Origin of the sequence: Pseudomonas sp. MAG733B (assembly GCF_036884845.1) — a bacterium.
Lineage (GTDB): Bacteria > Pseudomonadota > Gammaproteobacteria > Pseudomonadales > Pseudomonadaceae > Aquipseudomonas.
Genome location: NZ_CP145732.1, coordinates 748,354 through 805,209 on the forward strand (window position 1 = coordinate 748,354; position 56,856 = coordinate 805,209).

The window sequence follows — 56,856 nt, forward strand, 5'->3', positions numbered from 1 at the left end:
ATGCACCAGAGTTGCCTTGACTGTTCAAGAATCGCCAACAATCGAGAGCCCGCCGTGGATCAAGTCAAAGCGATGAAAGTGTTCGTGCGGATCTACGAACGCTCCAGTTTTACCCTGGCGGCGGAAGACCTGAACCTGCCGCGGGCCACGCTGACACACACGCTCAATCAGTTCGAAGCCTGGCTCGGCACCCGCCTGCTGGAACGCAGCACGCGCAGAGTGCGGCCTACACTGGATGGCGAAGCGTATTACCAGCGTTGCGTGCAATTGCTGGCAGAACTGGAAGAAGCCGAACTGGCGTTTCGCAGCGTGGCGCCGAAGGGCCGCTTGCGGGTGGACTTGCACGGCACCCTGGCCCGGCACTTCGTGATCCCGGCCCTGCCGCAATTCATGGCTCGCTACCCGGACATCGAACTGTCCATCAGCGAGGCCGATCGCCAAGTCGACCTCATCACCGAAGGCATCGATTGCGTACTGCGCGCTGGCACCTTGAGCGACTCCACACTGATCGGCAAACGTCTGGCCAACCTGCGCCAGATCACCTGCGCCAGCCCCGCTTATCTGCGTAAATACGGCCAGCCGCAAAACCTCGAAGATCTGAAAAACCATCGCGCCGTGAATTACGTCTCACGCACCACCGCCAAGTTGTTCCCGTTCGAATTCATGGTGAATGGCGAACTCAAGGAAGTGGCAATCGATGGCGCCGTTTCAGTGTTCGGCGCAGAAATCTACGCGGCCTCAGCGATCGCCGGCCTCGGCCTGATCCAGTGCCCGCAATACCGCATGGAAACGCAAATCGCCCAGGGACTGATCAAGGAAATCCTCGCCAAAACCCCTCCGCCACCGATGCCGGTTTCAGTGCTGTACCCGCACAACCGACACATGTCGCCACGGGTTCGGGTGTTTGTGGATTGGTTGGGGGAAGTGTTTGCGGGGGCAATTTGAGTGAGATTTTGATCATCTCAGAATGTGTATGGGTGGGGGGGCGCGCGGGATTTCCATATTAGAGTGCTGGATATTCAGCCATTCGAAGGAAGGTCAAATACATGAAATTCCCGGTTGTTCTGCACAAGGATGCCGACTCGGACTACGGAGTGATCGTCCCGGATGTGCCGGGTTGCTTCTCTGCCGGTGGCACCGTGGCGCAGGCACTCGAAAGCGTGAAGGAGGCATTGTCCCTGCATTACGAAGGTCTGGTTGCCGATGGTGAGCCGTTGCCTCAGGTGCGTGAGATCGACGCTCACTTCGATAACCCAGAATACGCAGGCGGCGTGTGGGCGGTGGTGGAGTTTGATATCACGCCTTACTTCGGCAAGTCGGTGCGATTCAATGCCACGCTGCCAGAGCAATTGCTTGAGCGTATCGACCAGACCGTCAGGCGCGACCAACGCTACAGTTCGCGCTCCGGTTTTCTGGCAGCGGCAGCACTGCGCGAACTGTCGGCATAAGGTTAGAAGAAAGAAATATGAAACGTTTCAGCAATTAGTCGAATCCGGGGTTTCCTGGTTTTTGTCTGCGCGTATGCTGGGCGACTGGCGAAGCAGTCGAGACCAGATTCAAGACCGACAAGAGAGGATTCGATGACTTACACCGCTGCCGAAAACCGCTATGACTCCATCCCTTACCGCCGCGTGGGTCGCAGCGGTCTGGTGCTGCCGGCGCTATCTTTGGGCCTGTGGCACAACTTCGGCGACAGCACGCCGATTGACACCCAGCGGGCGCTGTTGCGTACAGCGTTCGACCTAGGCATCAACCATTTCGACCTGGCCAACAACTACGGCCCGCCGTATGGCAGCGCCGAGATCAATTTCGGTCGATTGCTGCGTGAAGACTTCAAGCAGTACCGCGACGAGCTGATCATCTCCAGCAAGGCTGGTTGGGACATGTGGCCTGGTCCTTACGGCCAGGGCGGTGGTTCGCGCAAGTACGTGCTGGCCAGCCTCGATCAGAGCCTGCAACGCCTGGGCGTGGACTACGTGGACATCTTCTACTCCCACCGCTTCGACCCGGACACGCCGCTGGAAGAAACCGCCAGCGCACTGGCTACCGCCGTGCAGCAGGGCAAGGCGTTGTACATCGGCATCTCGTCTTACTCCGGGGTGAAAACCCGCGAAATCGCCGCGCTGCTGAAAGAGTGGAAAGTGCCGTTGTTGATTCACCAACCGGCATACAACCTGCTCAATCGCTGGGTGGAGAAAGACCTGCTGGATACCACTGACGAACTCGGCACGGGCGTGATTGCCTTCACACCGCTGGCTCAAGGTTTGCTGACCGACAAATACCTCAACGGCGTGCCGGCGGATGCGCGGGTCAATCGTCCGGGCGGTGGTTCGTTGCAGGCGTCGCATTTGTCCGAGGCCAACATCGCTCATGTGCGTGCGCTCAACGAGATTGCCAAGCGTCGCGGTCAAAGCCTGGCGCAACTGGCGTTGGCCTGGACCCTGCGTGACCCGCGGGTGACCTCGGCGCTGATCGGTGCGAGCCGGCCGGAGCAGATCATCGAGAACGTCGGGGCGTTGAAGAATCTGAGCTTCAGTGCGGAAGAACTGGCGGAGATCGACCGGTTTGCCCAAGAGGGCGGGATCAATCTTTGGGAGAAGCCTTCGACGGCGGAGTAAGAGTTTGGCGCTGGATTACTCGGCGTCTGTTACATGGCCATCGCTAGCAGGCTAGCTCCCACATTGGAATGCATTCCAATGTGGGAGCTAGCCTGCTAGCGATGGGGCCAGAATTGGCTACAAGAAATCAGCGTTAAAACGGCACATCCCCCAACACCGTCGCCCGCTGCATCACTCGCCGCGCGGGGCGGTAATCATCCACCGCGTAGTGCTGGGTCACGCGATTGTCCCAGAATGCGATGTCGTCTTTCTGCCAGCGCCAGCGAATGGTGAATTCCGGCCGTGTGGCGTGGGCGAACAGGAACTTCAGAATCGCCTCGCTTTCGGTTTCCGACAGTTCGTTGATCTTCGAGGTGAAACCTTCGTTGACGAACAACGAGCGGCGTCCGCTCACCGGATGGGTGCGGATTACCGGGTGCGACAGCGGTGGATTCTTGCGCCGCGCCTCTTCCCATTGGGCCAGCGCTTCAGGCGTGTTGCCGTAGCGCTCCAGCGGAAACGAACGGGTGAAATCGTGTGTGGCGGTCAGCCCTTCGAGCAAGGTTTTCATCGACGCCGATAGCGCCTCATACGCCGCGATGCCGCTGGCCCACAGCGTATCGCCACCAAACTCCGGCAACAGTTTGGCGCTGAGCACCGCGCCCATGGCCGGGGTCGGCAGGAAGGTCACATCGGTGTGCCAGATCGCGTTGTCGCGCACGTCGGTGACGGCGGTGTCGAGGATCAGCACTTCCGGTTGCTCCGGCACATTCGGGTAGATCGGGTGAATGTGCAGGTCGCCAAAATTCGCGGCGAATCTTGCCTGTTGCTGCGGCGTGATCGGCTGGTCGCGGAAGAACAGCACTTGATGCTTGAGCAGCGCTTGTTCGATGGCGTCGCGTTGTTCCAGGTTCAGCGGCTGGCTGATGTCGACGCCGGTGATCTGTGCGCCGAGGGCGTAGCTGAGGGGGACGATGGTCAGGTGGCTCATGGTGGTTCTCTTCAATCCGGGGCACCGAAATGTCGGCGTAGTCAGTGCGATCAAAACGTTCTAGTGAGCCTGGCCGTGCCACGGCACCAGTTTGCGCTGCAATTTGCGCAGGCCCATTTCCATGGCGAAGGCGATCAGCGCGATCACCAGAATCCCCAGCACCACCACATCAGTGACCAGGAACTGCGCGGCCGACTGCACCATGAAGCCCAGGCCGCTGGTGGCGGCGATCAGTTCGGCGGCAACCAGCGTCGACCAACCGACGCCCAAACCAATGCGCACGCCAGTCAAGATATCCGGCAATGCACTCGGCAGAATCACATGGCGAATCAACTGCGCCCGCGTCGCACCCAACGATTGCGCAGCGCGCAATTTGGCCGGGTCAACCGTGCGCACGCCGGTGGCGGTGGCGATGGCAATCGGGGCGAAAATTGCCAGGTAGATCAGCAGCACTTTCGACAACTCGCCGATGCCGCACCAGATCACGATCAGCGGCAGATAAGCCAGCGGCGGAATCGGACGATAGAACTCAATCAGCGGATCAAGAATGCCGCGAGCGATGCGGTTGTGGCCGATGGCGATGCCGACGGGAACGGCGGTCAGTACCGCGAAGCCGAGGCCAAGACCGATGCGGCTGAGGCTCGCGCCCAAGTGCTGCCATAGGGTTGAATCCATGTAGCCGCTGGTCGCCAGCAACCAGCCTTTTTGCAGCACGGCCGATGGCGGTGGCAGGAACAACGGTTCGATCAAACCGGTCGCTGTCACGGCCCACCAGATGACAACCAGCGCGACCAGGGTCAGCAGGCTGATCCAGCGCGTGCTCAAACTGCGACGGGCTGCGATGGCTGGGGTGTTTGTCTTCACCGCCGCAGCGGGAATTTCGTAGCTGCTCATGCGTGCTCCTGGCGCTGGACGGCGCTGCGTTGGGAGAACACTTTGGCGAGTACGTGTTCGCGGGTTTCGATGAAGCGCGGATCGGACTTGATCGAGCGTGCCGACTCACCGGCGGCGTAACGCTGGCCGAAATCCAGACTGAGGCGTTCGACGATTTGCCCGGGATTGGGTGCCAGCAGAATCAGGTCGGTGGCGAGGAATACAGCTTCTTCGATGTCATGGGTAATCAGGAACACCGGTTTCGCGGTGCGCCGCCAGACTTGCAGCAGCAGCTCCTGCATCTGTTCGCGGGTAAAGGCGTCGAGGGCGCCGAAGGGCTCATCCATGAGCAATACGCGAGGATCGGCGGCGAGGGCGCGGGCCAGGCCGACGCGCTGTTTCTGGCCACCGGAGAGTTGCCAGATCCGGCGATTTTCAAAGCCGGAAAGGTCGACCAGTGCGAGCATTTCCCGGGCGCGGATTTCACGTTTTTCCCTGGCAATGCCGGCCAGTTCCAGACCGAAACCGACGTTGGCCAGCACGTCTTGCCAAGGCAGCAAGGCATCGTCCTGAAACACCACGCCACGTTCGGCGCTCGGGCCTTTGACCGGCACGCCGTCGAGGGTGATGCGCCCGGCGCTGGGTTCGACGAAACCGGCAATCAGGTTCAACAGCGATGTCTTGCCACTGCCGGACGGGCCGAGGGCGACCAGCAATTGCTGGGGCCCCAGGCTCAGGGAAATATCCACCAGCACCGGTTCCGGGCTGCCAGGGTACTGTGCGCTGATGCGCTCCAGCTGTAGCAAAGCCATCGCGTTGACTCCCGATCAGTTGGTGATGAACTTGGCGCTGACGTACGGCGCGTAATCCGGCAGTACGGCTTCGACCTTGCCTTGTTCCTTGAGGAACGCGGCGGTGTCGGTGATGGCCTTGGTGGTCGGCGCGCCGAGGGTGACGACTTGATCAGCCGCCAGCGGGTAGACGTTGCCTTGCAGCAGCAGCGGAATGTCACTGGCCTTGGCGCCGGAGAGCTTCACCAGTTTGTCGACGTTGCTTTGGTTGGCGAGCCAGGCTTCTGGATCTTTGCGGTAATCGGCGTAGGCATCCAGAGTCACTTTGGCGAACGCGGTGACGATTTCCGGGTGCTTCTCGGCGAAGTCCTTGCGCACGATCCAGGCATCGAAGGTCGGTGCGCCGAACTTGGCCAGCTCGCCAGAAGTGATCAGCACTTTGCCGTTTTCCTTGGCGACGCCAAGCGCCGGGTCCCATACGTAAGTGGCGTCGATGTCACCGCGTTTCCACGCAGCGATGATTGCCGGTGGGGCGAGGTTGAGCACGGTGACTTTCGACGGATCGATGTTCCAGTGCTTCAGCGCGGCCAGCAGGCTGTAATGGCCGGTGGAAACGAATGGCACGGCGATTTTCTTGCCGATCAGGTCTTGCGGGGTCTTGATCCCGGAACCATCGCGGGCGACCAAGGCTTCAGCGGCGCCGATCTGGGTGGCGATGAGGAAGGTTTCCACCGGCACTTTGCGGGTAATGGCAGCAGTCAGGGGGCTGGAACCGAGGTAGCCGATCTGCACGTCGCCGGAAGCGATGGCGGCGATGATGTCGGCACCATTATCGAATTTGCGCCAGCTGATGTCGGCCTTGGTGGCTTTTTCGTAAGCGCCGTCGGCCTGGGCGACTTTCGCCGGGTCCACGGTGGTCTGGTAAGCGACAGTGACGTCAGCCGCCTGGGCAAACATACTCGCCGCAGCCAAAGAAGCGGCAGCCAGCAGGCGAAGAGGGAAAGTCAGTTTCATCGGGTAGCTCCTTGTCAGGCGACCGAGAGTCGGCGTGAAAGGAGACTAAATGATCTAAGAATTCGAAAATAAATAACTTTTTCGAATGAGCTTATGAGCGGAAAATTCTAAGAGCGACCGCTTCGCGGTCAATCGCTAGCAGGCTAGCTCCCACAGGGGTTCAAGGGTGTTCACACAATTGTGCGAACACTTAAGATCCACTGTGGGAGCTAGCCTGCTAGCGATAAGGTCCGCAGGACCCTTCTGAGGTTAGTTGCTGATCGCCAGAATGCTCGCCTGATACGACCCGACAAACACATCGAAATCGCCGACTTCGTTCTGTTCCAGCTCAACCTGTTGGGCCAGCGACGAGCGCGCCAGTTCTTCGAACTTCGCCTGCTGCTCGGCCGGCAACGGCTCGCTGCGGAAAAACTCGGCATGGGCCTGGCTTTGGCGCAGGGAGAACTGGGTAAAACTTTCCTTGTGCTCGGCCATTGCCGCCAGCACCTGGGCCGATGGCGTCAGGGACGGGTCCTTGACCTTGGCCATCTGTGCGTCCAGCGCCTTGCTGTGGGCATCGCCGCCATGGCTCTGATCCAGCAACGCGGCCAATGGCGCGATGTTTTCCAGCAACTGACCGGCCCACTCTTTCAGGTCGACCGGTTGTCCGTCGCGCTGCAGTTGCAGGCCCGGACGACGGCCTTCCTTGACCACACTGAGGAAGTTCGAGGTCGCATTGCCGCAGCTGGTATTGGTCAGCAGCGGGCTGTCGTTCAAGGCGCAATACAGCAGGAAAGCGTCGAGGAAACGCGATTCGGTGATGTCGATGCCCATCGGCAGGAACGGGTTGATGTCCAGGCAACGGACTTCGACGTACTGGATGCCGCGGGCCATCAGCGCCTGGATCGGCCGTTCGCCGGAATAGGTCACGCGTTTCGGGCGGATGTTGGAGTAGTACTCGTTTTCGATCTGCAGGATGTTGGTGTTGAGTTGAACCCACTCACCGTCCTTGTGCGTGCCGACTTCGACGTAAGGCGCGTACGGCGTGGCCACCGCTTTGCGCAGGCTGTCGGTGTAGCTGGTCAGATCGTTGTAGCACGGCGTCAGGCCGGCCTGGGCGTTGCTCTGGTAACCCAGGTCGCTCATGCGCAGGCTGGTGGCGTATGGCAGGTACAGGGTGTCCGGATCCAGTTGTTCCAACTGGTGCGAACGACCGCGCAGGAAACCGGCGTCCAGCGCTGGCGATGCACCGAACAGGTACATCAGCAGCCAGCTGTAGCGGCGGAAGTTACGGATCAGCGCGATGTAGGACGACGACTGAAAATCGCGGTCGCTGCCGACGAAGCCTTCGGCCGCCTTCAGCAGTGGCCAGAGCTTTTCCGGCAGGGAAAAGTTGTAGTGAATCCCGGCAATGCACTGCATGGTCTTGCCGTAACGCAGGGCCAGGCCCTTGCGGTACACGTACTTGAGCTGCCCGATGTTGGACGTGCCGTAATAGGCGATCGGGATGTCTTCCTCGGCCGGCAGCGGACACGGCATCGATGGACTCCACAGATACTCGTTGCCGAGCTTGCTGTAGGCAAAGCGGTGAATGCTGTCCAGGCTCGCCAGCGTGTCCGCCGGGTCGGGCAGGGCCGGAGTGATGAACTCCAGCAGCGACTCGGAATAGTCGGTGGTGATCTGTTCATTGGTCAGCGCGGAACCCAATTCTTCCGGGTGCGGCGTTTGCGCCAGGCGACCTTCGCCAGTCACGCGCAGGCATTCACGTTCGATGCCGTGAAGGCACTGTTCGAGCAGAGAGAGGTTAGCGCGCTCGCCGAGCAGAGCCAGGCGGCGGTTGAGAAGTTCGCTCAAGTTGGATTCCTTCACGCGTCAGTCGCCCCAATATGGGGGTGGGCAAGACGGTCTACAAGGGTGAAGTTAAAACTGGCGTTTTCGCCTGGTTTTGGAACTTGCCGCAATCGATGTGGGAGCGGGCTTGCTCGCGAAGAGGGTGTGTCAGCCAACAAATAAATTGCCTGACACACCGCCTTCGCGAGCAAGCCCGCTCCCACAGGAAATTCCGACACGGTGGTCACAACGCCGAAATTAACTCAAATCGATGACGACTAGCTACAGGACAGCGAACGTGCCTTGTGCTTTTGCGACCAATTTGTCGCCTTGCACTACGTCGGCCTCAACCACCAAGGTGCGGCGGCCAGGGTGGATCACCCGCGCCGTGCACATCACCTCGCCGTCGGACACGGCGCGGATGTAGTTGATCTTGCACTCGATGGTTGCGCTTTGCTGGTCAAAGCCATGGGCGCTGGAACAGGCCAGCCCCATGGCAATGTCTACCAGACTGAACAACGCCCCGCCGTGCAGTTTGCCGGCGCGATTGCGCAGCTCCGGCTCCAGCACCAGGGCGACTTGCGCCACCCCGGTTTCCAGGCTGTGCAGGCGGCAGCCGAGCAGCTTGAAAAAGGCGCTTTCGGTATACCCGGCAGGGATCTCCATCAACGTTTCTTCAATTGCTTGGCGTTGGCGAACAGCGAAGCCATGGCGTTATTGGCCGGGGCCGCCGCCGTGGTTTCCTTGCGCGGTGCGGTGTTCTGGGACTGGCGTGGCGCCGAACCCGGACGTGCACCGCGGGCACCGTCGATTTTCTCGCCAGGCGTGTCGCTCATGCGCATCGACAGGCCCACGCGTTTACGCGGAATGTCGATTTCCATGACCTTCACTTTCACCACGTCACCAGCCTTCACCGCTTCGCGTGGATCCTTGATGAACTTCTCCGAAAGCGCAGAGATGTGCACCAAACCGTCCTGATGCACGCCAATGTCGACGAATGCGCCGAAGTTGGTCACGTTGGTCACCACGCCTTCGAGGATCATGCCCAGTTGCAGGTCCTTGAGGTCTTCGACGCCTTCCTGGAACTCGGCGGTCTTGAACTCGGGGCGCGGGTCACGGCCAGGTTTTTCCAGTTCTTGCAGGATGTCGGTCACGGTTGGCAGACCGAAGGTTTCGTCGGTGTACTTCTTCGGATCGAGGCGCTTGAGGAACGCGGCGTCGCCGATCAGCGAGCGGATGTCACGATCGGTTTCAGCGGCGATGCGCTGAACCAACGGATAGGCTTCCGGGTGTACCGCTGACGAGTCCAGCGGGTTTTCGCCGTTCATCACGCGCAAGAAGCCAGCGGCCTGTTCGAAGGTTTTTTCGCCCAGACGTGCGACTTTTTTCAGCGCAGCGCGGGTTTTGAACGCTCCGTGTTCGTCGCGGTGGCTGACGATGTTCTGCGCCAGTGTTGCGTTGAGGCCGGAGATCCGCGCCAGCAGCGCAACGGAAGCGGTGTTCACATCCACGCCGACGGCGTTCACGCAGTCTTCGACCACGGCATCCAGGCCGCGCGCCAGTTTCAGCTGCGACACGTCGTGCTGGTACTGGCCGACACCGATGGATTTCGGATCGATCTTCACCAGTTCGGCCAGCGGATCTTGCAAGCGGCGGGCAATCGACACGGCGCCACGGATCGATACGTCGAGGTCCGGGAATTCCTTGGAAGCCAGTTCCGACGCCGAGTAAACCGATGCGCCGGCCTCGGACACCATGACCTTGGTCATCTTCATGGCTGGGTATTTTTTGATCAGCTCCGCGGCGAGCTTGTCGGTTTCACGGCTGGCGGTGCCGTTGCCGATGGCGATCAGGTCCACCGCGTGCTTGGCGCACAGGGCGGCGAGGATCGCGAGGGTCTGGTCCCACTTGTTGTGTGGCACGTGCGGGTAAACCGTGGCGTGATCCAGCAGCTTGCCTGTGGAATCGACCACCGCCACCTTGCAACCGGTGCGCAGGCCCGGGTCGAGGCCCAGAGTGGCGCGCGGGCCGGCCGGGGCCGACAGCAGCAAGTCATGCAGGTTGTGGGCGAATACACTGATCGCCTCGGTTTCCGCGCCGTCGCGCAGTTCGCCCAGCAGATCGGTTTCCAGATGGGTATAGAGCTTGACCTTCCAGGTCCAGCGCACCACCTCGCCCAGCCATTTGTCGGCGGCGCGGTTCTGGTTCTGAATGCCGAACTGCTGGCCGATCATGGCTTCGCATGGGTGCATGGTGCCCGGCAGCTCATCGCCGACTTTCAGCGCGGAGCTGAGGATGCCTTCGTTGCGGCCACGGAAAATCGCCAGCGCACGGTGCGAAGGCATGCTTTTCAGCGGTTCGTCGTGTTCGAAGTAGTCGCGGAATTTAGCGCCTTCCTCTTCCTTGCCGGCGATTACGCGGGCACTGAGAGTGGCTTCCTGCTTGAGATAGTTGCGCAGTTTGTCCAGCAGGCCTGCGTCTTCGGCGAAGCGCTCCATGAGGATGTACTTGGCGCCTTCGAGGGCAGCCTTCACATCGGCCACGCCTTTTTCGGCGTCGACGAAGCGTGCGGCTTCAGCGTCTGGCGTCAGGGTCGGGTCGTTGAACAGGCCGTCAGCCAGCTCGCCGAGGCCGGCTTCCAGGGCAATCTGGCCCTTGGTGCGGCGCTTCTGCTTGTACGGCAGGTACAAGTCTTCGAGGCGAGTCTTGGTGTCGGCGAGCTTGATGTCGCGCTCAAGCTGCGGGGTCAGCTTGCCTTGCTCCTGGATGCTGGCAAGGATGCTGATGCGCCGTTCGTCGAGTTCTCGCAGGTAGCGCAGACGCTCTTCCAGATGACGCAACTGGATGTCATCGAGGCTGCCGGTGACTTCTTTCCGGTAACGGGCGATGAAGGGAACGGTAGAGCCTTCATCGAGTAGCGCGACGGCCGCTTCGACCTGTTGTGGGCGTACGCCGAGTTCCTCGGCGATGCGGCTGTTGATGCTGTCCATAAAACCACCTGACAAATTGTGAAAGCAGGCTCGCAGGCGCAGAGTTAGGGCCTTGGCGAGTCTGGTTGAGCGGCCTGGCCAGCGCCGCTGCCTGGGTCAACAGGCATTGCGTTGACCCGTGAAATCGAACAATTACTGCTGACGCTATAAAAATAAATCGCGTCTGTCTGTAGTACCTGTCTGATGTTGCCTGACACAAAAGGCCGCGCATTATAACCAGCGTTCGGCCATTCAGGGGCATCGCAGGCTGCGGCTTCAATGGCCGGTTTTCTGGCGGTAAAGGAAAAATCTGCTAACAATGCACACGGTGCGTATAACGGCAGCTACGCCATAATGCGCGCCGAGATCAAAGGAGCATCTAATGAGCAGCACTGCAAACATTGCTGAAGGCGAAAAAATTCTTATTGTTGACGACGATCCGGGCCTTAGCAGCCTGCTGGAGCGTTTTTTCGTCAGCAAGGGCTATCGCGCCCGCGCCGTACCGAACACCGAGCAAATGGACCGCCTGCTGGCGCGCGAAGTGTTCAACCTGGTCGTCCTCGACCTGATGCTGCCCGGCGAAGACGGTCTGACCGCCTGCCGCCGCCTGCGTGGCGCGAACAATCAGATCCCCATCATCATGCTGACCGCCAAGGGCGATGAGCTGAGCCGCATCAAGGGCCTGGAATTGGGCGCCGACGATTACCTGGCCAAGCCGTTCAACCCGGATGAGCTGATGGCCCGCGTCAAAGCGGTATTGCGTCGCCAGTCGGCTCCAGTGCCGGGCGCACCGGGCAGCGAAGACGAAAGCGTGACCTTCGGCGACTACGAGTTGTCCCTGGCCACCCGCGAACTCAAGCGCGGTGAAGAAGTGCACATGCTCACCACCGGTGAGTTCGCGGTACTCAAGGCCCTGGTGATGAACGCCCGTCAGCCACTGACCCGCGACAAACTGATGAACCTGGCCCGTGGCCGCGAGTGGGATGCCCTGGAGCGTTCCATCGACGTGCAGATTTCCCGTCTGCGCCGGATGATCGAACCTGATCCGTCCAAACCGCGCTACATCCAGACTGTCTGGGGCGTGGGCTACGTGTTCGTGCCGGATGGCGCCGCCACAAAGTGATCGGCGATTTGTAGGAGCGGGTCGTGCGGGTGTCAGGTCAGATGGCCTTGCCCGCAGACTCGCGATCCGCAATATGCGAGCAGCGCTCGCTCCTGCAAGTGTGTAACGGTTACCCATGAAAACCCCGGTTTGGTTCCCCCAGAGTTTCTTCTCCCGCACCCTTTGGCTGGTGCTGATTGTCGTCCTGTTCTCCAAGGCGCTGACCTTGGTTTATCTGTTGATGAACGAGGATGTGCTGGTGGACCGTCAGTACAGCCACGGTGTCGCCCTGACGCTGCGTGCCTATTGGGCCGCCGACGAGAACAACCGCGACAAGATTGCCGAAGCCGCGACCCTGATACGTGTGGTCGGCGCCGGTGTGCCGGAAGGCGAACAACACTGGCCGTACAGCGAGATCTATCAGCGGCAGATGCAGGCCGAGTTGGGTGAAGACACCGAAGTCCGATTGCGTATGCACTCACCACCGGCGCTTTGGGTCCGGGCACCAAGCCTGGGCGATGGTTGGCTGAAAGTGCCGCTTTATCCGCATCCGTTGCGTGGCCAGAAAATCTGGAACGTGCTCGGCTGGTTCCTCGCCATTGGTTTGCTCTCTACTGCCTCGGCATGGATTTTCGTCAGCCAGCTCAACCAACCCTTGAAGCGCCTGGTGTACGCCGCGCGGCAACTCGGTCAGGGTCGCAGCGTGCGCCTGCCGATCAGCGATACGCCGAGTGAAATGACCGAGGTTTATCGCGCCTTCAACCAGATGGCCGAGGACGTCGAACAGGCCGGCCGTGAGCGGGAGTTGATGCTCGCCGGGGTGTCCCATGACCTGCGTACGCCGTTGACCCGTTTGCGGCTGTCCCTGGAATTGATGGGCGATCGCAACGACCTGACGGACGACATGGTCCGCGACATCGAGGACATGGACGCGATTCTCGACCAGTTCCTGGCGTTCATTCGCGACGGTCGCGATGAGTCGGTGGAAGAGGTCGACCTGAGCGATCTGGTCCGCGAAGTGGCCGCGCCGTACAACCAGAACGAAGAGAAAGTGCGCCTGCGCCTGGAGCCTATCCAGCCGTTTCCGTTGCGTCGGGTGTCGATGAAGCGATTGCTGAACAACTTGATCGGCAACGCGCTGCATCATGCGGGCAGTGGTGTGGAAGTGGCGGCGTATGTCTCCGGTGACACCGCTGCACCCTACGTGGTGCTCAGCGTCATGGACCGGGGTGCCGGGATTGATCCGTCGGAACTGGAAGCGATCTTCAACCCGTTCACTCGTGGTGACCGTGCGCGGGGCGGCAAGGGCACCGGGTTGGGGCTGGCGATCGTGAAGCGGATTGCTTCGATGCATGGTGGCAATGTTGAGCTGCGCAACCGTACCGGTGGTGGCCTTGAAGCGCGGGTGCGATTGCCGTTGGGGTTGATGTTGCCGAGGGATGCGGTTTAAGAGTCGTACACAACCCTTTGTGGCGAGGGAGCTTGCTCCCGCTGGAGTCCGGAGGACTCCCATCTTGCGACTGCTACGCAGCCGAGCGGGAGCAAGCTCCCTCGCCACAGTGGTTGTGTATCAGCCCTTGCCCTTGGTCCGAGTCATATTCGGCCCACCATTCTTCTCCAGATGCTCAATGATGATCCCCGCCACATTCTTGCCAGTGGTGGTCTCAATCCCCTCAAGCCCCGGCGACGAATTCACTTCCATCACCAGCGGTCCGTGATTCGAACGCAGGATATCCACACCCGCCACCGCAAGACCCATGACTTTTGCCGCACGCAATGCGGTCATGCGTTCTTCCGGCGTGATCTTGATCAGGCTGGCGCTGCCGCCACGATGCAGGTTGGAGCGGAACTCGCCGGGTTTGGCCTGGCGCTTCATCGCCGCAATCACCTTGTCGCCTACCACGAAGCAACGAATGTCGGCGCCGCCTGCTTCCTTGATGTACTCCTGAACCATGATGTTCTGCTTGAGGCCCATGAACGCCTCGATCACCGATTCCGCCGCCGTGGCGGTCTCGCACAGCACCACACCGATGCCTTGGGTGCCTTCCAGCACCTTGATCACCAGTGGCGCACCGTTGACCATTTCGATCAGGTCGGGAATGTCGTCCGGCGAGTGGGCAAACCCGGTCACCGGCAAACCGATGCCGCGACGTGAGAGCAATTGCAGCGAGCGAAGTTTGTCCCGCGAACGGGCGATGGCCACCGATTCGTTGAGTGGAAAAACCCCCATCATTTCGAACTGGCGCAAGACTGCGCAGCCATAAAACGTGACCGACGCACCGATCCGCGGGATCACGGCGTCGAAACCTTCCAGCGGCTTGCCGCGATAGTGGATCTGCGGCTTGTGGCTGGCGATGTTCATGTAGGCGCGCAGGGTATCGACCACCACCATTTCATGGCCGCGTTCGGTACCGGCTTCGACCAGGCGACGGGTGGAATACAGACGCGGGTTCCGCGACAGCACAGCGATCTTCATGCAACACCTGTGGAGAAGGTAGATACCGGGAACACCGGCTTGTCTTGTACATATTTAATGCCCGGATTGACCACCAACTGGCCGTCGATCAAGGCTTTGGAACCGAGTAGCAGGCGATAACGCATGGATTTGCGGCAGGCGAGCGTGAACTCGACCCGCCAGACCCGATCACCGAGGGCCAGGGTGGTGCTGATCACGTATCGCACCTGCGCGTGACCGTTAGAGCTTTTAATGGTTTTGCGTGTCACCAGCGGTGCTTCGCAGCGGCGATGACGCAACTGCACCACCGTGCCCAGGTGCGCGGTGAAGCGCACCCACTGCCCGCCATCGCGCTCGAACGTCTCGATGTCGGTGGCATGCAGGCTGGAAGTGCTGGCACCGGTGTCGATTTTTGCCCGAAGGCCCGCGACTCCCAAATCAGGGAGCGCCACCCACTCGCGCAAACCGACAACGGTCAAATGGTCAAATGTCTTCAAAATTGCTCAACCGGTAGAAACCACGGTGGCCGCAGGCGGCCGAAATCGCGGTATTCACGCAGAATAATGGGTAAAAGGCGACAGATATCTACGGCCCGGATTTCCAGCCTCCCGGAGGAGGTTATGGAATGTCAGCATTGTAGTCCGGGACGGAGAAATTCTTGGCACGACAGAACGGTAGTACAGTTCACAAATATTTCAGAACGAGGAAATCCCATGGCACAAAAAAACGAAGAGGACGACAAAGTCCGCCTCGATAAATGGTTGTGGGCCGCGCGGTTTTACAAGACCCGAGCCTTGGCCAAAGCGGCGATTGAAAGCGGCAAGGTGCATTGCCGGGGCGAGCGCTGCAAGCCTGGCAAAGAGCCACGCATCGGCGATGAGTTCGTGCTCCGCACCGGTTTCGAGGAACGCACGGTTGTGGTCCTGGCGCTGTCGATCGTGCGTCGTGGCGCGCCGGAGGCACAGACGCTGTACGCTGAAACCGAAGCCAGCATCGCCAAGCGCGAAAATGCCGCCGCCGAGCGCAAGGCAGGCGCCCTGGGCGTGAGCACTGATGGCAAGCCGAGCAAGAAACAGCGGCGCGATCTGTTCAAGTTTCGTGGCAGCAGCAACGAATGATTTGCCCGGTCCGCCGATCGCATCAACCGGGCAAAGACTTGTAATTGCGCCTGTTCGTAGCCATATGAGGTAATTCGCCTGCCGTGCGTGTGCCGTTCGTCGTAAAGCGCACACTGCCGCCGGCCTGTAAGCCATACCTAGTCACCACTTCAGATACCCAGACTTATGACCGACCTACCGGATAACGACTTCACCCAACGCTTCATCTTCGATGACAGCGACACCCGTGGCGAGATGGTTTCGCTGGAGCTCAGCTACGCCGAAGTCCTGGCCAAGCACGCCTATCCGGAACCGGTCGCACAACTGCTCGGCGAACTGATGGCGGCCGCGGCGTTGCTGGTCGGCACCTTGAAGTTCGATGGGTTGCTGATCCTTCAGGCCCGCTCCGAAGGCCCGATCCCGCTGCTGATGATCGAATGCTCCAGCGAGCGCGACATCCGTGGTCTGGCCCGTTACGAGGCCGACCGCATCGCCCCTGACGCCAACCTGTCCGACTTGATGCCGGACGGTTCGCTGACCCTGACCATCGACCCGAAACAAGGCCAGCGCTATCAGGGCGTGGTTGATCTGGACGGCGAAACGCTGTCTGACTGCTTCACCAACTACTTCGTCATGTCGCAGCAGATCGGCACGCGCATCAAGCTCTGCGCCGATGGCCGTCGCGCCCGTGGCCTGTTGCTGCAACAGCTGCCTGCCGATCGCCTGAAAGACGAAGAAGAACGCGCCGCCAGCTGGCAGCACCTCACCGCGCTGGCCACTACCCTGACTGCCGATGAGTTGCTGGGCCTGGACAACGAAACCGTGCTGCATCGTCTCTACCACGAAGAGCAAGTGCGTCTGTTCGATGTGCAAAAACTGCGCTTCCGTTGCAGCTGCTCGCGCGAACGTTCGGCCAATGCACTGGTCAGTTTGGGTATGGAAGACGCGCAAAACCTGGTGGTTGAACACGGTGGCAAAATCGAGATCGACTGCCAGTTCTGCAACCAGCAGTACCTGTTCGACGCCGCCGACGTCACTCAATTGTTCGCCGGCGCGGGTGTCGAGACGCCGTCAGATACCCGTCACTAAAACGGTTCAGCGCAGGTAAATTCACTGGTTAGCGCCGGAATAACGCCGTTACGACAGGAGGGGCCTACTCTTTTTGGGCTTTTCTGGCATAATCCGGCCCACTTTTTTCGCGGTAGTAGTGCACGACTTTCTACTACAAAAACGTTTGGAGCACTCGGCCACTGGCCGACGGGGAACCTCATGACGCAAGCCAATAACGCCGTGTACACCGATCTGAGTGTTGATGATCTGGTTAAAGAAGCCCTCAACCGCGGTGAAGGCGAGCTTGCCGATACCGGCGCACTGGTTGTTCGTACCGGTCACCGTACCGGCCGTTCGCCAGTTGATCGTTTCATCGTTGATGAGCCGAGCACCACGGGCGCCATCGCCTGGGGCCCGATCAACCGCAAGTTCCCGGCCGACAAGTTCGATGCCCTGTGGGACCGCGTTGAGGCGTTCAACAACGCGCAAGAGCATTTCGTTTCCCACGTGCATGTAGGTGCGGCTTCCGAGCACTACCTGGCCGTGAAGATGACCACCCAGACTGCCTGGCAGAATCTGTTCGGTCGTTGCCTGTTCATCAACCCGGCCCAGTACAACCCGGCTGGCCGTGATGAATGGCAAGTCCTGAACGTTGCCAACTTCGAATGCGTGCCTGAGCGTGATGGCACCAACTCCGACGGTTGCGTGATCCTCAACTTCGCACAGAAGAAAGTGCTGATCGCCGGTATGCGTTACGCCGGTGAGATGAAAAAAGCCATGTTCTCGGTGCAGAACTTCCTGCTGCCGGCCGCTGACGTGCTGCCAATGCACTGCGCAGCCAACATCGGTGAAGAAGGCGACGTGACCCTGTTCTTCGGTCTGTCCGGCACAGGTAAAACCACCCTGTCCGCCGATGAAAGCCGCTACCTGATCGGTGACGACGAGCACGGCTGGGGCGAAGGCGTGGTGTTCAACATCGAAGGCGGTTGCTATGCCAAGTGCATCGACCTGTCCGAGAAGAACGAGCCGGTTATCTGGAAAGCCATCAAGCACGGCGCAGTACTGGAAAACGTCGTCATCGATGACGCCAAGCATGCCGACTACGCTGATGTCAGCCTGACCCAGAACAGCCGTGCCGCTTACCCGCTGGAGCACGTTGCCAAGCGTTCCGAGGAGAACCTCGGTGGCGAGCCTAACGCTGTGATCTTCCTGACCTGCGACCTGACCGGCGTGCTGCCACCAGTGTCGATCCTCAACGAAGAACAAGCGGCCTACCACTTCCTGTCCGGCTACACCGCTTTGGTGGGCTCGACCGAAATGGGTTCGGGCAGCGGCATCAAGTCGACCTTCTCCACCTGCTTCGGCGCACCGTTCTTCCCGCGTCCGGCTGGTGAGTACGCAGAGCTGCTGATCAAGCGCATCCGCGGCTTCGGTTCCAAGGTCTACCTGGTCAACACCGGCTGGACCGGCGGTGGCTACGGCGTCGGCAAACGCTTCAACATCCCGACCACCCGTGCAGTGATCGCAGCGATCCAGAGCGGCGCGCTGATCGGTACCGAAACCGAGCACCTGGACACCATCAACCTCGACGTGCCTCTGGCCGTACCGGGCGTTGAGACTGGCCTGTTGAACCCACGCAACACTTGGGCTGATAAAGCCGCCTACGACGAAGCCGCCAAAGCACTGGCCGGCCTGTTCATCGAGAACTTCAAGAAGTTCGAAGTGAGCGACGCGATCAAGGCTGCTGGTCCTAAGTTGTAAGTGTTGGTTTGATGCAATGAAAAAGCCGCCCTTCGGGGCGGTTTTTTTGTGCGCGGCGTTTCAGGTTTTAAGGTGCAGGACAAACGCCCCGAACAGCACCAGCACGACCCCAAGCATCTGAACCTTGCCCAGCCGTTCCTTGAAAAACACATACCCTAGAATCGCCGCAATTCCGCCTGACAGCGTGCTAATCACCGTCACCACCGAAACCGAGCCGGCCACCGCGCCCCAGGCAAACGATGAAAAACCGCCGAGGTTCATCAGGCTCGCGCCGGTCAGTGTCAGGCAGTTTTTCAGCGGCGGGATTTTCAGGCCGTCGTCGATCCTGAGGACGATCGCTACCAACACGATCAACCCGATCAGATACGCGAGCCAGAGCATCGTCACCGGCCCGAGTATTGGCAGTACAAAACGGCCTTGCAGCCAAAAACTGGTGCCGTAAAACACCGCCGCCAGCAGCGCAAAAGCGATGGAGCTGCTCGCCTGCGTGGTGTGGGGCACCTTCGGGTCGGAATGAATAGCGGAGAGAACCACGCCAATCACACACAGCGCGATACACAGCAGCTGGAGCAGGCTGATCTGCTCGCCGCCGGCCCAGGACAGCAAAGTGGTCACCACACCGTAGGAGGTTACCAGCGGCGCGACAATGGAGGCTTTGCCGAGGGCGAAGGCCTTGGACAGTGCCAGCGCGCCGGACACGGTCAGCACGGCGGCAGCGACGCCAATCAACCAGACATCAAGCGGTGCGGCCATTGACCGCAGAATGAACACGGGGAAGGCGATCAGCAGCAGGCTCATGATGGCAAAGCCCAGCGCCTGACCGAAATACACGGCACGTTTGACACCCACCGCGCGGGCGTTCAAACCCACCAGAAAATCCGTACCGCCCCACAGCACGGCGGCCAGCAAGCCCATCAATACGTCCACGCAATGTCCTTATCGTTGTGCGCCGGGGACGTTACGGGCGTTCCAGCTCATCAGTGTCCCAGCGTTGAGCCTTGATAGCCCGGTAGAGCATGCCGATGGTCAATGGTTCCTTGTCGCCGCGACCCTTGGCTTTGCGCTTGAGAAATACATCGTAGCCGTCGGGCTGGAAATAGCGATAACTGTCGAAATCCACGAAATCGATGGTGAAGTGGTCCTCCAGGGTTTCGATCAGGTGCTGTGCGTCGGCACCGTTGCAGCCGAGGTCGAAATTGATCGAGGTGCTGAGGCTGATGGCTTTGCGTTCGGGGAGGCCGAGTTCCTCGTGGAGGAGCTGGATGAGCTGGTGGAGGGTCGGGTCGTCGGGGAGGTTGGGGGCGAGGTTCATTGTATAGGTTCCGCTAATCGAAATGCAGGCGCCATATTGTCCTGCTCGCGTTTTGATAGGCCCAATGCCCCTGCTAGCGTGGACCATTGGCTGACAACTTCTTTGAAGCTGTCGATGATGCTTTCTGCATTCGCACGATTGACCCGGAAATACCCCGCCACTTCCCGGGCAAGCTCCAGATCCAGTGCATTGTCCGTATCGGTGATGTTTAGCTTCAAGCCGTCAGCGTAGGCCACCGGGTTCATGTCATAGGCGGCAGACAATCGCCATCCCCGGCCGGGATCAAGGATGAAGCCGTGGTTACGCAGGTGGTCGTCGCTGTTGGAGACCAGGATGTTGAACACAATCCGAGACCACAACTCACGAAGGTCAGCATTGGTTTCCGAGCCGTGTTCCATCAGCACTTCGGCCAGCTCAAGATAGCTCGCGCCGACTGAGGCATCTTCACCATCAACGCGATCCGTCATGGTCATGGCCGAGGCAAAGTGCAGTCGGCCACCCCGGTTCGTTCGATCGAAGCGCTTGACCATGAAGCAGTGATGATCACTGGCGTAGCGTCGGGCGATAGCAGTTGCGACTCGCAGGCCACAATGATTGGCCAAGGCATTCACCACCAGTTCCCAGGCGCCAATGTCATAGTCATCGCGGGTACTGGGGAACTTGGCTATCCACAAGTGACCGTGCTCGTCCGCGACGCTGGCTTTGGGGCGAGCACCACCCAGCGAACCGCCAGGTGCGATCAGCATTCTCAGCCATTCGCGACCGTCGAGTGCGGTGTTGTCCGCATCATTTTCCAGCGCTCGGCTTGCTTGTTCGAGCGCCCGCAACTCAATGAAAGGCGGGGCGGCCAAGCCATCGCGACCATCGAGAAAATGGCCTTGGTCATTGAGCTTGTAGCGAATCGCACCGACCCGATAAAGGTCATGTACACCTAACAGGAAATCCGATTCGTAGAGCTTGCTGCCCTTGGCTGCCAAACCGTCGCGAATATCGCGTTCCTGTCGCCGCTTCATCAGTAGCTGCCCCCAGCGATCCGGGCTTGAATCAGCGAACACGCCAAAGCGGTTTTGATGTTGTCCAGGGAACTGACGACCTTCATAGAGCCCGATGCGAGGGTCCAGCGATGTGAAGTTCAACTCAGGATCTGCCAGCGCAGCCGTGTCGTACTCAAACTCGAAGACCTCCGTGGCGCGAGCCTTTCGGGCATGCAAGAAACCGAGGCGTCTGGGACCACTCAAGGATTCCCAATCGGCATACACGGCAATCCGGGTCATTTCTCACCTGTCGTGGGCTTGGTTTTTTTCTGGGTCAACAGATTGGAAAGTGAGTGGGTGTTGAAGGGGTAGTCAGCGGACAGATCAGCTGTGTGGGCAGTACTTTCAATCACTCCAGTGTCTTTTTCAGGCATTGGAGAGGTTTTTTTCACTGCGCTGATTCTGCGAGTTCGTCGGTTCGAGTCAGTTGTAGAAGTGGCATTGGGTTTGAGTTGTGCATCCTGCAGTTGTCGGCCCACTTCATCGATAGCCGCGAGTTTGCTCAAGTCTTTTTCAAGCCCCAGAACCTGCATGACCGACAGGTATGCCCCGATGGTCACTCCTGATCCACCAGACTCCAGAGAGCGCAATGTCATCAGTGACATGCCCGCCCGTTCAGCGACTTGTTTAGCTGTGAGCTTGCGGCGCAGGCGAGCAAGTTTCAGGCGCTCGCCGAACTCGGAAAGGAGTCTGGAAGCGGCGGGCAAGAGTGGGGCTGTCTTCTTGGCCATGTGCCAATATTCCTTCATTAAGGCGCTATAACTGCCAGAATAATAGCACTTAAATGTGGTTGCGACCTGCGGCAGGGAAATTGAAGAGTGTGCCATTTCGGTGAACTTGGTTTCTCAAAGAAATACGTGCTAACTACCATTATTCCAGCTGTTTAGTGTTGAAACAGCCGGAATAATTTCACTTTGGCGTGCTGGCTGAATAGCGTCAGGCTGGTGCTTTCCAGTTGAGCATGCGTTGCTGAGCGACTTTGAGCAGGTCGCAGCCGTCCTGGGTGAGCAGGTAGAGCGCGTGGGTGATGTGTGGGATGTCTTCGATGTCGCCTTCGAGGAAGCTTTGGCAGTGCAGGGTTCGGAGCAGTTCGCTGGACGCGCGGATGCGCTGGAGGGCGGATTCGAGGATGTCTTGGGGGTTGGCTTCTGTGTCGATGATTAGGGGTGTGGTGTCGGTGAGGCTTGTTTGCAATGGGCGGTAGCGATTTGGAAACGGATTAAGAGTTGGCATCAGAGGTACTCGGTTTGTTGTTAAGTTACCGCCAGCACCGTGACCAAACGATGGGAGGCGGACTGTGCGCAGGCTTGGTCAACCGAGAACAACAAATCGGCTCGCCCGAGGGCGTCCCACACACAGCCGCCATAACAAAACACTACGAGGACATAGATGTCCGCGGCGCGAATGATGGCACACATGTGTGCGTTGTTCTCAGGTGACCAAACCTGATCGCTGAATTTGCAGCGATGCAGGGACAGTAAATGTTCGTAGCTAGGCAGCGATAGCCGACAAGGTGTCTTCTTTTGTAGGACGTTGCCGAAGCTTTGATAGGGCGTTGCTGACGGACTTATCCACATGGCACCGCGTTATCGTTCATCGCTGGCAAGCCAGCTCCCACAGGGAATGGGGGGGGGACTTAGCCGGTGAGTTTCGGCAGGCGTTGGCGGGCGATGTCGAGCAGGTCGTTGCCATCCTGGGTCAGCAGGTACAGGGCGCTGACGATGTTGGGGATGTCGCTGGCGTCGGCCTGTTTGAAGCACAGGCAATAGAGGGTTTCGAGCAGGTCGCTGGCGGCGCGGATGCGTTGGCGGGCGGCGTCGAGGATTTCGAAGGGGTCGGCTTCGGTGTCGATGACCAAGACCGGTGTTTCGCTGTAGCGGGTTTTGAGTGGGCGGTAGCGGTCGGTCAGTGGGTCGGGGCTGTTCATCGAGGGTTGTCCTGTGCGAAATCGGCAAGTGTGCCCGGCAGGCCGAGACACTGTTTTCAGCCGCGCCGCAGACTATAGAAGCGCGTGGTGTTGTGCGACAAGACGGCTGAGGTCGACAGGATTTGTAGGGGGTTTGTCGGGGTTTGAGGAAAGGGACTACAGGGTGGGTCACGGTGCCTCAGATGCTGTAGGTTATTTCGGGTTTTGTGGTGACTGTGCTGGACCCCATCGCTAGCAGGCTAGCTCCCACAGGGGGTTGGTGGGCACCGAAGATTCAGTGTGGGAGCTAGCCTGCTAGCGATAGCCATCTGACAGTCCCCACATCCCTCAAGTCTTCCAAGCCATCCGCTGTATCATCCCGTATCGTTTTTAGCCCCGACCTTTTCTCGACTCGCTGCATTCGCCGGCTAGGCTTTGCCCATCGCAGCAGTCAACGGAGTGACAGCTTATGCACAACACCCTGGAACAGGTTTTCGGTTATCCACAGTTTCGACCCGGTCAGGAGAAAACCGTCAGCGCCGTGCTGGCGGGGCGTTCGGCGGCGGCTATTTTTCCCACCGGTTCCGGCAAGTCCCTGTGCTATCAATTATCGGCCGTACTGCTACCGCACCTGACGCTGGTGGTCTCGCCGTTGCTGGCGTTGATGCAGGACCAATTGGCGTTCCTGCAACGCCATGGCATTGCAGCGGGTAGTATCGATTCGGCGCAGAGCCGCGATGACGCCAGCGACGTGATGGCGCGCGCCAAGTCCGGTGAGTTGAAAATTTTGATGATCTCGGTGGAGCGCCTGAAGAACGAGCGGTTCCGCAATTTCCTGCAGCAAGTGCCGATCTCGTTGCTGGTGGTGGACGAAGCGCACTGCATCTCGGAATGGGGCCACAACTTCCGCCCGGATTACCTCAAGCTTCCGGATTACCAGCGCCAGTTCAACATCCCACAAGTCTTGCTGCTGACGGCTACCGCGACGCCCAAGGTGATCGTCGACATGCAGGCGAAATTCGCCATCGCTCCCGATGACGTGGTGACCACCGGTTTCTATCGGCCGAACCTCAATCTATGGGTGGAGCCGGTTCGCGGAAACGACAAACGTCGACGCTTGGTCGAATGGATGAACGAGCGACCTGGCCAGCCGAGCATTGTCTACGTCACCCTGCAAAAAACCGCCGAGCACATAGCCGAACATCTGCAACGCAACGGCATTCAGGCCGAGGCCTATCACGCCGGTTTGCCCCACGATCAACGTGACGGCATCCAAAAACGTTTCATGGGCGGACAGTCCAATTGCATCGTCGCGACCATCGCCTTCGGCATGGGCATCGACAAGAGCAACATCCGCAACGTCGTGCATTTCGACTTGCCCAAATCCATCGAAAACTACAGCCAGGAAATCGGCCGCGCCGGGCGTGACGGGCAGCCATCGGATTGCCTGGTGCTAGCCAACCGCGACAGCCTCAACGTGCTGGAAAACTTTGTGTTCGGCGATACCCCTGAGCTCGACGGTATCCGCCATGTGCTCGACGAATTGCAGGCCTGCACGCCACAGGGGGAGTGGGAATTTCTACTGGGGCCCCTGGCGGATAATAGCAACATTCGTCAGCTGCCGCTCAAGACCTTGCTGGTGCAATTGGAGCTGCGTGGAATCATCGCTCCGCGCTACGCCTACTACGCCGAATACCGTTTCAAATACCTGGAGGAACCCGAGGTATTACTGGCCCGTTTCGAAGGCGAGCGCAGGGAATTCGTTTCGGCGATCATCCAGACCTCCAAGCGGGCGCGGAGCTGGGCCACGGTGAATTTCGACGCGTTGTACGAGCATCATCAGGCCGAGCGAAACCGGGTGGTCAAGGCGCTGGATTATTTCCAGGAGAAGGGCTGGGTCGAGCTTGAAAGCAAGCTGATGACCGAGGTCTACAGCCTGTTGCAAACGGACTTTGACGCTCAGGCACTCAGCATTGAACTTCACGCCGGTTTCACTCAACACGAACAAACCGAAATCGCGCGAATTCACGCAATGCTGGATCTGTTTGCCACTGACCGTTGCCTGGGTTATCGCCTGGCGGAGTATTTCGGCGACAGCAACGCTCCGCAGCAGTGCGGACATTGTTCGGTGTGTCACGGGCAAGTGGCGCGGCTGCCCGAACCTCCTGCATTGCCTGCGCTTGTGGATAAAAACTTCGAAGCGCTGTGTGGCGGGTTTATCCACAAGCATGAGCAACACACGGGTAGCGTGCCGTCGGCCGAGCGGGTAACGCGGTTTCTGTGCGGGATCAGCGTGCCGTTGTTCACCAAACTCAAGGCGCGGGCCATTTCGGGGTTTGCGGTGTTGGAGGATTATCCGTATGCCGAGGTGCGGGAGTGGGTGGAAGCGTGGCGGGTAGCATCCATCCGCTGAATGTTGCTCATCACAGGAATAAATTTCAAAAAAGCGCGCGGGCTGACTATGGTGAGGGCTGTCTTTGGATCGCCAACAAGAGAACAAGATATGAGCCAGACACCGTTCAACATTCAGCGCGCAGCCGTGATCGGCGCGGGCACCATGGGCCGTGGCATTGTCATGTGCCTGGCCAACGCCGGGGTCGCGGTGCAGTGGGTTGATAACAATCCGCAGATGCTTGAGCAAGCGCTGGTCACCGTGGCGGACACCTATGCTCACAGCGTGCGCCAGGAACGTATTGATCAGGCGGAAGCCGACGCGCGTATCGCCCGAGTCTCGGCTGCCGCCAATTACGAGGCCATCCGGGATGTCGACTTGGTAATCGAAGCGGTGTACGAAAACCTCGAACTCAAGCAGTCGATCTTCCGCGAGCTGGACGGCCTGCTCAAACCCGAAGCCATTCTGGCCAGCAACACCTCGGCACTGGATATCGACGCCATCGCCGCCGTTACCCGCCGTCCGCAACAAGTCCTGGGTCTGCACTTTTTCAGCCCTGCACACATCATGAAACTGCTGGAAATCGTCCGTGGTGCCCAGACGGCTCCGGCGGTGCTTGAGGCTGCGCTGGCGCTGGGCAAGCGCATGGGCAAGGTCAGTGTGGTGGCGGGCAATTGCGACGGTTTCATTGGCAACCGCATGCTCAATACCTATGTATTGGAGGCGCGCAAGATGCTGCTGGAGGGTGCTTACCCCTATCAGGTGGATGCGGCGTTGCAAGGTTTCGGTTTCGCCATGGGGCCGTTCCGCATGTTCGACGTCGTCGGCGTGGACCTGCAATGGCGCGCCCGGCAACTATCGGGTGTGGGGCAGGATGCGCCTGAGGTTCAGGTGGATAACCGTCTGTGTGAGCTGGGCCGTTTCGGCCAGAAGAGCGGCAACGGTTTTTACCACTATGAGCCGGGCAGCCGTCAGGCTGAGCACGATCCTCTGGTCGATGCACTGGTGCTGGAAGTCAGCGAAGGGCTGGGTTTCCATCGTCGTGAGATCAGCCCGGAGGAGATTCTGGAGCGCTGCTTGCTGGCGCTGGTCAATGAAGGCGCAAAAATCCTTCAGGAAGGTATCGCCGGGTCAGCCCACGACATCGATCTGGTGTATCTCAATGGCTATGGCTTCCCGGCAGACAAGGGCGGGCCAATGGCCTGGGCAGATCAACAGGGATTGGCAGACATTCATCAACGCTTGCTGGCGCTGGAGACTCGCCAGGGTGATCACTGGCAGCCGGCGCGGTTGATTGGTGAGTTGGCAGCGGTGGGTAAGGGATTCGCTGACAAGTAAACTCCACTCGAAATCATGAAAGGACCCCATTGATGCCCCAACGCACCGACTACCCACACTTCCAACCCATTACCACACGCTGGCACGACAACGATGCCTACGGTCACGTGAACAACGTGACCTACTACAGCTTTTTCGACACGGCGGTGAACACCTACCTGATCGAAGTGGGCGGGCTGGATATCCATGACGGCGAGGTGGTGGGGTTCGTGGTGAGCTCGGCGTGCGATTACTTCGCTTCCATCGCGTTCCCGGACCGGATCGAAATCGGATTGCGGGTAGGCAAGCTGGGCAACAGTTCGGTGCAGTATGAGTTGGCGGTGTTCAAGCAAGGGGACGATGAGGCCTGTGCTGCGGGGCGGTTCGTGCATGTATTTGTCGACCGCGGTTCCAATCTGCCGGTGTCGATCCCGAGCCAGTTGCGCGAGGCTTTGGAGCGCTTGGTGATGTAAGAAACAGGCAAAAAAAATCGCAGCCCTCGGGCTGCGATTTTTTTACCTCTCCAGCGAGACCTTTTCGGTCAGTCGCGATGGCGGTAGTGCTTGTGGTGCTTGCGATGGCCATAGGCATGGCCGCGGCCCGGGTGGCCATCACGGTAGTAGCGACGATCATCACGGCCGCGATGGGAATGACGATCATCGTCGTCGTCATCGCTCTTGTTGCCCATATAGTTACCCAGCGCGCCGCCAGCGCCGCCGCCTGCTGCGGAGCCGATCAGGCTGCCGGTGGTGCCGCCCATGCTGCGGCCGACCACGTTACCGCCTGCTGCGCCCAACGCACCACCGATGGCGGCTTCGCCACGGCTGCGTTTGTCTGCGCCGACTGCGCTACCACCCGCGCCGCCCAAGGCTGCGCCAATGGTGGAACCGGTATTGCCGCCAATCGACTGGCCGACGACTGAGCCCAAAACCCCGCCCAATGCGCCGCCCACACCTGCTTCGGTGGTGCCGCCAGCAGAGGCAATGCCACTGACCAGGCCAAGGGACAACAAGAGAATCGAGGAGAACTTCATGGAGGAACCTCAAGGGGATGACGGCGCGATCCTGAGGCTGTGTCATGGGTGTGACAATCGAAATCCGACGAGTAACACGACTTGAGCACATTTCTATAAGTTGCTGTTTTTTGGGCGGAACTTAACGATTTTTCGCCGGTCTTTTATTACTTCACAAAGGTCGTTTTCGTTAGAAAACGGCCTTTTTTGTGGGCGTTTGGAAAGTTGCAGTGGCATTGCAAAAAGATCGCAGCCTGCGGCAGCTCCTACAGGGATCGATGTAGGAGCTGCCGCAGGCTGCGATCTTTTGATTTTTTGTTACGCCGACCTGGCCATGATCAACCCGGTCTCACTCGCCGCTTCCAACCGGATCGCGACGAACTTAGACGTCGGTGTATGGCTGCCATCCCCAGTGCTTTCCAGAGGCACCAGCGGGTTCACCTCCGGGTAGTACGCCGCCGCTTGCCCGGCCGGGATATCGAACGCCAGCAGCGTGAAGCCCTTCACCCGACGTTCAACTCCATCATCCCAGAGCGAAACGATGTCGGCCTTCTGCCCCGGCTTGAAGCCCAGGCGAATGATGTCGGCTTCGTTGACGAACAGCACATCACGCTGCCCCTTCACTCCGCGATAACGATCGTTGAGACCGTAGATCGTGGTGTTGTACTGATCGTGGGAGCGCATCGATTGCATGATCAGGTCCGGCAACTTGCCGGTGGCGCGGGTGCGTTCGTGCACCAGATCCTTGGGCAGCATGTTCGGTTTGAAATTGGCCCGGCCCGATGCGGTGTTCCACTTGCGCGCTCCGGCGCTGTTGCCCAGATAGAAGCCACCCGGGTTCTTGATCTTCTCGTTGAAGTCTTTGAAGTTGGGAATGGTATCGGCGATCAGGTCGCGGATGCGCCGGTAATCGGCCACCAGCCAGTTCCAGTCCACCGGATGGCTGCCCAGTGTGGCGGCCGCAATGCCGGCCAGAATCGCCGGCTCCGAACGCATCTGGTTCGACAGCGGCTCCAATTGGCCGTTGGAGGCGTGGACCATGCTGAACGAGTCTTCGACCGTTACCGCTTGAGGACCTTCAGCTTGGCGGTCGATATCGGTCCGGCCCAGGCACGGCAGGATCAGCGCGTCTTTACCGTGGGCCAGATGGCTGCGGTTGAGTTTGGTGCTGATCTGCACGGTCAGGTCGCAATTGCTCAGCGCCTTGAAGGTGCGTGGGCTGTCGGGGGTGGCTTGGGCGAAGTTGCCGCCCAGGGCGATGAACACTTTTGCCCGACCTTCGGCCATGGCGTGGATCGCTTCGACCACGTTGTGGCCGTTTTCACGCGGTACCTTGAACTGGAAGCGGCGTTCCAACGAGTCGAGGAACGCCACTGGCGGACGCTCGTTGATGCCCATGGTCCGGTCGCCCTGCACGTTACTGTGGCCACGCACCGGGCACAGGCCCGCGCCCGGCCGACCGATGTTGCCGCGCAGCAGCATCAGGTTGGAGATTTCCTGGATGGTCGCCACCGAATGGCGGTGCTGGGTGATGCCCATTGCCCAGCACATGATGACGTTCTTGCCCTTGAGGTACATGCGCGCCGCTTGCTCGATTTCAACAAGGGTCAGGCCGGACTGCTCGACGATCTGCTCCCACGGGGTGTCGTCGATGGCGGCCAGGTAATCCAGCACGTTGACGCTGTGTTCGTTGAGGAAACCGTGATCGAACACCGCCGCAGCGCCAGCCTTCTGTGCATCGCGCTCCCATTGCAGCAGGAATTTCGCCATGCCGCGCATCACCGCCATGTCGCCACCCAGTGCCGGACGGAAGTATGCGGTGTTGGTCGGCTTGTCGCCGTTGGTGAGCATTTCGAGTGGGTGCTGCGGGTGCTGGAAACGTTCCAGTCCGCGCTCTTTCAACGGGTTGATGCACACCACCTGCGCTCCGCGTTTCACCGCTTCACGCAGTGGTTCGAGCATCCGCGGGTGGTTGGTGCCGGGGTTCTGTCCCCAGACGAAAATCGCATCGGCGTGTTCGAAGTCGTCGAAGGTCACGGTGCCTTTGCCGACACCGACGCTTTGCGACAACGCGACGCCGCTGGCCTCGTGGCACATGTTCGAGCAGTCGGGGAAGTTGTTGGTGCCATAGGCACGCACGAACAGCTGATAGAGATACGCCGCTTCGTTGCTGGCACGACCCGAGGTGTAGAACTCAGCCTGGTCCGGGCTCGACAAGCCTTTAAGGTGTTTGGCGATCAGCGCAAACGCGTCGTCCCAACTGATCGGTTGATAGCGATCGGTTTCAGCGTTGTAGATCAATGGCTCAGTCAGGCGACCCTGGTATTCAAGCCAGTAATCGCTTTGTTCCAGCAACGAGGTGACGCTGTGTTTGGCGAAGAATTTGCCATCGACACGCCGTTTGGTCGCTTCCCAGTTCACCGCTTTGGCGCCGTTCTCGCAGAACGCCACCATGCCGGCTTCATTGGAATCGCCCCAGGCGCAACCGGGGCAGTCGAAGCCGCCGTTCTTGTTGGTCTTGAGCATCATGCGCAGGTTTTTCAGCGCGTTGTCGCTGGTCAACCAGGCTTGGGCGACGCTGATCAGTGCGCCCCAACCGCCGGCCGGACCTTTGTAGGGTTTGTAGCGAGGAACGGGTGTCTGGTCGGCTTGACGGTGTTGACTCACGCTTGATTCTCCAAAGCCGGGCTATAGACCCGCGGCGCATTCTTCTGTGGCAGATGGATGAGGTTGAGGTTGTGGCGACGGGCCCATTGCACGGCAAGGCCCGTGGGCGACGACAGGCTGACCAGGGTCTGGATGCCGGCGCGCAAAACTTTCTGGATCAGTTCGAGACTGCAACGGCTGGTGACAATCGCCAGTCCGCCTGCGGTTGAAATGTTCTGGCGGACCAGTCCGCCGATCAATTTATCGAGGGCGTTGTGCCGGCCAATGTCTTCACGACCGAGCAACAACTCGCCTTGGCCGTTCATGAACACCGCCGCATGCACCGCGCCGCTGTATTGGCCCAACGGCTGAAACGCACCGATGCGTTGACGCAAGCCGTCCAGCCATTCGGCGGGCGGCAGTGGTGCGCCGGGCAACACTTTGAGATCCGGCAACGCTTGCTCGACCGCTTCCACGCCGCAGAGCCCGCAACCGCTGGTGCCGGCCAGTTGCCGACGTTGCAGCTTGAGGTTCCAGAACGCGCGATTGGCGATGGTCACCTGCGCGTATTGCGCCGACCCCGAGCCGCTGAGTTGCAGGTCATAGATGTCGGTGGCGTCTTCGATGATGCCGCTGCCCAGGCTGAAGCCGACGATGAAGTCTTCGAGGTCCGTCGGCGTCACCAGCATGACGGCCTGGCTGATGCCGTTATAGGCAATCGCCAACGCGACTTCCTCGGCCAGCGCGGTGCTGTCCGATTCCGAGTGTTCGAGGTTGCTGTAGCTGTACGTCTGGCTGGCGGAAGGCGCGGGCGTTTCGAGGGCAGGCGCCGCGCAGGCAGGGCGCTTGGCTTTCATGGCATCACCGACGGGTTTGATCAGCTTTAAGACTAGGCGCGGCAAAGTGTCACGTCTAATCGCTATTACTGATCTACCGATAGATGCCGTCGATCAAGAGTCCAGCAGCGATTGTTGATAGATCGCGAAACAGGCTTCCGCCAGCGCCGAGCGTGGAGCGCTGCGACGCATAATCAGCCCCAGCCGGCCGAGGGTCTGGGCGTTTTCAATCGGTTGCAGGCGCAAATGTTCGGTCAGGCCTTCGAGGCCACCATCCAGTGGCATGACCGCGCAACACAGACCGCCGTGCACAGCTTGTAACAGTTGATGCACCGCATCGGTCTGCAACAACGGTTGCGGGGTGAGGCCACGGCTGTGGAAGTTGTGGTCGATGGACTGGCGGAAGTGCATGCCGCTGGTGAGCATGCCCAGCGGTAGTTCGATCAACGATTCCCAACTCAACGGCGCCTCGCCAAAGGTGAAGAAGCGCTGATCGTAGAGCAGACCCATGCGGGTTTCGCTGAAAGTCAGTGAGTCGAAGTGTTCACCGTCCAGACGCTCCAGATAGGAAACACCGAGATCCAGACGATTGTTCGCCAGTTGTTCGAGGATTTGTTCGGAACTCAGCGCCGACAGTTCGAAGCGCAGGTTCGGGTGTTCGGCGTGCAGGCGTTGCAGCAGCGGCAGCGGATCAAAGCTCGACAGCGGCACCACGCCCAGACGCAAGGTGCCGACCAGATTGCCGCGACAGGCCGCTGCCTCGGCGTACAAGCCGTCATAGGCGGCCAGCACAGTGCGTGCCCACGCCAGCACTCGCTCGCCCGGCGCGGTGAAACCCTCGAAGCGCTGGCCGCGATTGACCAGCGGCAAGTCGAGTTCTTCTTCGAGGCTGCGCAGGCGCATGGACAGCGTCGGCTGCGTGATGTGGCAGCGCGCGGCAGCCTGGCCGAAGTGCCGGGTTTCGTCGAGCGCGATGAGGAATTTCAGCTGCTTGATGTCCATCGTCGCTCCAGGGTTCGGGAAGGTGCGGATTCTATCGCAAGCGGGGTCATTGGTCGGGTTGGATTCGCAAGTGACGGTCGTGGTCTAGGCTTTTGCGTCTGGAACCTCAAACCCAAGGAGAGTGCACCATGAGTCTTTTGAGCTTTGTGAAAGAGGCAGGCGAAAAACTGCTGGATTTGCTCACGCCGGGCAATGCCAATGCCAGTGAGCAGTTGAAAGAACACATCAGCAAGGTCGGCTTGGGTAACCCGAATGTGCAGGCGACGGTTGATGGCGACAAAGTCACCGTGACTGGCGATGTGGCGAGCCAGGAAGAGAAAGAGAAAATCCTGCTGGCCGTGGGCAACATTGCCGGTGTCGGTAGCGTGGATGATCAGATCACCGTGACCGGGCCTGTCGTCGCGGCTGCGCGCTTCGTGGTCGTGAAGAAGGGCGACACGCTCAGCGCCATATCGTTGGCCGTGTATGGCAGCGCCAACCAGTACAATAAGATCTTTGAAGCCAACAAACCAATGTTGTCGCATCCGGACAAAATTTATCCGGGGCAGACGTTGCGGATTCCTGAGTAAGTCGTCAAACCGCGTGATGGCCATCGCGGGCAAGCCACGCTCCCACAGGAATCGCGTCGTTCGCATTCATCGTGAACGACTCAGATCCTGTGGGAGCGGGCTTGCCCGCGATGCGGACAACTCGGTCTAAAGCCCTGCAATCAAATCCCGATAATCCCCGACCGCCGCAAACTCAGCCGTGTCCTTCGGGCCTTTGCGACTGTCGGGTTCACGCACCGCCAGCAAATGCGCCACACCAAAATCCCGCGCACTGCGCAAAATCGGCAAGGTGTCGTCGATAAACAGGCTGCGTGCCGGATCGAAGCCGATGTCGGCCTGTAACGCGTCCCAGAACTGCGGGTTTTCCTTGGGGAAACCGTAATCATGAGAGCTGATCAAACGCTCGAAATACGGCGCCAGTTCGATCTTTTCCAGTTTCAGTGACAGGGCGTCGCGGTGAGCGTTGGTGATCAGCACCACGCGTTTGCCGGCCTGCTTGATCGCCGCCAGAAAGGTATCGGCATCCGGACGCAGGGCGATCAGGTGTGCGGTTTCCAGTTTCAGGTCGCGCACTGACAGCTTCAGTTCGGCGCTCCAGAAATCCAGGCAGTACCACTGCAGCTGGCCGGCGTTGCGCTCGAACAGTGGATGCAACTCCATCTCGGCCATGGCCCGGCTGACTCCGTGCAACTCGGCGTAGCGCTGGGGCAGATGCTCCAGCCAGAAATGGTTGTCGAAGTGCAGGTCCAGCAGCGTGCCATCCATGTCCAGCAGAACGGTGTCGATGTCGCGCCAGGGCAGCAGTGACATAAAAAACTTCTCCAGCGGTAAAAAAGATATCCGAGGTAAACAATCAGGATAGGCCGGGTATAGTAACGCGTTCACGCCAAGGAGCCGCTCATGCGCCAGAAACCCACCATCCTCGCCCGCGAGATCGTCGCCACCAGCCGTTTATTTTGCGTCGAAGAGCTGAAACTGCGCTTTTCCAACGGCGTGGAACGCACTTATGAACGCTTGGTCGGCAAGGGCGCAGGTTATGGCGCGGTGATGGTCGTGGCAATGCTCGATGCCGATCACGCGGTATTGGTCGAGGAGTATTGCGGCGGAACCGATGAGTACGAACTGTCGTTGCCCAAAGGCCTGATCGAGCCGGGCGAAGACGTGTTGGCGGCAGCTGAGCGCGAGCTCAAGGAAGAGGCTGGTTTTGGTGCGCGGCAATTGGAGCATCTGACCGAGCTGTCGTTGTCGCCCGGCTACATGAGCCAGAAGATCCAGGTGGTGCTGGCCACCGATCTCTACGAAGAACGTCTGGAAGGTGACGAACCGGAGCCGATGGGCCTGGGCAAAGTCAACCTGCGCGAGCTGTCGGCGTTGGCGCAAAACCCGCAATTCACTGAGGGCCGTGCCTTGGCGGCGCTGTACCTGGCCCGTGATCTGTTGACCCAGCGTGGGGTGTTTCAGCCATGAATTTCCCTCATCCGTTGATGGCGCCCGTGGTTGAACTGGCATTGAAGGCTGGTGAAGCGATTTTGCCGTTCTGGCGCACCGGTACAGCGGTGACGGCCAAGGCTGATGATTCGCCTGTCACCGCCGCAGACCTCGCGGCTCATTACCTGATTCTGGCCGGGCTGACGGCGCTGGACCCGAGCATTCCGGTGTTGTCCGAGGAAGACGCCAACATCCCCCAAAGCGTGCGTGCCGGATGGCATCGGTGGTGGCTGGTCGATCCGCTGGACGGCACCAAGGAGTTCATCAGCGGCAGCGAAGAGTTCACCGTCAATATCGCCCTGATCGAAAACGGCCAGGTGGTATTCGGCGTGGTGTCGATGCCGACTAACGGCCGCTTCTATGTCGGCGGTGCCGGGCTGGGCGCGTGGCGTGGCGATAAAGGCGGGACGCCGGTGGCGATTGAGGTGCGTGATGCTCTGGCGCCCGGTCAATCGTTCACCGTGGTTGCCAGTCGCCGTCATTCCAGCCCGGAGCAAGAGCGCTTGCTGGCCGGATTGAGCGCGAGTTTGGGCGAGCTGCAACTGGCGAATATCGGCAGTTCGCTGAAGTTTTGCCTGTTGGCCGAAGGCGCAGCGGATTGCTATCCGCGTCTGGCGCCGACTTCGCAGTGGGACACGGCGGCGGCGCAAGGTGTGCTGGAAGGCGCGGGTGGTGAGGTGCTGGATCTGAGCGGTGCGCCGTTCTGTTATCCGGCACGGGAATCGCTTTTGAATGAGTTCTTTTTGGCGTTGCCGGCGAAGGCGGCGTGGCGCGAGCAGTTGCTGGAACTCGCGCGCTCCTGAGTTTCATGCATATTTGTGGCGAGGGAGCTTGCTCCCGCTGGGGCGCGAAGCGGCCCCGTTTCAATTGTTTTGCGGCTGCTGCGCAGCCGAGCGGGAGCAAGCTCCCTCGCCACAGGTTTTTTCATAGCCTGCAAGTTCAGCGGTGCAAAACATACTGTCCGGTAAAGCGCACCGCATCCTCATCACGGCCTTCATTGACGACCCGCGTATGCAGCGTCAACCGCGCTCGGCTGTAGCGCTGGAACGTGGTCAGGAATTTCTTCCAGATCACCGGGTCCGGCGCTACGCAGATCGCATTGGCATCGCCGGTCACCGGCAGCGGATAGCTGATCTGCCCTTCCTGAATCACGATGTGCCCGTCGGTGATGCCTTCTTCTTTCAATCGCAAATGCAACCAGCCCCAACCGGCCAGCACCGCGCCGCAGTACAGGCTGCCGCCGAACATGGTGCTCTTGTGGTTGACGTTGGCGTCCAGCGGCAAGTACAGGCGCAGTTGCTGGTCGTGCCAGTCGAGCACTTTGACGCCCATGTCCCGGGTGAGGGGGATGTCGTGGTGGAGGACGGATTCCAGTTGACGACTGTCGCGGCTCATTCGGCGGTCTCTTGTTCGAAGTGGATGATCTGACGGCGGCTCAATCGAGGTCGTCGCTGTGGCTGGCCCCGCCGCTGTCGGCGAAGCTCAATCCGTGTTTACGTAACTTGTCGTGCAGGGTCTTGCGCGGAATGCCCAAGGCTTCGGCGACGCTGCGCACCGAGCTGTGCGAACGCGCCAGTTCGGCGGCGATCAGGGTTTTCTCGAAGTTTTCCACTTGCTCGCTCAAGCCGCCGCTGACCAATTCCACCACGGTGCCGGCAGCGTCTTGTGGCTCATTGTTGTCCAGCGCCAGTTCGAGGCCGAGGGCGAAACGTTCCGCGGCGTTTTGCAGTTCGCGTACGTTGCCCGGCCAGGTGTGGCGCAGCAGCAACGCGCGTTGGCCCGGCTGCAATTCATGGGGCGGCAAACCGTGGCGGGCGCTGGCTTCATCGGCAAAATGCTGGAACAGCACCAGCGCGTCTTCGCCACGTTCGCGCAGCGGCGGAATGCGCAGCGGCGCGACGTTCAGGCGGTAATACAAGTCGGCGCGGAAACGCCCCTGATCGGCGGATTGGCGCAGGTCTTCCTTGGTGGCGGCGATGATGCGGATGTCCAGCGGGATCAGTTGATTGCCGCCCAGGCGTTCGACCACACGCTCTTGCAGCAAACGCAGCAATTTCACCTGAACATCGAGGCTCATACTTTCGATTTCATCGAGGAACAACGTGCCGCCATTGGCGAATTCGAACTTGCCGATACGGCGCTTCTGCGCACCGGTGAAGGCGCCCGGCTCATGACCGAACAGCTCGCTCTCGACCACCGACTCGGCCAGCGCCCCGGCGTTGATCGCCACGAACGGGCCGTTACGCCGACTCGACAAATCATGCAGCGCGCGCGCGACGACTTCCTTCCCCGCACCGGTTTCGCCGAGGATCAACACGTCTGCTTTAGTCGCCGCCAACGCGCCGATCTGCTCGCGCAGGCGCAGCATCGACGGCGATTGCCCGACCAGACGCGTGCTCAGCTCATTGCGATCGCTGAGCGCCAGACGCAGGCTGCGGTTGTCCAGCACCAGTCGGCGCAAGGCCAGGGCGCGGCGCACGCTGTCGAGCAAGGCGTCGCTGGCGAAAGGTTTTTCGAGAAAGTCATAAGCCCCGGCGCGCATGGCTTGCACCGCCAGCGGCACGTCGCCATGGCCGGTGATCAGCAGCACCGGCAGCTCCGGGTCCTGGGCGTGGAGTTCGGTCAGCAGTTCGAGGCCGTCCATGCCCGGCATGCGGATATCGCTGACGACTACGCCCGGCCAGTCACGTTCCAGTTGTCCGGCCAGACCCTTGGCCTCGGCCAGCGGCAGAATTTTCAGGCCGGCCAGATCGAGGGTCTGGCTCAAGGCCTGGCGCAGGTGGGGATCGTCGTCGATCAGCACGACCTGAATGCGGTTGTCGATGGTCATGCACTTCGGTCCTCGGACGGTTGCAGGCTCACACCCGGCGCGCCTGCGCGTAGTTTCAGAGTAATCAGTGCGCCGCCTTCCTTGTGGTTGGCGAACGACAGTTCACCACCGAAGGCACGCATCAGGGTTTCGCAGATCGCCAGCCCCAAGCCAAGGCCCTGGGTGCGGGTCTTGGTGGTGTAGAAGGGTTCGCTGGCGCGGCCAAGGGCTTCCATGCAGAAACCGGGGCCATTGTCGCGAATGTACAGGTTGACGCCGTCGGCGGTGGATTGGGCACTCAGCCAGAGCTTACGCGGCGGGCCTTTTTCGGTGAGGGCATCGAGGGCGTTGGCCAGCAGGTTGCCGAGCACCTGACGCAAACGGGTTTCCCCGGCCTCGACCCACAAGGCCGCAGCGGGCAGATCGCGGATCAGTTCGACCTCCATGCTGCGCCGCCGTTTGGCCAGCAACGCCAGCGCATCGTCCAGCGCCGGTTGCAGGGCGACGCTTTCCGGAGCATGGCGATCACGTCGGGCGAAGGCGCGCAGGTGCGCGATGATCGAGGCCATGCGTCCGGTCAGTTCGCTGATCAGTTTGAGGTTGCCACGGGCATCGTCGGTGCGCTGGTGGTCGAGCAACACTTCGGCGTTTTCCGCGTAGCTGCGGATCGCGGCCAGCGGCTGATTGAGTTCGTGGCTGATGCTCGCGGACATTGTCCCCAACGCCGAGAGTTTGCCGGCTTGCACCAGATCATCCTGGGCGCGAACCAGTTCCTGCTGCGCCTGTTCGCGCTCCAACACTTCCTGTTTCAATCGACGGTTGAGTCCTTCCAGATCGCTGGTGCGCTCGGCGACCCGGCCTTCCAGTTCACGCCGGGCCTTGCCTTCGAAGGCGATCCGTTCCAGGTAATGACGGCGGCGCTGCATCATCAGGCCGAGCAACAGCATCAACACCAACAGCATCGCGCCACCGATGGCGACCACCGTGCGCACCGGGCGGTCGATCAGCGTGCGCGGGGCAAGAATGCTGACGTTCCAGCCGGTTTCCGCGATCGCCTGGGTCTGGGTCAGCCAGGCATTGGGGCTGAGCTTCAACGGCTTCGGATCGCGGGTCGGATAAGGTTGAATCGCGCTGATGGCTTTGCGCTCGTCCTCACTCAGCGGGCGGGTCGAGCGGAAGCGCCATTCCGGGCGTGAAGTGAGGATGACCACGCCGTTGTGATCGGTCAGCAACAGTTGTTCAGGGGTTTTGCCCCAGAGGCTTTCGGTGTGGTCGAGGTCGACCTTGACCACCAATACGCCGGTGATCTTCTCGCCGTCACGCACGGCAGCGGCGAAGAAATAACCGCGTTTGGCGGACGTGGTGCCAAGTCCGAAAAAGCGCCCGAGCCGCCCGGCCATGGCTTCACTGAAATACGGCCGGAACGAGAAATTGCGCCCGACGAAACTGTCGTGTTTGTCCCAGTTGGATGCGGCCAGGGTCTTGCCCGTGGTGTCCATCAGGTACATGACCTCGGCACCGGTCTGGGCGCTGATGTTTTTCAGCAGGCGGTTGGCGTTGCCCTGAGTCACGCCATCGTCCGGCGCACCGAGCACGGCGCGCAGGGCCGGCAGATCGCCGAGGATCTGCGGCAGCACCTCGTAACGGTGCAGCGTCCCCAGCAAGTTGGCGACATAAAGGTCGAGGGTCTGGCGGTTCTGCCCGGCCAGTTCGCTGCGGTAGTAACGCTCGGCCAGATGCTCCAGCGGCCACAGCAACGGCGCCAGGCACAGCGCGAGCAGGGCCAGGCTGCGCCAGCGGGGTCTGCGGGGGAGGGTCGGAGTCATATGCATCGAACGCCTGTGGGTATGGACGCATTATGCCTAGACGGCGACGTGCGAGCATCTTGCACGTCACCGCTGGGCGTGACGGACCGGCAAGGGGTTGCTTATCGCCCCGAGCGGTGGCGATATAGGCGCCTAATAAAATTTCAGAGGTTGTTGTATGCCGCTCGCCACGTTGATTCATCGCGCCAGTTTGCCCAGCCCGCAAGTGACTGCGGAGCAAGCGCTTGAGCTGTTGCAGGAGCACTACGGACTGAGCGGCAGATTGCAGGCACTCGGCAGCCAGCAGGACCTCAACTACCGCGTCGACAGCGACCAGGGCCGTTTCGTCCTGAAAATCTGCCGGGGCGATTATTCGGCGCTGGAGCTGCAAGCCCAGCATGCCGGGCTCAAGCATTTGGGCGAGCATCCCGAGGTGCATGTGCCGCGCGTGATACCGGCGAAAAACGGCGCCGACCTGCTGTCTCTGGATGTCGGCGGTCAGGCAGTGCATGTGCGCCTGCTGGACTACATCGAGGGTCAGTCGCTGACGCACCTCGATTATTTCAACCCCACGGTGGTGGCCGGTTTTGGTCGCTTGTGCGGCGAGATGGATCTGGCGCTGGCGGCATTCGATCATCCGGGGCTGGTGCGCACCCTGCAATGGGACGCGCGTCATGCCCAGGCGCTGATCGCGCATCTGTTGCCGGTGATCCGGGATGACGGCCAGCGCAAGCTGATCGCCGACGCAGCCGAACTCGCTGAGCGCCGCTTGCAGCCATTGGTCGACAAGCTGCCGGTGCAAGCCATCCACATGGACATCACCGATGACAACGTGGTGTGGCAACGTGATGCGCAACGACATTGGCAACTGCAAGGTGTGATCGATTTCGGCGATCTGGTGCGCACTTGGCGCATCACTGACTTGTCGGTGACGTGCGCGGCGCTGTTGCATCACGGTGAAGGCGATCCGTTCTGCATCTTGCCGGCGGTGCAGGCGTATCACGCGGTCAATCCGCTGACCCATGAAGAGTTGCTGGCGCTGTGGCCGCTGATCGTCGCCCGTGCGGCGGTGCTGGTGCTCAGCGGCGAGCAGCAGGTGAGCATCGATCCGGGCAACGCCTACAGCCGCGACAACCTGACCCACGAATGGGAGATTTTCCGCGTCGCGACTTCGGTGCCGCTGGCACTGATGGAAGCGGCGATCCTGACTTCGGTTGGCCAGAACCTGCCCGTTATTGTCAGCGAAGGTTTTGCGCCGCTGCTGCCGAGCCTGGTCGGGCGTGAGTTTGCCTTGATCGATCTGGGCGTCCTCAGCCCGCATTTCGAGGCAGGGAATTGGGAACAGGAAGGCGTCGATCAGCGTCTGCTCAACGAAGCCGCCGCCGCCCATGAACTGGCGGCCAGTCGTTACGGCCAATATCGGTTGTCGCGCACCCGGCCGGACAGCGCCAACGAACCGGACACCTTTGCGCTACATGTCGAGTTGCGCGTGCCCCATGGCACGGCAGTCGAGGCGCCGTTTGCCGGTGTCGTTCATCAACCGTTGCAGGGTGTGCTGCAACTGGATGGCCCGCAATTGAGCGTGCGATTGTGGGGCCTGACGCCATCGCTGCACAGCGGCGCGGCGCTGGTCAAAGGGCAGGTGTTGGGCTCGGTCAGCGGGCCGTTGATCGTGCAGTTGTGCCGTGGTTCGGCGATCGATGAGCCGCTATTCTGTACGCCGTCGCGCGCCGCAGCCTGGCAAGCGTTGTGCCCGTCGCCCGCAGCCTTGCTGGGGCTGGCCTGCGATGCTGAGGCTGAGCTCGATTCGCAAACTTTGCTCGCCCGTCGCGACGCCAGTTTCGCCCGCACGCAGAAACACTATTACGTCGACCCACCGCGCATCGAGCGTGGCTGGCGCAACCACCTGATCGACATGCAGGGCCGCTCTTACCTCGACATGCTCAACAACGTCGCGGTGCTGGGTCACGGGCATCCGCGCATGGCTGCGGTCGTCAGCCGCCAGTGGTCGCTGCTCAACACCAACTCGCGGTTCAACTATGCAGCGGTCGCCGAGTTTTCCGAGCGCTTGCTGAAGCTGGCGCCGGATTCGATGGACCGCGTATTCCTGGTCAACAGCGGCAGTGAGGCCAACGACCTGGCGATTCGTCTGGCGTGGGCCTACAGCGGCGGACGCGACATGCTCAGTGTGCTGGAGGCCTATCACGGCTGGACCGTCGGTGCGGACGCGGTATCCACGTCGATTGCCGACAACCCCAAGGCCTTGAGCAGCCGCCCGGACTGGGTGCACCCGGTGACTGCGCCGAACACCTATCGCGGTGAATTCCGTGGCCCGGACAGCGCGCCGGATTACGTGCGCAGCGTCGAGCACAACCTGGCAAAAATCGCTGAACAGAAGCGTCAATTGGCCGGTTTCATCTGCGAGCCGGTGTATGGCAATGCCGGTGGCATCTCGCTGCCACCGGGTTACTTGAAGCAGGTCTATGCCATGGTCCGCGCTCAGGGCGGCGTGTGCATCGCCGACGAAGTGCAGGTCGGTTACGGGCGCATGGGCCATTTCTTCTGGGGCTTTGAAGAGCAGGGCGTGGTGCCGGACATCATCACCATGGCCAAAGGGATGGGCAACGGCCAGCCATTGGGCGCCGTGATCACTCGCCGGGAAATCGCCGAAGCGCTAGAGGCCGAAGGCTATTTCTTCTCATCGGCCGGCGGCAGCCCGGTGAGTTGCCAGGTCGGCATGGCGGTGCTGGACGTGATGGAAGAAGAAAAACTCTGGGAGAACGCCCAGGTTGTTGGCGGGTATTTCAAGGAGCGCCTTGAAGCGCTGATCGATATTCATCCGTTAGTCGGCGCGGTGCATGGTTCGGGCTTCTATCTGGGTGTGGAGTTGATCCGTAACCGCGAGACCCTGGAACCGGCGACCGAGGAAACCACGGCGCTGTGCGATCGCTTGCGTGAGCTGGGGATTTTCATGCAGCCGACCGGTGATTTCCTCAACGTGTTGAAAATCAAGCCGCCGATGGTCACCTCGCGCCAGAGCGTGGATTTCTTTGTCGACATGCTCTCGAAGGTGCTCACGGAGGGTCTGTAAACACAGTAGCTCTGATGTATCGGGGCAATGTGCGGGCTTGCTCGCGAAGGCGGTGGATCAGTCGGCATCAACGTTGAATGACACATCGCCTTCGCGAGCAAGCCCGCTCCCACATTAAAGTGAGGCTGGAAGTTCGATTGTTATCGGGATTAAGTGCTTAAAATTAGACGAGAGGCAAAGTAATTGCTTTAAAAGCCGATTTTTATCGGATATAAAGTCGCCACTGCCAGGGTGTGAATAACCACGCTCGCCCGTCAATGCACTTGCCCGGAGATGATCCATGAGCCGTATCGTTACCGTCGCCGCCACTCAGATGGCCTGTTCCTGGGACCTGGAAGGCAACATCGAAGTTGCTGAAAGACTGGTCCGTGAAGCCGCCGCCAAAGGCGCGCAGATCATCTTGATTCAGGAACTGTTCGAGGCGCCGTACTTCTGCCAGAAGCCGAACCCGGATTACCTGCAACTGGCCACGACGGTTGAAGACAACGTCGCCATCAAGCACTTCCAGAAAGTCGCCAAGGAGCTGCAAGTGGTGTTGCCGATCAGCTTCTACGAGCTGGCGGGTCGTGCACGTTTCAACAGCATCGCGATCATTGATGCCGACGGCAGCAACCTCGGGATTTATCGTAAAAGCCACATCCCGGACGGTCCTGGCTACCACGAGAAGTACTACTTCAACCCGGGCGATACCGGTTTCAAGGTGTGGAACACCCGTTACGCGAAAATCGGCGTGGGCATCTGCTGGGACCAGTGGTTCCCCGAGGCCGCGCGCAGCATGGCGTTGCAAGGCGCGGAAATCCTGTTCTACCCGACCGCCATCGGCAGCGAGCCGCACGACAAGACCATTTCGTCCCGCGATCACTGGCAGCGTGTGCAACAAGGTCATGCCGGCGCCAATCTGATGCCGCTGATCGCCAGCAACCGCATCGGCAACGAAGAGCAGGACGGCTACGACATTACCTTCTACGGTTCGTCGTTTATCGCCAACCAGTTCGGCGAGAAAGTGCAGGAACTCAACGAGACCGAAGAGGGCGTATTGGTCCACAGTTTCGACCTCGACAAACTCGAACACACACGCAGTGCCTGGGGCTCCTTCCGCGACCGTCGTCCGAACCTGTATGGTGCTCTCAAAACCCTCGACGGATCCCTGGAGTCCTGACTGCCATGACCACTTTGAACAGCACCCCTCGCGCAGACGGCTTTTACATGCCGGCCGAGTGGGCACCGCAAACCCAGACCTGGATGATCTGGCCCGAGCGCCCGGACAACTGGCGCCTGGGTGGCAAACCGGCGCAAGCCGCGCACGTGGCGGTGGCGAAGGCCATCGCCCGTTTCGAACCGGTGACCGTGGCGGTATCCGCCGGCCAGTACGAAAACGCCCGCGCTCGCCTGGACGTGCCGAATATCCGCGTTGTCGAGATGTCTAGCGACGACGCCTGGGTCCGCGATACCGGCCCGACGTTTGTCATCAATAACAACGGTGAAGTCCGTGGCGTGAACTGGGACTTCAACTCCTGGGGCGGTTTCGACGGCGGCCTGTATTCGCCGTGGAACCGTGATTCGCAGGTCGGTGGCAAGATCCTCGAAATCGAGCGCAGTTCGCGCTATCGCACCGAGGGCTTCGTGCTCGAAGGCGGCTCGATCCACGTCGACGGCGAAGGTACGTTGATCACCACTGAAGAATGCCTGCTCAACCGCAATCGCAATCCGCACCTGAACCGTGCAGAAATCGAAGCGGTGCTCAGCGCGAATCTGGCTGTGGATAAAATCATCTGGCTGCCGGACGGTTTGTTCAACGACGAAACCGACGGCCATGTGGATAACTTCTGCTGTTACGTGCGTCCGGGTGAAGTGCTGCTGGCCTGGACCGATGACCCGCAGGACCCGAACTACCCACGCTGTCAGGCGGCCATGAAAGTGCTGCAAAGCAGCACGGACGCCAAGGGGCGCCCGTTCACGGTGCACAAAATGCCGATTCCAGGGCCGCTCTATGCGACCGAGGAAGAGTGCGCCGGTGTCGATCCGGTCGACGGCACTCAGGAACGCAACCCGTCGGTACGCCTGGCCGGGTCCTACGTGAACTTCCTGATCGTCAACGGCGGGATCATCGCCCCGAGCTTCGACGACCCGCTGGATGGTCCGGCAAAAGAGATTTTGCAGAACCTGTTCCCGCAGCACGAAGTGGTCATGGTGCCTGGCCGTGAACTGTTACTGGGGGGCGGCAATATCCACTGCCTTACCCAACAACAGCCGGCGCCGCACAAAGAGTGAGTGCAGTTGTAACAGCTTGAGTTGATTGTGAAATCGATCAGGCAAACGTTTTCGCGCACTGCCTTGCACAAAGCCCGCAGCCCTCAAGGACTGCGGGCTTTTTTGCATCCGCTCGTCGACAATCCGGACACATTGGCATAGCTCTTGTATCGCTCAGGGTGCAAAACAGGGAGGGGGAGAACTTAGTTGTTCTGTCATAAACCTTGGATAAGTTAGCCGCTCACAAACCGGGAGAGAGCGCTGAAATGAACGCCGAAGTGAATGTGGTGAGCGAGCGGGCAATGCATCCCCTGGCGGTAAACAGCGAATCGCTCCAGATTCTGGCGCACTGGTTCAAGTCCAATGGAACGCGTCCGATCAGTGAAACTGATCCGCGCCGGACAATGATCGAGCGCTACCCCGCTGGATTATTCAGCGAAGCAGAACTGGAAGCGTTGTGGGATGTGATGGAAGGATAAGAAGAAAAACAACGGATTGATCAAAAAAAAGCGCTGCCGGGAGGGCAGCGCTTTTTTTTCAGCTTAAAAGATCGCAGCCTGCGGCAGCTCCTACATTGGAATGCATTCCTCCTGTAATTGGATGGACTCGCCCAAGCCGAGGCGTCAATGCGCCACGGTGGCAGTCTAAACAGCCAACGACAGCGAGGGCGAGTCCATGAAAAATCATAGTTCGTTTGATCAATCCGTGTCTTCTTCCGATTTGTCGGCCTGCACAACCTTGGCGGTCGACCTGGCCAAACAGGTCTTTCAGGTCGCCGGTGAAGATATCCTCGGCCAGGTGTTCTACGAGCAGCGGATCAAGTCGCGCGAGGCGTTTTATGATTTTCTCCGACAGTTGCCGCCGCATGTCGTGGTTTTGATGGAGACCGGTCCGGGTGCCCAGGCTTGGGCCCGGCAGCTGCAAGACCAAGGCAATCCGGTGCGGATTCTTCCAGCCGGTTTGGTGGCCACACATCGCAGCGGGCCTAAAAATGATCGCAACGATGCGCTGGCGATTCTGCGGGCTAATCGCGATGAAAAAATCTGCGCAGTACCGGTCAAAAGCGTTACGGCGCTGGCAATGCAGGCGTTGCATCGCGCCCGCCAGGGCTATGTGCGTCGACGCACGGCCCTCAGTAATCAGATGCGCGGCCTGCTGCTTGAGCACGGCGTAGCCTTGGCGCAGGGCGATGTTGCGATCAGCCAGAAAATTCCGCGGGTGCTGGAAGATGCCACCCAACCGGTGCCGGGCCTGCTGCGTGAACTGATCGACGAACTGTTGGCCGAGTGGCGCCATTTGGGCGAGCGCATCAGCGTACTGACGGGACGCCTGGAAGTGGCCGCCAACACCGACATGACGGCGAAGCGGCTAATGACTGTGCGCGGCATCGGCCCGATCACTGCCACGGCACTGGTGGCCAAGGAAACCAAGCCTGAGCGATTTCCCAATGCCCGCAAGTTTGCCGCGTACTTTGGCATGGTGCCTGACCAGCACAGCAGCGGGGAGACGGTCCGGCTGGGGGGCATGACCAAGCGAGGTGATGCTTATTTACGCAGCCTGATGATCCAGGGAGCCCATGCGGTGCTGCAACAACTACGACCTGATTCCCAGCAACCCGATGACCGCCGCTTGTTGCACTGGATGAGCCGGTTGGGCCGTAAGGAGGCTGCGATCAGGCTAGCCAACCGCAACCTGCGAATCGTCTGGGTGCTTCTACAGAATGACCAGACTTATCGTCGCCACGCGGGTGATGGCCAGCCAGCGACGATGGGCCACTGAGCGACAGAGTTCTGCCACCGAGGTACTAACCGTCTGACCCTCTGCTGAAAAAAATTGACCCCAGGTAAGACCGGCGTGGATTGATGCCTAAGCTCCTACTGGCCTTCGAGGCCTGACTGTAATCGGCATACCACGAGCTTTTCCAATTTTGGCCAGAAGCCGAAGACGGCTTCCACGAATAGGCCTAATACATAGATGCAACGGGGCAGCGGTTTTTCAAAAGCGGGTAGACAGTGGGTGCGAGTCCATACATAGGAGCTGCCGCAGGCTGCGATCTTTTGATCTTGTGTTTAGAAACTGTAAGTCCCGGTCACCACCACACTACGCGGCGCACCCGGTTGAATCTGCGCCGCACTGGTGGCCGACGAGTAATACGTCTTGTCGCTGATGTTGTTCAGCGCCGCACGCAAATCCCAATCCTTCTGCCGGAACCCGGCCAACGCGTCCCAACGGCCATAACCCGGCAGCACGGTGGTGTTGAGGTTGTCGGCATAACGGTCACCGACCAGGGTCAGGCCGGTTTCGGCGTACCAGCCCATTTCCGGTTTCCAGGTCAGGAACAGGCTGCCGTTGTGCTTGGCCACGTTGCTGATGCGCTTGCCTTCAAAGCCGTTGTTGTCTTTCTCGACCGTTGCGTCCTGCACGCCCACGCCGCCGCGCACGTACCAGTTGCCGGTGATCTTGCCGGCAGCGGTCAGCTCTATACCGCGAGAACGTTGCAGGCCGGTGAGCAAGGTAATGGTCGGGTTGTTCGGATCGCTGGTGCGGCGGTTGTAGAGTTCCAGCTCGTAGATCGCCAGTGTGGTGCTCAGGCGATCGTCGAGCCAATCGCTCTTCACGCCGATTTCCTTTTGCTTGGTCAGCTCGGGGCTCAGGTCGTTGGTGTTACCCGCCGCGCCCGGCGTGATGCCGATCAAACCGCCGCCGACCGGCGAGAACGTCTTCGACCAGGACGCGTAGAACGAATGATTCTGCAGTGGCGTCCAGACCAGTCCTACACGTGGGCTGGTGCTGTGACTGTCACGGTCTTCGGAAATGTCCCGCAGCTTGTTGGTCGACTCGATGTCGAACGTGTCGTAACGCAAACCGCCGAGCAGTTGCCATTGATCGTTCAGTTGCAACTGATCCTGCACATACACCGCGCGGCTTTCGACTTCGGTGTGAGAACTGCTCGATACCTGCATGCGCCCGGTGTGGCGCAAGTCGCGGTTGGGGTTGTTCAGGTCCAGCGACGGCACCGGTGAACTGCCCGGCCCGGAAGTGGCGGCGGTGTACAGCGTCGGGTCGCGACGCTGGCTGCCGATCTCGATGCCGGTCAACAGACGATGTTCCAGGCCGAAGGTATCGAATCCACCTTCCAGTTCAACGTTGTTGTAGACGTTGCGGGTGGTCAGGTCTTGCTGCCAGTGCTGGCGCGTGACCCGATTGGTCGCCGGGGTGTAGCCGGTGAGGTAGGTGTTGTCGAAGTCACTGTTGAGCTTGAACACGCCCAGCGTCTGGCGCAGTTGCCAGTTGTCACTGAGTTCGTAGGTGAGTTTCGAGCGCAGGGATTGCGACTTGTCGTCGATGAAATCGTGCTCGCTGCCGTAGGTCGTATCGCGCCCGACATCGGCCGGGCGGCCATTCACGCCAGGGATTCCGCGATCCGGCGTTCGGTTGTAGCGGCTGTATTCGTACTGCACCAGCCAGTTCAAATCGGGTGTCAGTTGCCAGCTCATCGAAGGCGCGAACAATTGGCGATTGCCACTCACGCCATCGCGGAAGCTGTTTTCGTCCATGTTGCCCATGTTCAGGCGAAGGCTGATGTTTTCGGACGGATCGGTGCTGAGGTCGGCGTAAAGACTGCGCAGGTCCTCGCTGCCTCCTTGGGCTTCGATGGTCGAGCGGCGGCCGAATTCCGGCAGTTTGCTCACTCGGTTGACGATCCCGCCTTGGCTGCCACGGCCATACAAAACAGCGGCCGGGCCTTTGAGTACATCGATGCGTTCGATGTTGTGCAAGTCGCGCACGTACTGGCTGTCGTCGCGGATGCCGTCCAGATAGAAGTCATTGCTGGCGTCGAAGCCACGGATACGCAGGCTGTCGAAACGGGTGTCGGCGCCACTGCTGACGTTGGGAATGCCGCTGAGCGCGGTGCCCAGATCGTTGGTGCCGTAGTCAACGACGTTCGAGGTTTTGATCGAGTCGATGGCTTGCGGGACATAGCGTACCGGCGTGTTGGTGCGGGTCGCGGTGTTGGTTTCCTGCACGCGGGGATCATCGGCTTCCGCTTCGGCGCTGATGGCAGTGGCAGGTAACGTTGTAGGTGCAGCGTAGGAAAAACCGGCAGACAACAAGGCAGAAAGCCCAAGACTGTAGGGCGTAAGACGAAAAGGGGCAGGCATTGAAAAGCGCATCCGTAGAATTTTTTTTGGCTGTAGCGTTTAGAGTGCGAATGGTAATGCTTGCTATTTACTTCTGTTAATTATTCTTGAGAAGTTCCCTTGGTTGTTTGTTTCCAATTGTGTCGATGTTGTTACAAACGGGTTTTCCAGCGGAATTTTCCTTCCCGAAAACACGGGAATTGCTGCACTAAATTTGACTGTCAAAACGCGGTGAAATTGAATTTTCTGCCACGTAAAGCAATTTCTTAGACGATTTTCGCCTAAATACAGAAGATTCATGAAATTGACACATCCTTAGGCACGCCGCTACGATTCGGCCAACGCCTGTGGCAGACCGCCATGACCCTAAAATAATAAGAAGGCCCGCCGCGAGAGATCGTGGGCGGGCTTTTTTGTTTGCGGAATGAAAAAAGAGCGCGATAGTGCCGTTTCAGCCGTTCGACACAGCGCGTTTCAACCCGTAATAAGGAAAACAAAATGTTGAACAAGCGAATCAGCCTGATCGCTCTGGGGATTTTGAGCGCGTCACAGGCCATGGCTAACGACCAGGCCGAATCCAAGGGATTTGTTGAAGACAGCAGCCTCAAAGTGCTGCTGCGCAACGCCTACATGAACCGTGATTACAAAGACGGCAACCAAGACAAAGCCGAGTGGGGCCAAGCGGCCATCGGTACGTTCTCGTCCGGTTTCACCCAAGGCACCATCGGTGTGGGTGTGGATGCCTTCGGTCTGTACGCACTGCGTCTGGACGGCGGCAAAGGCAAAAGCGGCGCCGGTGGTATCGACTTCTTTAAACAAGGCGACAGCGGCAACGCAGCGGACGACCTGTCCAAGGGCGGCGCGGCGGTCAAGTTCCGCCTGTCCAGCACCACACTGACCTACGGCGACCAAATGCCGGCCTTGCCGGTGTTGAGCTATGACAACGTGCGTCTGCTGCCGGAAAGCTACACCGGTACTTTGATCACCTCCAAGGAGATCAAGGGCCTGGAGCTGAACGCCGGTCGCTTCACCGCCGAATCGCGTAAAAGTGCTGAAGGCCGTGACAGCGGTGGCTTGAAGTCGATCAACGTATTGGGCGGTAGCTACCAGTTCACCGAACAGTTCAAGGCTTCCCTGTACGCCTCCGACGTCGAAGACGTGCTGAAGAAGCAATACGTGAATGCCAACTACGTGTTCCCGCTCACCAAGGATCAGTCCCTGACCCTGGACTTCAACGGCTACCGTACCAAGCTGGACGACTCCTACGTTCAAGACGTCGGCGCTACCGGCGACGACAACAAGATCTGGAGCCTGGCAGCCATCTACGCCACCGGCCCGCACTCGTTCACCCTCGGCTACCAGCGCAGCACCGGCGACAGCAACCTGGGCTACGCCTACGGCGGCTACCAGAAAGACCAGAACCGCGTCGGTGACGGTGGCAACACCATCTACCTGGCCAACTCCTACTGGTCCGACTTCAACGCCGAAGATGAACGCAGCTGGCAACTGGGCTACGGCCTGGACTTCAGCACCTTCGGTGTTCCGGGCCTGAGCTACAACTTCGCCTACGTACGCGGTGACAACATCACCACCTCCACCAGCGAAGGCGGCACCGAGCGCGAAATCTTCAACCAGTTCAAGTACGTCGTGCAAAGCGGCCCGGCCAAAGACCTGAGCGTGAAACTGCGCAGCTCGATCCTGCGCGTGTCGCAGAAGTCGAGCGAGTACAACGTCAGCGGCAACGAAGTGCGTGTGTTCGTGGATTACCCGATCAATATTTTCTGATGATTGGTTGCGGTATCGAGGCCTGATGCTGAGAAAGGAAAAACCCCGACTGGTTCGGGGTTTTTTGTGGGCGCTGGAAGGCTCTGGTCTGCGCCATCCGAGAAATTTTAATCACCCGCTGAAGCGAGTTCTCCGCGCTGAATGATCAAAATGAGCATTCGCAATGATTGAATTGCGCAATTTAAACCAATGCCCTAAGATTATTTTGACTGAATCAATCACTGCGTGATCGGTTCAGTCACTTTCGAGGTGAAACACGTCTTACCAAACAATTATAAAAGGAGACCCTCGTGGCCCAGATCCCAATCAAGCGCACCATTGAACGTATCCCCGGCGGCATGATGATCGTGCCTCTGCTCATCGGTTCACTGGTGGCGACATTCCTGCCGGACACCCCAAAATTTTTCGGTTCCTTCACCAACGCTTTGTTCACCGGTGCACTGCCCATTCTGGCGGTGTTCTATGTGTGCATGGGCGCGAGCATCAACATCAAGTCCACGCCTTACCTGCTGAAAAAGGGCGGCACGCTGCTGGCTACCAAAGTCGGCATCGCTGTGCTGATCGGCATTGTGCTCGGGCATTTCCTGGGCGAGCAGCCGATTTCCTCGGGGCTCTTCGCCGGCATTTCCACGCTGGCGGTAGTCGCTGCAATGAACGACACCAACGGCGGCCTCTACATGGCGTTGATGGGGCAGTACGGCCGCTCCGAAGATGTCGGTGCCTATTCGGTGATGTCGCTGGAATCCGGGCCTTTCCTGACCATGGTGACCCTGGGCATCGCCGGTTTGTCGGCCTTCCCTTGGCCGACGCTGGTGGGCAGCATTCTGCCGCTGGCGCTCGGCATGCTGCTGGGTAATCTCGACCGGGACATGCGCGATTTTCTGGCCAAAGCCGTGCCGGTGATGATCCCGTTCTTTGCATTGGCCCTTGGCGCCAGCCTGGATCTGCATAACGTCTGGCAGGCCGGTCTGCTTGGCCTCGGTCTCGGTGTAGCGGTTGTGGTGTTGACGGGTATCCCGCTGTTTTTCGCCGACCGTGCAACCGGTGGCACAGGCGTCGCCGGTGTAGCCGCAGCGACGACTGCCGGCAACGCCGCCGCCGTGCCCGCGTTGATCGCGGCGGCCAACCCGGTGTACGCCGAAGCCGCCAAGAGTGCGACGTTGCTGGTGGCCGCTTGTGTAGTCGTCACCGCCATTCTCGCGCCGTTGCTCACCGCCGCCGTTGCCAAACGCGTCCAGCAACGCCAACCCGCCGCCGTCCCGAAGCGCGAGCCCCAGGAGCAGGAGGCGTTGCGATGAGCATGTTGATCATCGCTGACGATCTGTCCGGCGCGGCGGATTGCGCCATCGGCTTTGCCAGTGCCGGGTTGCAGACCGTGGTGACGCTCGACGCCTCGAATGATCAGCCCGACGCACAGGTGATCGCCGCCGATACCGACACTCGGCGCCTGTCACCCGAACAGGCCGCCGAGCGTACCGTCGCGGCGTTCAAGGCCCTGCGCAAACCCGGGCAGCGCTTGTACAAGAAAATCGATTCGACCTTGCGCGGCAACTGGGCGGCCGAAGTTGCCGCCCTGCAACCGCTGGCCGGCCTGGCCATCGTCGCTCCGGCGTTCCCGGCCACCGGGCGCACGCTGCGCGGCGGTCGGGTGTTCGTCAACGGCCAGCCGCTGGAAACCACCGACACCTGGAAACTGGAAAACGCCGACCGTCCGGCGGACGTCGAAGCCATGCTCGTCGCCGCCGGCCTTCGCACCGCGAAACTGGACCTCGACACCTTGCGTGGCAACCCCGATGCACTGGTCCATCATTTCGCCGAACTGGCCCGCAGCACCACGCAGGCACTGATCGTCGATGCGCAAACCGAAGACGATCTGCTGACCTTGGCGCGGCTGACCGCCAGCCTGGAGCAGCCGCTGTTCTGGATCGGTTCGGGCGGCCTGGCGCGGGAAATCGCCCGCCTGCCAGACTTCTTCGCCACGCCTGACCCGCGTGCCGAAACCGCCGTCAGCGAAAGCAATCAGGCGCCGATCCTGGTGCTGGTCGGCAGCCTCTCCGGTGTCTGCGAGCGACAGTGCAGCGTGCTGAAAGACAGCGGCGGATTGAGCGAATTGATCGTACCGCCAGCGGTTTTGCGCCAAGGCCTCAGCCATCCGGATTGGGCGACCTGGCAGGCGCGCATCGGCGAGCAGCTCGAGGGCTGGAGTGATCTGTTGCTGCGCATCGGTCGCGACGACGCATTCGATCCGCAGGAAGGCGCGCACCTCTCGACCCAGTTGGCTGTGCTGGTCGAGCCGCACTTCGCCAAGATCGGTGGGCTGATCGCCACGGGCGGCGAGACGGCGCGGGCGATCTTGACCACGGTCGGCATCGACAGCCTGCAACTGCTGGCGGAAGTCGAAGCTGGTGTGGCCTATGGTCGACCCACCGCCTCCCGCCATGGCTATCGCCCGGCAATCATTACCAAGGCAGGCGCGTTCGGCACCGACCGCGCCCTGTATGCGGCATGGCAACACCTGAGCGAAATCAATGATCGCTCCCAGCCTCAACGCACACGAACCCAAGGACTCGAATGAACACTATGAGCAATTACCTCCCCATCATCGGCATCACCATGGGCGACGCTTCGGGTGTCGGTCCGGAAATCATCGTCAAAAGCCTGACCCACGACATCGTCTACCAACAATGCCGGCCGTTGGTGATCGGCGATGCGCGACGCCTGGAACAGGCCAACGTGATCGTCGGTGGCAGCGCCAAAGTGCGCCGAATTGAGGACGCGTCACAGGCGCGCTACGAGGCCGGCATCATCGATTGCATCGACCTAGACCTGATCCCCGATGGCTTGCCATTCGGCGAGTTGTCGCCGATTGCTGGTGACGCCGCGTATCAATACATCGCCCGCGCCGTGGAGCTGGCCGAAGCCAAGCAAATCGATGCGATCTGCACCGCGCCGCTGAACAAGGAAGCGCTGCACGCCGGCGGCCACAAGTACCCCGGCCACACCGAAATGCTCGCGCACCTGACCCACGTCGACGAAGTGTCGATGATGCTGGTGGCGCCGCAGCTGCGGGTAATTCACGTCACGACCCACATCGGCATCATCGACGCGATCCGCAAGATCGAGCCGGGCCTGGTGCAACGCACCATCGAACGCGGCAACGCGACGTTGATCAAGGCAGGCATTGCCCGGCCACGCATCGGCGTGTGCGGCATCAACCCGCATGCCGGCGAAAACGGCTTGTTCGGTTATGGCGAAGAGGAAGAAAAAATCATCCCGGCGGTGAAGTTGTTGCAGGCGCGCGGCCTCGACGTGACCGGCCCGTTGCCGGCCGACACGCTGTTCTTCCGTGCCGGTCGCGGCGATTTCGACTTGGTGGTAGCGATGTATCACGACCAGGGCCACGGTCCGGTCAAAGTGCTCGGCCTCGAAGCCGGTGTGAACGTGACCGTCGGCCTGGAAGTGATTCGTACCTCGGTTGATCACGGCACCGCTTTCGATATCGCCGGCAAGGGTATTGCCGATGAACGCAGCCTGCTTGAAGCACTGCGTCAGGGCGCGGAGCTGGCCACGCGACGGTGATGAGCTGCGGCGGCGCGGTCGTGTAAGATCGGCAACCGTCCAAACAACGAGACCCGCCATGAAAGTGTCCGAACGTCACCGCGCCATCCTCGAACTCGTGCGCATCGGCGATGCCAACGTCGAGCAATTGAGCGCGGCGCTCGGCGTCTCGGAAGCGACCGTGCGACGCGACCTGACCATGCTCGCCAAACAGCGGCACCTGGTGCGCACCTACGGCGGCGCCACCGCTGTGGTCGGCGTGCACGAACCGGAAGCCTCGCTGGAAGAACGCAAAACCAGCCAGTGGGAACAGAAAGACGCCATCGCCCTGGCGGCCGCTGCCCACGTGCAGGACGGCGATACTGTGCTGCTCGACGGCGGCACAACCTGCGCCGCACTGGCCCATCACCTTTGCTCACGCCAGGACGTGCACGTGGTCACCAACAACCTGCTCGCCGTGATGACTTTGGCCAACGCACCCGGTGTACGACTGACCCTGATCGGCGGCGACCTGCGCGGGTCGAGCATGAGCACGTTGGGACCCTTGGCGGAACTGACCCTCAGCCGCTTGAGCGTCGACAAAGCCTTCCTCGGCGCGGACGGCGTGGTCGCGGAATTCGGCTTGTGCGAAGCGAGTGCGCAGCAGGCCTATCTCAAGGAGTGCATCATCAAACGGGCGGCGCAGATCGTCGTCCTCGCCGACACCGACAAACTCGGCCGCGCGCGGCAACAGCATTGGACGCCGATTGAGCGCGAGTGGCGGTTGATAACCTGTGCGGCGGCGGATGAGGCGATGCTTGCGCCGTTTTATGCGCTCAAGCAGATCACTGTGGAAACGGTGATCGTGTAGGAACAGATTCAAGCACGTAGGTTGAAACACAAAAGCCCCGAATGATTCGGGGCTTTTTCGTTGAGTTGATTTCCTTGTGCGCAAATATTGCGACACGTTACGGACTACATCAAAAGGAGCCAGGTCTTACTGCGGATAAAGCCAGCGATGACTACTAAACAGTGTCACCCGAATCGAATACTCAGAGGTGTTCGGAGGGCAATCGACTGTTTCAGGTAGGAATCCATCTTTTGAAGAGATTTGCTTTTGTAAACGAAGCTGCAACGCGTGAGTACAAAGATCTACCGGGCTGGGTGCAAGATGAGTTCGGGAAAGACCTGATGCGTGTGCAATACAGCGCAGATCCAGAGCTCGCAATAAAGCAGCTGAGTTCAGTAGGTGCGGGCGCCATTGAGTTGATCATCAATGGCAATCCGGCATACCGATGCGTCTACATTGCGAAGTATGCAGGCACCATTTTCGTCCTTCATTCATTCGTAAAAACGACAAACGGAACCGATCGTCACGCAATGGCCGTTGCCCAAGACCGGCTGAAGGAGCTGAAAAGGGAGCTACGAAACCTAGGGTTTAATGTCTAGCTGGCGCGAGACTGAGAAATGACTATCCGGGGAAGGGCACCGGCTTCGTTGGAGGGCAACGTGAACGTGGTGCGAAATCCCAGTCTATCCAGCATGTCCATCATTGCGTCGATCGTAAACTTCTCGATCTTGCCTGTGGTTAGCTCAGAAATGCGTGATTGGGTCACGTTCAACAAGGAGGCCGCTTCGCTCTGCTTGAGACCCAGTTTTTTGATGCAGTCACTGATGAATATCGACAGCTCCATTTTCAACGCCATTTTGCTGGCAAGTTCCTCGTCGTGCGTAACGTGGAACGGGCTATCAAAGAATTGAATTGCCATGAGAATTTACTCTTTTAGATTTATCTAAAATTTACGATAAATGGAGATTAGACGATTGAGCTTTTGATGCAACCGCTTTTTTGATGATCAGCGATTTACTGATTACACCACGTAACGAATGTAGTTCCCGTCCCCACCTTTATCCCCTCCAGCTAACTCCATACATTGAGCTCCAACGCCTCTCCCATCATCCCGACGGGAAGGTCACTGGAGTTTCCCTCATGCCTTTCGTAAGCGTGCGCATCACCCGCGATGGCGTTACCACTGAGCAGAAAGCTCAGGTGATTGCCGAGATCACTGAAACACTGGAGCGCGTGCTCAACAAACGCCCTGACCTGACCCACATCGTGATCGAGGAAGTCGACACCGATAACTGGGGCTACGCCGGGATCACCACCACCCAGTACCGCAAGCAACTGGCGGAAGAGGGGCAGTCATGACGGCGTCGGTGACCATCGATTTCGTCTCCGATGTGGTGTGCCCTTGGTGCGCACTGGGAGCGGCGGCGCTGGAACGGGCGATCGAGAACGTGGCGGGTGAGATTTCGGTTGAGCTGACCTACAAGCCTTTTGAGCTGAACCCGAGCATGCCGGCCGAAGGCGAAAAAGCCGTCGAGCACTTGATGCGCAAATACGGACGTACCGCTCAGGACGTCGCCAATGGCAAAGCGATGCAGATCGAACGCGGCAATGCCATCGGCTTCAAGTTCGACCTGGAGAAGCGCACCCACTTCTACAACACCTTCGACGCTCACCGTTTGTTGCTTTGGGCATTGGAGGAAGGGCGTCAGGTGGCGCTGAAGAAGATCCTGCTTCGCGCTTACTTCAGTGAAGGCCAGAACCCGAGTGATCAGCAGACGCTGGTGCGGCTGGCAGGTGAAGCCGGGTTGGACGAAGCCCGTGCTCGGGAGGTGTTGGCGTCGGGCGCGTTTGCCGACGAGGTGCGGGAGCTTGAGGAGTTTTACCGGCAGCACGGCATCAATTCGGTCCCGGCCATGGTGCTGAACGGCCGTCACCTGGTGTCCGGTTCGCAATCGATCGAGTACTACGAACAGATGTTGCGACAAATGGCCCAGGCCCCCGCCGAAGCCTGATCCACAATTTTTCTACACCACTCTTTTATTGTCTGAGGATTTCATCATGAGCAATTCGAAAAAAGTCGTTGTCATCACTGGCGCATCCCAAGGTCTCGGCGATGGCATGGTCAAGGCCTTCCGTGAACTCGGTTACCAGATCGTCGCCACTTCGCGTTCGATCAAACCGTCCACCGATCCGGACATCCTCACCGTAGCCGGCGACATCGGCGAACCGGAAACAGCCCAGCGCGTGATCCGTGAAGCGATCGCCCGTTTCGGCCGCATCGACACCCTGGTCAACAACGCCGGCATCTTCATCGCCAAGCCGTTCACCGCGTATACCGCTGAAGACTACGCCAACGTGCTGTCGGTGAACCTCAACGGCTTCTTCTACATCACCCAGCTGGCCATTGCCGAAATGGAAAAAAATGGCAGCGGCCACGTCGTCAACATCACCACCAGCTTGGTGGACCATGCGATCGACGGCGTACCGTCGGTATTGGCCTCGCTGACCAAAGGTGGCCTGAACGCAGCAACCCGCTCCCTGGCCATCGAGTACGCCAAGCGCGGTATCCGTGTAAACGCGGTGAG

At 60.0% G+C, this 56,856-nt stretch carries 53 protein-coding genes (1 of these 53 only partly in view); 28 read left to right on the plus strand and 25 right to left on the minus strand.

The annotated features are described in order from the left end of the window. The first annotated feature begins 54 nt into the window (after positions 1-54). From V6Z53_RS03455 to mgrA, 3 genes are all read left to right on the plus strand, one after another. Positions 55-945 (plus strand): LysR family transcriptional regulator, encoded by an 891-nt coding sequence (locus V6Z53_RS03455; RefSeq protein ID WP_338584161.1) that lies wholly within the window; start codon positions 55-57, stop codon positions 943-945. A 101-nt stretch (positions 946-1,046) separates the two neighbouring features. Next, positions 1,047-1,448 (plus strand): type II toxin-antitoxin system HicB family antitoxin, encoded by a 402-nt coding sequence (locus V6Z53_RS03460; RefSeq protein WP_338584162.1) that lies wholly within the window; start codon positions 1,047-1,049, stop codon positions 1,446-1,448. 132 nt (positions 1,449-1,580) lie between these two features. Next, the gene (mgrA, locus tag V6Z53_RS03465; RefSeq protein WP_150702647.1) at positions 1,581-2,618 is read left to right on the plus strand and encodes an L-glyceraldehyde 3-phosphate reductase; all 1,038 of its coding nucleotides are present in this window, start codon (positions 1,581-1,583) and stop codon (positions 2,616-2,618) included. Positions 2,619-2,751: 133 nt separating this feature from the next. Here mgrA and tauD read toward each other — a convergent pair whose 3' ends face one another. The 7 genes from tauD to V6Z53_RS03500 all read right to left on the minus strand — a co-directional run bounded on the left by tauD (position 2,752) and on the right by V6Z53_RS03500 (position 11,065). Then, positions 2,752-3,588 (minus strand): taurine dioxygenase, encoded by an 837-nt coding sequence (gene tauD / locus V6Z53_RS03470; protein WP_338584163.1) that lies wholly within the window; start codon positions 3,586-3,588, stop codon positions 2,752-2,754. Positions 3,589-3,648: 60 nt separating this feature from the next. Continuing rightward, positions 3,649-4,482, minus strand: coding sequence for a taurine ABC transporter permease TauC (gene tauC, locus V6Z53_RS03475; protein ID WP_338584164.1), 834 nt, complete (start codon positions 4,480-4,482; stop codon positions 3,649-3,651). After that, positions 4,479-5,273, minus strand: a complete 795-nt coding sequence (tauB, locus tag V6Z53_RS03480; RefSeq protein ID WP_338584165.1) for a taurine ABC transporter ATP-binding subunit — start codon at positions 5,271-5,273, stop codon at positions 4,479-4,481. The genes tauC and tauB overlap by 4 nt, the downstream gene beginning before the upstream one ends. A gap of 15 nt (positions 5,274-5,288) precedes the next feature. After that, on the minus strand, positions 5,289-6,266 hold the full coding sequence (gene tauA / locus V6Z53_RS03485; protein WP_338584166.1) for a taurine ABC transporter substrate-binding protein: 978 nt from the start codon (positions 6,264-6,266) through the stop codon (positions 5,289-5,291). Positions 6,267-6,515: 249 nt separating this feature from the next. After that, on the minus strand, positions 6,516-8,099 hold the full coding sequence (gene gshA / locus V6Z53_RS03490) for a glutamate--cysteine ligase (protein WP_338584167.1): 1,584 nt from the start codon (positions 8,097-8,099) through the stop codon (positions 6,516-6,518). A gap of 258 nt (positions 8,100-8,357) precedes the next feature. Continuing rightward, positions 8,358-8,741, minus strand: coding sequence for a PaaI family thioesterase (locus V6Z53_RS03495; RefSeq protein ID WP_338584168.1), 384 nt, complete (start codon positions 8,739-8,741; stop codon positions 8,358-8,360). Further along, positions 8,741-11,065, minus strand: a complete 2,325-nt coding sequence (locus tag V6Z53_RS03500; RefSeq protein WP_338584169.1) for a Tex family protein — start codon at positions 11,063-11,065, stop codon at positions 8,741-8,743. The genes V6Z53_RS03495 and V6Z53_RS03500 overlap by 1 nt, the downstream gene beginning before the upstream one ends. Positions 11,066-11,426: 361 nt before the next feature. Here V6Z53_RS03500 and ompR point away from each other — a divergent pair, with 361 nt between their 5' ends. Together ompR and V6Z53_RS03510 are read left to right on the plus strand one after the other, a co-directional pair. Then, positions 11,427-12,167: a two-component system response regulator OmpR gene (gene ompR, locus V6Z53_RS03505; protein ID WP_020795794.1), complete on the plus strand. Its 741-nt coding sequence runs from the start codon at positions 11,427-11,429 to the stop codon at positions 12,165-12,167. Between the two features lie 115 nt (positions 12,168-12,282). After that, a complete protein-coding gene (locus tag V6Z53_RS03510) occupies positions 12,283-13,596 on the plus strand; it encodes an ATP-binding protein (protein WP_338584170.1) in 1,314 nt (437 codons plus the stop codon). Between the two features lie 120 nt (positions 13,597-13,716). Here V6Z53_RS03510 and rimK read toward each other — a convergent pair whose 3' ends face one another. Both rimK and V6Z53_RS03520 read right to left on the minus strand, forming a co-directional pair. After that, positions 13,717-14,622 (minus strand): 30S ribosomal protein S6--L-glutamate ligase, encoded by a 906-nt coding sequence (rimK, locus tag V6Z53_RS03515; protein ID WP_007972871.1) that lies wholly within the window; start codon positions 14,620-14,622, stop codon positions 13,717-13,719. Continuing rightward, positions 14,619-15,038: an ATP-dependent zinc protease gene (locus tag V6Z53_RS03520; protein WP_338586442.1), complete on the minus strand. Its 420-nt coding sequence runs from the start codon at positions 15,036-15,038 to the stop codon at positions 14,619-14,621. Before V6Z53_RS03520 ends, rimK begins: the two co-directional genes overlap by 4 nt. Before the next feature lie 276 nt (positions 15,039-15,314). On the opposite strand from V6Z53_RS03520, the gene V6Z53_RS03525 reads away from it, so the two are divergent. The 3 genes from V6Z53_RS03525 (at position 15,315) to V6Z53_RS03535 (ending at position 18,509) form a co-directional block, all read left to right on the plus strand. Next, positions 15,315-15,719, plus strand: coding sequence for a S4 domain-containing protein (locus tag V6Z53_RS03525; RefSeq protein WP_338584171.1), 405 nt, complete (start codon positions 15,315-15,317; stop codon positions 15,717-15,719). A gap of 165 nt (positions 15,720-15,884) precedes the next feature. Beyond that, positions 15,885-16,787: an Hsp33 family molecular chaperone HslO gene (gene hslO / locus V6Z53_RS03530; protein ID WP_338584172.1), complete on the plus strand. Its 903-nt coding sequence runs from the start codon at positions 15,885-15,887 to the stop codon at positions 16,785-16,787. 180 nt (positions 16,788-16,967) lie between these two features. Continuing rightward, on the plus strand, positions 16,968-18,509 hold the full coding sequence (locus V6Z53_RS03535) for a phosphoenolpyruvate carboxykinase (protein WP_338584173.1): 1,542 nt from the start codon (positions 16,968-16,970) through the stop codon (positions 18,507-18,509). Positions 18,510-18,569: 60 nt separating this feature from the next. Here the strand turns inward: V6Z53_RS03535 and V6Z53_RS03540 are convergent, their stop codons facing one another. The 6 genes from V6Z53_RS03540 to V6Z53_RS03565 all read right to left on the minus strand — a co-directional run bounded on the left by V6Z53_RS03540 (position 18,570) and on the right by V6Z53_RS03565 (position 22,782). Continuing rightward, positions 18,570-19,424, minus strand: coding sequence for a DMT family transporter (locus V6Z53_RS03540; RefSeq protein WP_338586443.1), 855 nt, complete (start codon positions 19,422-19,424; stop codon positions 18,570-18,572). A gap of 43 nt (positions 19,425-19,467) precedes the next feature. Continuing rightward, entirely contained in the window at positions 19,468-19,821 is a 354-nt protein-coding gene (locus V6Z53_RS03545) for a DUF1493 family protein (RefSeq protein WP_338584174.1), read from the minus strand. Further along, entirely contained in the window at positions 19,818-21,095 is a 1,278-nt protein-coding gene (locus V6Z53_RS03550; protein WP_338584175.1) for a HipA domain-containing protein, read from the minus strand. Before V6Z53_RS03550 ends, V6Z53_RS03545 begins: the two co-directional genes overlap by 4 nt. Then, positions 21,092-21,586: a helix-turn-helix transcriptional regulator gene (locus V6Z53_RS03555; protein ID WP_338584176.1), complete on the minus strand. Its 495-nt coding sequence runs from the start codon at positions 21,584-21,586 to the stop codon at positions 21,092-21,094. The genes V6Z53_RS03550 and V6Z53_RS03555 overlap by 4 nt, the downstream gene beginning before the upstream one ends. Positions 21,587-21,791: 205 nt before the next feature. Next, the gene (locus V6Z53_RS03560) at positions 21,792-22,088 is read right to left on the minus strand and encodes a hypothetical protein (protein ID WP_338584177.1); all 297 of its coding nucleotides are present in this window, start codon (positions 22,086-22,088) and stop codon (positions 21,792-21,794) included. 403 nt (positions 22,089-22,491) lie between these two features. Continuing rightward, a complete protein-coding gene (locus V6Z53_RS03565; RefSeq protein ID WP_217873385.1) occupies positions 22,492-22,782 on the minus strand; it encodes a hypothetical protein in 291 nt (96 codons plus the stop codon). A 448-nt stretch (positions 22,783-23,230) separates the two neighbouring features. On the opposite strand from V6Z53_RS03565, the gene V6Z53_RS03570 reads away from it, so the two are divergent. From V6Z53_RS03570 to V6Z53_RS03580, 3 genes are all read left to right on the plus strand, one after another. Then, a complete protein-coding gene (locus V6Z53_RS03570) occupies positions 23,231-25,174 on the plus strand; it encodes an ATP-dependent DNA helicase RecQ (protein WP_338584178.1) in 1,944 nt (647 codons plus the stop codon). 90 nt (positions 25,175-25,264) lie between these two features. Then, positions 25,265-26,491, plus strand: a complete 1,227-nt coding sequence (locus V6Z53_RS03575) for a 3-hydroxyacyl-CoA dehydrogenase NAD-binding domain-containing protein (RefSeq protein ID WP_338584179.1) — start codon at positions 25,265-25,267, stop codon at positions 26,489-26,491. Positions 26,492-26,523: 32 nt separating this feature from the next. Beyond that, positions 26,524-26,943, plus strand: coding sequence for a thioesterase family protein (locus tag V6Z53_RS03580; protein WP_338584180.1), 420 nt, complete (start codon positions 26,524-26,526; stop codon positions 26,941-26,943). Between the two features lie 68 nt (positions 26,944-27,011). Here V6Z53_RS03580 and V6Z53_RS03585 read toward each other — a convergent pair whose 3' ends face one another. The 4 genes from V6Z53_RS03585 to V6Z53_RS03600 form a co-directional block, all read right to left on the minus strand. Further along, positions 27,012-27,503, minus strand: coding sequence for a glycine zipper domain-containing protein (locus V6Z53_RS03585; protein WP_338584181.1), 492 nt, complete (start codon positions 27,501-27,503; stop codon positions 27,012-27,014). A 297-nt stretch (positions 27,504-27,800) separates the two neighbouring features. Then, entirely contained in the window at positions 27,801-30,149 is a 2,349-nt protein-coding gene (locus V6Z53_RS03590) for an FdhF/YdeP family oxidoreductase (RefSeq protein WP_338584182.1), read from the minus strand. Further along, positions 30,146-30,985, minus strand: coding sequence for a formate dehydrogenase accessory sulfurtransferase FdhD (gene fdhD, locus V6Z53_RS03595; RefSeq protein ID WP_338584183.1), 840 nt, complete (start codon positions 30,983-30,985; stop codon positions 30,146-30,148). The genes V6Z53_RS03590 and fdhD overlap by 4 nt, the downstream gene beginning before the upstream one ends. A 93-nt stretch (positions 30,986-31,078) precedes the next feature. After that, complete coding sequence (locus tag V6Z53_RS03600; protein ID WP_338584184.1) at positions 31,079-31,966, minus strand: LysR family transcriptional regulator; 888 nt, start codon at positions 31,964-31,966, stop codon at positions 31,079-31,081. A gap of 128 nt (positions 31,967-32,094) precedes the next feature. Between V6Z53_RS03600 and lysM the strand changes: the two genes are divergently transcribed. Further along, positions 32,095-32,535 (plus strand): peptidoglycan-binding protein LysM, encoded by a 441-nt coding sequence (lysM, locus tag V6Z53_RS03605; RefSeq protein ID WP_338584185.1) that lies wholly within the window; start codon positions 32,095-32,097, stop codon positions 32,533-32,535. A gap of 126 nt (positions 32,536-32,661) precedes the next feature. Here the strand turns inward: lysM and yrfG are convergent, their stop codons facing one another. Beyond that, a complete protein-coding gene (gene yrfG / locus V6Z53_RS03610; protein WP_338584186.1) occupies positions 32,662-33,324 on the minus strand; it encodes a GMP/IMP nucleotidase in 663 nt (220 codons plus the stop codon). Positions 33,325-33,414: 90 nt separating this feature from the next. Between yrfG and nudE the strand changes: the two genes are divergently transcribed. Both nudE and cysQ read left to right on the plus strand, forming a co-directional pair. After that, on the plus strand, positions 33,415-33,981 hold the full coding sequence (gene nudE, locus V6Z53_RS03615; protein WP_338584187.1) for an ADP compounds hydrolase NudE: 567 nt from the start codon (positions 33,415-33,417) through the stop codon (positions 33,979-33,981). Beyond that, positions 33,978-34,805: a 3'(2'),5'-bisphosphate nucleotidase CysQ gene (gene cysQ / locus V6Z53_RS03620; protein WP_338584188.1), complete on the plus strand. Its 828-nt coding sequence runs from the start codon at positions 33,978-33,980 to the stop codon at positions 34,803-34,805. The genes nudE and cysQ overlap by 4 nt, the downstream gene beginning before the upstream one ends. A gap of 136 nt (positions 34,806-34,941) precedes the next feature. Here the strand turns inward: cysQ and V6Z53_RS03625 are convergent, their stop codons facing one another. From V6Z53_RS03625 to V6Z53_RS03635, 3 genes are read right to left on the minus strand one after another with little or no spacing between them, the layout of a single operon-like run. Continuing rightward, the gene (locus V6Z53_RS03625) at positions 34,942-35,397 is read right to left on the minus strand and encodes a YiiD C-terminal domain-containing protein (protein WP_338584189.1); all 456 of its coding nucleotides are present in this window, start codon (positions 35,395-35,397) and stop codon (positions 34,942-34,944) included. Between the two features lie 40 nt (positions 35,398-35,437). After that, on the minus strand, positions 35,438-36,832 hold the full coding sequence (locus V6Z53_RS03630; protein WP_338584190.1) for a sigma-54 dependent transcriptional regulator: 1,395 nt from the start codon (positions 36,830-36,832) through the stop codon (positions 35,438-35,440). Continuing rightward, positions 36,829-38,637 carry an ATP-binding protein gene (locus V6Z53_RS03635; RefSeq protein WP_338584191.1) on the minus strand — a complete coding sequence of 603 codons (1,809 nt, stop codon included), beginning with the start codon at positions 38,635-38,637 and terminating at the stop codon, positions 36,829-36,831. Before V6Z53_RS03635 ends, V6Z53_RS03630 begins: the two co-directional genes overlap by 4 nt. A gap of 157 nt (positions 38,638-38,794) precedes the next feature. Here V6Z53_RS03635 and V6Z53_RS03640 point away from each other — a divergent pair, with 157 nt between their 5' ends. The 5 genes from V6Z53_RS03640 to V6Z53_RS03660 all read left to right on the plus strand — a co-directional run bounded on the left by V6Z53_RS03640 (position 38,795) and on the right by V6Z53_RS03660 (position 45,736). Further along, positions 38,795-41,707: an aminotransferase gene (locus V6Z53_RS03640; RefSeq protein ID WP_338584192.1), complete on the plus strand. Its 2,913-nt coding sequence runs from the start codon at positions 38,795-38,797 to the stop codon at positions 41,705-41,707. A 280-nt stretch (positions 41,708-41,987) separates the two neighbouring features. After that, positions 41,988-42,866, plus strand: a complete 879-nt coding sequence (aguB, locus tag V6Z53_RS03645) for an N-carbamoylputrescine amidase (RefSeq protein ID WP_338584193.1) — start codon at positions 41,988-41,990, stop codon at positions 42,864-42,866. Positions 42,867-42,871: 5 nt separating this feature from the next. Next, positions 42,872-43,978, plus strand: coding sequence for an agmatine deiminase (gene aguA / locus V6Z53_RS03650; RefSeq protein ID WP_338584194.1), 1,107 nt, complete (start codon positions 42,872-42,874; stop codon positions 43,976-43,978). Between the two features lie 245 nt (positions 43,979-44,223). Next, on the plus strand, positions 44,224-44,436 hold the full coding sequence (locus V6Z53_RS03655; protein WP_338584195.1) for a hypothetical protein: 213 nt from the start codon (positions 44,224-44,226) through the stop codon (positions 44,434-44,436). A gap of 241 nt (positions 44,437-44,677) precedes the next feature. Beyond that, positions 44,678-45,736 carry an IS110 family transposase gene (locus tag V6Z53_RS03660; protein ID WP_338586444.1) on the plus strand — a complete coding sequence of 353 codons (1,059 nt, stop codon included), beginning with the start codon at positions 44,678-44,680 and terminating at the stop codon, positions 45,734-45,736. 290 nt (positions 45,737-46,026) lie between these two features. On the opposite strand, the gene V6Z53_RS03665 is transcribed toward V6Z53_RS03660, so the two are convergent. Further along, positions 46,027-48,120, minus strand: a complete 2,094-nt coding sequence (locus V6Z53_RS03665) for a TonB-dependent siderophore receptor (RefSeq protein WP_338584196.1) — start codon at positions 48,118-48,120, stop codon at positions 46,027-46,029. A 477-nt stretch (positions 48,121-48,597) separates the two neighbouring features. On the opposite strand from V6Z53_RS03665, the gene V6Z53_RS03670 reads away from it, so the two are divergent. The 6 genes from V6Z53_RS03670 to V6Z53_RS03695 all read left to right on the plus strand — a co-directional run bounded on the left by V6Z53_RS03670 (position 48,598) and on the right by V6Z53_RS03695 (position 54,870). Next, complete coding sequence (locus tag V6Z53_RS03670) at positions 48,598-49,884, plus strand: OprD family porin (RefSeq protein WP_338584197.1); 1,287 nt, start codon at positions 48,598-48,600, stop codon at positions 49,882-49,884. 290 nt (positions 49,885-50,174) lie between these two features. Continuing rightward, positions 50,175-51,182 (plus strand): 2-keto-3-deoxygluconate permease, encoded by a 1,008-nt coding sequence (locus V6Z53_RS03675; RefSeq protein WP_338584198.1) that lies wholly within the window; start codon positions 50,175-50,177, stop codon positions 51,180-51,182. After that, complete coding sequence (locus tag V6Z53_RS03680) at positions 51,179-52,459, plus strand: four-carbon acid sugar kinase family protein (RefSeq protein WP_338584199.1); 1,281 nt, start codon at positions 51,179-51,181, stop codon at positions 52,457-52,459. The genes V6Z53_RS03675 and V6Z53_RS03680 overlap by 4 nt, the downstream gene beginning before the upstream one ends. A 5-nt stretch (positions 52,460-52,464) precedes the next feature. Further along, complete coding sequence (pdxA, locus tag V6Z53_RS03685) at positions 52,465-53,463, plus strand: 4-hydroxythreonine-4-phosphate dehydrogenase PdxA (RefSeq protein ID WP_338584200.1); 999 nt, start codon at positions 52,465-52,467, stop codon at positions 53,461-53,463. A gap of 58 nt (positions 53,464-53,521) precedes the next feature. Further along, a complete protein-coding gene (locus V6Z53_RS03690) occupies positions 53,522-54,292 on the plus strand; it encodes a DeoR/GlpR family DNA-binding transcription regulator (RefSeq protein ID WP_338584201.1) in 771 nt (256 codons plus the stop codon). Between the two features lie 230 nt (positions 54,293-54,522). Next, on the plus strand, positions 54,523-54,870 hold the full coding sequence (locus V6Z53_RS03695; RefSeq protein WP_338584202.1) for a type II toxin-antitoxin system RelE/ParE family toxin: 348 nt from the start codon (positions 54,523-54,525) through the stop codon (positions 54,868-54,870). On the opposite strand, the gene V6Z53_RS03700 is transcribed toward V6Z53_RS03695, so the two are convergent. Next, positions 54,867-55,190: a helix-turn-helix transcriptional regulator gene (locus V6Z53_RS03700; RefSeq protein WP_338584203.1), complete on the minus strand. Its 324-nt coding sequence runs from the start codon at positions 55,188-55,190 to the stop codon at positions 54,867-54,869. The two genes, V6Z53_RS03695 and V6Z53_RS03700, sit on opposite strands and share 4 nt — an antisense overlap. A 221-nt stretch (positions 55,191-55,411) precedes the next feature. Here V6Z53_RS03700 and V6Z53_RS03705 point away from each other — a divergent pair, with 221 nt between their 5' ends. The 3 genes in view from V6Z53_RS03705 to V6Z53_RS03715 are tightly spaced (at most 46 nt apart) and all read left to right on the plus strand, a layout consistent with a single transcriptional unit that may run on beyond the window. Next, positions 55,412-55,630, plus strand: coding sequence for a 4-oxalocrotonate tautomerase family protein (locus tag V6Z53_RS03705; RefSeq protein ID WP_056852134.1), 219 nt, complete (start codon positions 55,412-55,414; stop codon positions 55,628-55,630). After that, entirely contained in the window at positions 55,627-56,283 is a 657-nt protein-coding gene (locus V6Z53_RS03710; RefSeq protein ID WP_338584204.1) for a DsbA family oxidoreductase, read from the plus strand. Before V6Z53_RS03705 ends, V6Z53_RS03710 begins: the two co-directional genes overlap by 4 nt. Positions 56,284-56,329: 46 nt before the next feature. Then, on the plus strand, positions 56,330-56,856 hold the 5' portion of the coding sequence (locus tag V6Z53_RS03715) for an SDR family oxidoreductase (RefSeq protein WP_338584205.1). The gene runs 184 nt beyond the window's last position; only the first 527 of its 711 coding nucleotides appear in the window; it begins with the start codon at positions 56,330-56,332; the stop codon falls past the right edge of the window.

Coding starts and splice junctions, on each gene's coding strand:
- cysQ (WP_338584188.1), top strand. CDS start 33,978: ATGAATTTCCCTCATCCGTTGATGGCGCCCGTGGTTGAACTGGCATTG.
- V6Z53_RS03555 (WP_338584176.1), bottom strand. CDS start 21,586: ATGGCCAAGAAGACAGCCCCACTCTTGCCCGCCGCTTCCAGACTCCTT.
- V6Z53_RS03665 (WP_338584196.1), bottom strand. CDS start 48,120: ATGCCTGCCCCTTTTCGTCTTACGCCCTACAGTCTTGGGCTTTCTGCC.
- V6Z53_RS03540 (WP_338586443.1), bottom strand. CDS start 19,424: ATGGGCTTGCTGGCCGCCGTGCTGTGGGGCGGTACGGATTTTCTGGTG.
- yrfG (WP_338584186.1), bottom strand. CDS start 33,324: ATGTCACTGCTGCCCTGGCGCGACATCGACACCGTTCTGCTGGACATG.
- V6Z53_RS03560 (WP_338584177.1), bottom strand. CDS start 22,088: ATGCCAACTCTTAATCCGTTTCCAAATCGCTACCGCCCATTGCAAACA.
- tauC (WP_338584164.1), bottom strand. CDS start 4,482: ATGAGCAGCTACGAAATTCCCGCTGCGGCGGTGAAGACAAACACCCCA.
- lysM (WP_338584185.1), top strand. CDS start 32,095: ATGAGTCTTTTGAGCTTTGTGAAAGAGGCAGGCGAAAAACTGCTGGAT.
- V6Z53_RS03690 (WP_338584201.1), top strand. CDS start 53,522: ATGAAAGTGTCCGAACGTCACCGCGCCATCCTCGAACTCGTGCGCATC.
- V6Z53_RS03710 (WP_338584204.1), top strand. CDS start 55,627: ATGACGGCGTCGGTGACCATCGATTTCGTCTCCGATGTGGTGTGCCCT.
- V6Z53_RS03705 (WP_056852134.1), top strand. CDS start 55,412: ATGCCTTTCGTAAGCGTGCGCATCACCCGCGATGGCGTTACCACTGAG.
- mgrA (WP_150702647.1), top strand. CDS start 1,581: ATGACTTACACCGCTGCCGAAAACCGCTATGACTCCATCCCTTACCGC.
- V6Z53_RS03500 (WP_338584169.1), bottom strand. CDS start 11,065: ATGGACAGCATCAACAGCCGCATCGCCGAGGAACTCGGCGTACGCCCA.
- rimK (WP_007972871.1), bottom strand. CDS start 14,622: ATGAAGATCGCTGTGCTGTCGCGGAACCCGCGTCTGTATTCCACCCGT.
- V6Z53_RS03670 (WP_338584197.1), top strand. CDS start 48,598: ATGTTGAACAAGCGAATCAGCCTGATCGCTCTGGGGATTTTGAGCGCG.
- V6Z53_RS03535 (WP_338584173.1), top strand. CDS start 16,968: ATGACGCAAGCCAATAACGCCGTGTACACCGATCTGAGTGTTGATGAT.
- nudE (WP_338584187.1), top strand. CDS start 33,415: ATGCGCCAGAAACCCACCATCCTCGCCCGCGAGATCGTCGCCACCAGC.
- tauD (WP_338584163.1), bottom strand. CDS start 3,588: ATGAGCCACCTGACCATCGTCCCCCTCAGCTACGCCCTCGGCGCACAG.
- pdxA (WP_338584200.1), top strand. CDS start 52,465: ATGAGCAATTACCTCCCCATCATCGGCATCACCATGGGCGACGCTTCG.
- V6Z53_RS03495 (WP_338584168.1), bottom strand. CDS start 8,741: ATGGAGATCCCTGCCGGGTATACCGAAAGCGCCTTTTTCAAGCTGCTC.
- V6Z53_RS03545 (WP_338584174.1), bottom strand. CDS start 19,821: ATGAACCTCGCCCCCAACCTCCCCGACGACCCGACCCTCCACCAGCTC.
- ompR (WP_020795794.1), top strand. CDS start 11,427: ATGAGCAGCACTGCAAACATTGCTGAAGGCGAAAAAATTCTTATTGTT.
- V6Z53_RS03525 (WP_338584171.1), top strand. CDS start 15,315: ATGGCACAAAAAAACGAAGAGGACGACAAAGTCCGCCTCGATAAATGG.
- V6Z53_RS03700 (WP_338584203.1), bottom strand. CDS start 55,190: ATGGCAATTCAATTCTTTGATAGCCCGTTCCACGTTACGCACGACGAG.
- V6Z53_RS03635 (WP_338584191.1), bottom strand. CDS start 38,637: ATGACTCCGACCCTCCCCCGCAGACCCCGCTGGCGCAGCCTGGCCCTG.
- aguB (WP_338584193.1), top strand. CDS start 41,988: ATGAGCCGTATCGTTACCGTCGCCGCCACTCAGATGGCCTGTTCCTGG.
- hslO (WP_338584172.1), top strand. CDS start 15,885: ATGACCGACCTACCGGATAACGACTTCACCCAACGCTTCATCTTCGAT.
- V6Z53_RS03550 (WP_338584175.1), bottom strand. CDS start 21,095: ATGACCCGGATTGCCGTGTATGCCGATTGGGAATCCTTGAGTGGTCCC.
- V6Z53_RS03580 (WP_338584180.1), top strand. CDS start 26,524: ATGCCCCAACGCACCGACTACCCACACTTCCAACCCATTACCACACGC.
- V6Z53_RS03625 (WP_338584189.1), bottom strand. CDS start 35,397: ATGAGCCGCGACAGTCGTCAACTGGAATCCGTCCTCCACCACGACATC.
- V6Z53_RS03460 (WP_338584162.1), top strand. CDS start 1,047: ATGAAATTCCCGGTTGTTCTGCACAAGGATGCCGACTCGGACTACGGA.
- V6Z53_RS03640 (WP_338584192.1), top strand. CDS start 38,795: ATGCCGCTCGCCACGTTGATTCATCGCGCCAGTTTGCCCAGCCCGCAA.
- V6Z53_RS03570 (WP_338584178.1), top strand. CDS start 23,231: ATGCACAACACCCTGGAACAGGTTTTCGGTTATCCACAGTTTCGACCC.
- V6Z53_RS03585 (WP_338584181.1), bottom strand. CDS start 27,503: ATGAAGTTCTCCTCGATTCTCTTGTTGTCCCTTGGCCTGGTCAGTGGC.
- aguA (WP_338584194.1), top strand. CDS start 42,872: ATGACCACTTTGAACAGCACCCCTCGCGCAGACGGCTTTTACATGCCG.
- V6Z53_RS03510 (WP_338584170.1), top strand. CDS start 12,283: ATGAAAACCCCGGTTTGGTTCCCCCAGAGTTTCTTCTCCCGCACCCTT.
- V6Z53_RS03575 (WP_338584179.1), top strand. CDS start 25,265: ATGAGCCAGACACCGTTCAACATTCAGCGCGCAGCCGTGATCGGCGCG.
- fdhD (WP_338584183.1), bottom strand. CDS start 30,985: ATGAAAGCCAAGCGCCCTGCCTGCGCGGCGCCTGCCCTCGAAACGCCC.
- V6Z53_RS03630 (WP_338584190.1), bottom strand. CDS start 36,832: ATGACCATCGACAACCGCATTCAGGTCGTGCTGATCGACGACGATCCC.
- tauB (WP_338584165.1), bottom strand. CDS start 5,273: ATGGCTTTGCTACAGCTGGAGCGCATCAGCGCACAGTACCCTGGCAGC.
- V6Z53_RS03680 (WP_338584199.1), top strand. CDS start 51,179: ATGAGCATGTTGATCATCGCTGACGATCTGTCCGGCGCGGCGGATTGC.
- V6Z53_RS03600 (WP_338584184.1), bottom strand. CDS start 31,966: ATGGACATCAAGCAGCTGAAATTCCTCATCGCGCTCGACGAAACCCGG.
- V6Z53_RS03655 (WP_338584195.1), top strand. CDS start 44,224: ATGAACGCCGAAGTGAATGTGGTGAGCGAGCGGGCAATGCATCCCCTG.
- V6Z53_RS03565 (WP_217873385.1), bottom strand. CDS start 22,782: ATGAACAGCCCCGACCCACTGACCGACCGCTACCGCCCACTCAAAACC.
- tauA (WP_338584166.1), bottom strand. CDS start 6,266: ATGAAACTGACTTTCCCTCTTCGCCTGCTGGCTGCCGCTTCTTTGGCT.